This window comes from Echinicola vietnamensis DSM 17526, from assembly GCF_000325705.1.
Taxonomy (GTDB): domain Bacteria; phylum Bacteroidota; class Bacteroidia; order Cytophagales; family Cyclobacteriaceae; genus Echinicola; species Echinicola vietnamensis.
Genome location: NC_019904.1, coordinates 1 through 56,949, shown reverse-complemented (window position 1 = coordinate 56,949; position 56,949 = coordinate 1). Strand labels below are relative to the sequence as shown.

The window sequence follows — 56,949 nt, the reverse complement described above, 5'->3', positions numbered from 1 at the left end:
TGCTGCAGGTTTCTGATAGTGCCCAAGAACGCTATATCGAGCAGTCTGCAAAATCCAACCTGTCCTTTTTACTTTCTGCACTGAATATTTGCAACCAATGCGATATCCATTATAAGGGAAGTAAGAACCAAAGGCTTCATGTGGAGCTGGCGTTGATGAAGTTGGCCAAATTGCCCCAGGCCATATCGTTAGCTGCCGTGGCAAGGGAAGAGGCAAAAAAAAAAGACTAGCTAAGCAAAAATCTCCATCAGCGAGTCATCAAGAAAAACCTTCTGAAACATCGACTGCCCCCAAAACAGAGGTCAAGAGAACGATGGCAATTCCTGCCAGCCTTTCCGAAGTAAAAAGTCACGTTAAGAGCAAAGAAGAAGAAAGAAAGCAAACACCCAAAGCGGAAGCCCAGAAGCAATCAAATGATCAGAAAGCCACCAAAAGTACCCCTTTTGACAAAGGTAAGGTAGGTGCCGTTTTGGAGGATGTCGTGGCGCACTATAAGCAGCAGAAACGGCTTATAGAAAGTACATTGCTCAAGCAGCCTTTTGAGGTGAATGAAACGACCGTGAAGTTTTTCTTAAACGGAGAGCTACAGGAGCATCGATTTGCGCAATTACGTCCAGAACTGGTTGGGGTGTTCCGAAGAAAATTGGAAAATGACTTTGTCGAAATTGATTTTGAGGTCAAAGAAGATGCGGTCAGCGAGGAAGCTAAACTTTATACTTCCTCCGATAAGCTGGCTTACCTGACCAAAAAGTCCCCAGCCCTGAAGGAACTCCAAAAAAGGTTTGGGTTGGAGACGGATTTTTAAAAGTCGATTCCCAAACCGAAATTGATGAGATTTTGGAGCTGTACTGCCCTGGATTTACTGCCATCATCCATTTCAATGAAGACATTTTCATCATAGATCAGGACCGTTTCCACCCTAGTGCTGATATATTTATTGACTTTCATGCTGATGGTAGAGTTAAAGTTGACCACCATGTTGCCAAATTTTCCGTAGTTGGAGAAGAGGTTTAGGTCGGCTTTCCAGTTGATGTTTTCCATTACGCGCATATCGATGGAAGTACCCAGGGATGCACCTGCTTCCGGCTTTACCTTGTCGCCTGGGACAATGCCAAAAGCACCTGCTTGACTCAGGGAATCGTTAAGAACAATCGTGAATCGGCCAGTAAAAGGGGATAGGATAGAAGAAAACTTAAAGCCATCCTTTTCTTTTTGGTAATTCAAACCGGTAGAGGACTGGACATATCCGGGGCTGAGAAAATCGGATATCAAATTCCTGGACTCCAAGTCGGAGCCGCTTTCTTTAAAATATTTATAACCTTCCAATAGCTGTGTCCTGGCTTCAAGTTGGGTGGACAAGTAAAAACCCTTGGATAATTCCCGGCCATATTTACTGACAAACTTGAAGTTGTCATTGGTCTTTCGGGTTTTATAGGCCCGGTCCGATTGCCTGTTAAAACCAAAGTTAACGGATAGGGATGTTTCCCAAATTTTATTGTTTTTCTTGTAGTTGGCAAATAGGTTGACTCCTGTGTTCAGTGCGAAAGAACTGGCACCACCCGCAGCCCAGTTGGATAAGCTTACCTGTTGGACACTGAGGTTGTAATTGCCTCCAGTTTTCCAGAAAGTAGGCCTTACTTCTTCTCTAATAATGAGGCTATCGCCTAGCATCACCAGTGTATCGCCATTGATAAGGACAGTGTCGGGCACAATGTCGGACATGTTGTCCTGAGCCAAAGCACATTGAATGCTTGTCATCAATACGAAAAGTAAACAGGTAAGGCGCCGAATCATTCCTGGGATTTTAATGAATAGACTACAAATATAAATTACTTTCTTGACTTGCCTCAATCTCGGTGAATGATTAGCTCCTGTCCCACATGAATCAGCGATTGGTTGGAGATGTTGTTCCATTGTTGGATCTGGGAAACGGTGACGCCATATTTGCGCGCAATGGCATAGAGCGTTTCTCCTTTTGCGACCTTATGTGTAAGTTGACGATTGTCGGGCGTCACTTTTTGGGCAGGGATTGGGTCAGTGGTTCCGGCAGGAGTTGGCGAAGGTTTAGCGGTATTCGTTTGCCTATTGGAAGGAGACGGAGATACTTGCCGATATTCGAACGCTTCATTCCGCCTAAGATACTTCTGTAATTTTAAGACCATTCCTTCCCGGAGGTCTTCGTCTTTGTATAACCTGTTTTTAGCCTTCAGTGAATGTAACCGGATGCCATAGGCCTGAGAAATTCCCCATAAGGTTTCTCCTTTTCTGACCACATGATAAGGCGTTTTTGCTTTTCCTTTTTTTCTTTTGGTGTAGTAATACTGGCCTTTGACGACGGGGTCTGATTTGGATAGGTCATTTACCCTTCTGAATTTCCCTTCTCGGATCCCAATACGTTCGGAAAAATCATCGGAAGTAGTGGTTACCGCAGCGATGATTCCCTTTATGCCGTTTATTCGGATTTGGTTTTTCTCAAAAGGCTGGGATTGGGTCCCGCTTATTTTGGGGTAGCCGGCATGATTGGTTCCAACAGCTTTTGGAGTGCTTACAGGGGAAGATGTATTGCTTGAGGTCAGGACAGGGCGGTATGATGGTGTTCCTGTTGCCAGGTACGTGAGGCTATAGGTTTTGTCTCCGGGGATTTTCTTACGGCTGACCCATTTGTTGTATTCCTCTAGATGTGATTCACTGACCTTTAGGTTTTTGGCCAGTTGTCCAAGCGTGGTAGGGCCTTGTACCTCGATCACTTCCAAATGTTGGTTGTTGATGAATTTTCCCAGTTGGCCTTCAAAAGCAATTTTGTGCGCCAAGAATTTTTTAAAGTACCAATGGGTGTTTCGCGTAATCTTCATGGTTTTATCCCCATTGTATTGGGAGCCAAAATAATTTTGGGCACCTCCCAGGCCCATTTGGTAAGCCACCATGGCACACACCCAGTTGTCAAATTTGCTGTTGTTTTTCTTCAGGTATAGGGCTGCCCCTTTGGTCGAAGCGACGATGTTTTTTCGTTCGTCAATATGATGATCGACCTGTAAAAACACTTCATGAGCGGTTCCTTTTTTAAATTGCCAAAAGCCCACCGCATTGGAGGTGGAAACGGCATCTGGGATCAGCCCACTTTCTTGAATGACCAAATACTTAATGTCGTCTGGAACACCCTGTTCGCGCAAAACACTTTCGATGATCGGCATATACAAGTCGACCCTTTCCATTTTCGTTTTGAAGTAACTTGGGTTACGATGAAGGGCGTCCACATCCAGCTGGATATCACGTTGGGCCTGACTGTTGAGATGGAGGGTCATGTCGGCAAAACGGATGGTCTGGGGAACCCGTGGGGCCTGGGCATAGGCGAGGTTTATCGCGGCAAAAATGAAAAAGATCAGTCCAATATAAATAGTTTTGGTCGGTCGATGAAGCATGCCAATAGATTACGAAGTATTTGATTACCTGATTTAATTTAAACGATTTGAAAACTGGTTTTACTATAGAAGTGGTGTTGGAAAATCTACCGCTTTCTGGCCATCATGATGCCATCCCTGATGGGGAATAGCACATTTTCCACACGGTCATCTTCCTGAACCATTTTATTGAAGTCCAGAATGGCCTGAGTGGATTTGTCCGCTTTGCCTTGGTGGTCATCGACGACCTTTCCTGACCACAGTACATTGTCTGCGAGGATCAATCCTCCCGGATTGACTTTATCGATGATCATGTGATAGTAATTGGAGTAGTTTCTTTTGTCCGCATCGATAAAGACCATGTCAAAGGTCTCGTTGAGTCCAGGGATGAGCTCCATGGCATTTCCCAGGATATATTGGATCTGGTCGTCCAGTCCTGAAGCAGCAAAATACTCCCTTACCATTTCTTCTAGTTCGTCATTTTTATCGATCGTAATGATCTTTCCGTCCTTGTCCAGGCCCCTTGCCATACAAATGGCAGAATAACCGGTGTAGGTTCCTATTTCGAGGATGGTTTTGGGACGTTGCATTTTGGTGAATAACTCCAAGGTCTTTCCTTGCAGGTGCCCGGAAAGCATCCTTGGCATCAGTACCTTGGCATGGGTATCACGGGAAATCCGCTGTAGAAGATCGTCTTCTTCGGTTGTGTGATCCTGGCAGTATTGTAATAGGTCCTCGCTAATGAATTCCATTTTTTAGTGGGGTAAATAAGTGAGAAAACTAAGTTCATCCTCTCGGAACATCTCATTGGCTATGTGTTGAAGCTCTTCGGAGGTGGTGTTTCTGATCAGGCTGAAGATATGGTCCAGGGAATCGATTCGGCCTTTGTCGAGCAAGCTCTTGCCAAATACCAACATGAGCGCGGCGTGGTTTTCCTCGGCCATGGCCATTTGTCCAATAGCCTGTTCCTTGGCCATATGCAGCTGCATCGTTCCCAGTTTCTTTTCCCGTAACCGTTTGAGCTCACGCAATACCAGTTTTTGGGCTTTTTTAAAGGTTTTTTCCTCTGTACCATAAAATATACCTATAAAACCGGTGTCTTTGTACACTTGATAGGCAGATTCTACGCTATAAACGTATCCATATTTTTCCCTTAAGGCAAGGTTTAGGCGTGAATTCATGCTGGGGCCTCCCAAGATGTTGTTCAGCAGGTAAAGCTTATAGCGGTCAGGATGGTACAATGAATACGCAGGCTTTCCGATGGCACAGTGGGCTTGACTGATTTCCTTGTAAATGGTTTCGGTTTTTGGTTGATAGTGCCTGAAATCACTTCTCTGATAAAGACTCTTTTTCGAGGGAATTTGATTTAGCTTGGGTTCCAGCTGCCGAAGGACTTTTTTGAAGGAGATGTTCCCCACCACCGAAAAGACGATCTTAGAGGTGTCCATACGGGTGGATATGAAATCAAAGAAGTCATTTTGCGTGAAGCTACCGACAGTATCTTCCGTACCAAGGATATTTCTGCCCAGCGAATGGTTTTGGAAAACCACTTCATCAAACTCGTCTTGGATGGCATCGTCAGGAGAATCACGGTACATCGCCATCTCCTCCAGGATTACCTGACGTTCTTTTTCGATCTGCTTTACGGGGAAGGTGCTATGAAAAGTAATGTCATAAAGCAATTCAGCTGCCTTGTTAAAATGTTCCTTTAAGATGGAGGAATAAAAGCATATTTTTTCCTTGGTAGTGTAGGCATTCAATTCCCCGCCTACGGATTCCAATCTGTTCAGGATGTGAAAGGACTTTCGCTTCTGGGTGCCTTTGAAGGCCATGTGTTCCCAGAAATGTGCCAGTCCGGCCTGCTCTTTTGTCTCATCCCTGCTGCCGATATCCAGAATAAACCCGCAATGGACCAGTCTGGTGTGTGTCACCTCTTGATGGACGATGCGGATACCATTTGGTAACGCTTTGATATTATATGACATGTATGGTTTACTTTCAAACTTGAAATTACAAAAATAATGTACTTATTCAGGATATTTTTTTCACGGTCTTTAATATGTTAATTTTAAGTCAGAAAAAAGTGGTCTCGACCATTTCTTACTTTTCAAACGAACATGATGCATACCATTAAAGACGAATTAAAAGCTACTTTAATTATATCGGTTTATAAAAATACGACTTTCCTTAAGGCTGTCTTGGATTCCCTGGCCGGGCAAACAGACAATCGGTTTGAGGTGATTATCTCTGAAGACGGCAATGCGGATGAGATGAGGGATTTTGTCCAAGGGTATTCCTTTAGTCATCCTGTTCAGCACTTGAGCAGAGAAGATAAAGGCTGGCAAAAAAACCAGGCACTCAACGAAGCGATCAGAGCGGCCAATACCGATTGGTTGGTTTTTATCGATGGGGATTGTGTGCTGCACCCTCGGTTTATGGAGTTTCACATCCAGAAGGCCAAGCCGGATACTATCCTGGCTGGAAAGCGGATCAAGCTAGACCCAGAGACGTCCCAGCTCTTACTGGAAGGTACCGTAAATCCAACGGAAATGAACGCTTACCTGAGAAAACACTTTAAGAAGATCAAAGAAAGAGGAGGGGAGTTTGTGGAAGAAGGTTTTTTTATCTCGCCAAATGGTCTGGTGGGACGTGTGATGGGGACACGGAAGATGAGGCACTTGAAGGGCTGTAACATGTCCTTTCACAAAGAAGCCATTTACGCGATCAATGGGTTCGATGAGGCGTATACCCGTCCGGCAGTTGGGGAGGATGCTGATTTGCTTTGGCGATTTAAAGGAATCGGCTATCAGTTGGGGTCCGTTCGGAACTTGGCGGTCCAATACCACTTGTACCATAAGGAGAGCTGGACGGATCAGGAAGAAAACCTGCGGATCATGCAGGATAATATGGCAGCCAAAAAGTTCGTATGTAAACAGGGGTTAGTGAAGAACAAATGATAGGATCTTGTACGGGGAGCTGGATATCCTTCATGAAGGGTTCTTTTGGCGAGAAATAAATAAATCGATTCAGAAAACATAAGGACAATGCGGTACCAACCACTGAACAATACATTTTATAAGGCCAATCGGGCCAGACTGGCCAAGATGCTGAAACCAAATTCCGTGGCCATCCTGAATTCCAATGACTTGATGCCTACCAATGCTGATGGGACCATGAAATTCAGGCAAAACAATGACTTGTTTTACCTCAGTGGGATCGATCAGGAAGAGACCATACTATTGATTTGTCCAGATTTTCCCAACGAGACCATGCAAGAGCTGTTGTTTGTCCGGGAAACCAATGCCCAAATTGCCGTCTGGGAGGGTAACAAACTGACACAGCAGGAAGCGGCTGCTTTATCAGGGGTGAAAACAGTGCGGTGGACCTCTGAGTTTGATCAAGTTTTGCACAGCATCCTGAGCCATGTAGAGCATATTTACCTCAATACGAATGAACACCGTGGAGCTGCCAATGAAGTGGAGACCAGGGATGCCCGATTTACTAAAAAGCTCAAAGCAGGTTATCCCCTGCACCGCTACGAGCGATTGGCGCCACTGATGGGAGGGCTCAGAGCGATCAAGGCTCCGGATGAAGTCGAGCAGCTACAAAGGGCCTGTGATATTACAGAAAAGGGATTTAGGAGGGTGTTGGACTTTGTGAAGCCTGGGGTGAAGGAATATGAGATCGAAGCGGAATACCTGCATGAATTTGTGCGGAATGGCAGCAGGGGGTTTGGCTATGAGCCCATAGTCGGATCAGGTGCCAATTCCTGCGTGTTGCATTACCTGGAAAATGACCAGGTTTGTCAATCCGGCGATTTGATTTTGATGGATGTAGGTGCAGAATATGGAAATTATAACGCGGACATGACCAGGACCATTCCGGTAAATGGCCGCTACACTTCCCGCCAGCGGGACGTGTATGATGCGGTCTTGCGTGTAATGAGCGAAGCAGAAAAGATGCTCAGGCCAGGAGTAAAACTACAGGAATACCAGAAAGAAATAGGGACACTAATCGAAGGGGAGCTGATCGGCCTGAGCGTGCTGGACAGGCATGAGGTGAGCAAGCAGGATCCGACAAAGCCCCTTTACCGCAAATACTTTATGCATGGTACCTCTCATCCGCTGGGACTCGATGTCCACGATGTGGGATCGGCTTACGAACCGGTAAAGCCGGGCATGGTCTTTACCATTGAGCCGGGGATTTATATTCGCGAGGAGGCCATTGGCATCAGGCTGGAAAATAACTATGTGATCGGGGAGAAAGGAAATACGGATTTGATGAAAAATATTCCTATAGAAGCAGAAGAAATTGAGGAGTTGATGAGTGAGAATACCAAGTAGTTGGATACTGGAATACAAAAACCGCAAGCCATTCGACCTGCGGTTTTCATTTTTATATGGTTTTCAGAAGTAAACTATCCGATAGCTACTCTTTTGAAGTCTACTACTGTTAGGCCTTTGGTTACGCCGTCCAAGTACTGGGAAACGGATTTGCTGCTGTCTTTTACAAAAGACTGGCTAAGCAAGGTGTTTTCTTTGTAGAACTTGTTCAGTTTACCCATAGCAATTTTTTCGATCATTGCTTCAGGCTTGCCTTCTGCTTGAGCTTGCTCTTTACCTACGGCAATTTCTCTTTCTACTACTGCTGAATCCACACCGTCTTTATCTACGGCTACAGGGTTCATGGCGGCGATTTGCATGGCTACGTCTTTGCCAGCTTCTTCCACGTCAGCGCCATTTACGTTTTTCAGTGCTACCAATACACCTAGTTTGCCGTTAGAGTGGATATAAGGTACTACTGCTTCGCCTTTTACCACCACGTAGTCACTGATTTCGATTTTCTCACCGATCTTACCGGTCATTTCGATGATTTTCTCACCTACCGTGATGTTTTCGAAAGGAAGGGCAAGGATCTCATCTTTGGTAGAAGCACTTTTTTCTACAGCCAGTTCAAGGATGGCGTTGGCAAAACTTACAAATTCCTCGTTTTTGGCCACAAAGTCAGTTTCACACGTAAGTGTCAATAGCACTCCTTCTGATTTGTCGGCACTTACACTAGTAACTACTACACCTTCTTTAGTTTCACGGTCAGCTCTGGAAGCAGATACCTTTTGTCCTTTTTTTCGTAAGATATCAACCGCTTTATCAAAATCTCCTTCAGCTTCGGTAAGGGCTTTTTTACAGTCCATCATACCGGCACCAGTCATTTGTCTTAGTTTGTTTACATCTTGTGCAGTAATAGCCATTGTTTGATATTTTTAATAGTGATGATGACTTTTAAATATAAAATGAACGTTTTTGATCCCTTAGCGGGCTCCCAAACGAATTGGCAATAACAAAAAAATTGAACATAGGTACTTTACCGTATGTTCAATTTTCTGTTATCATTAAATCATAGTGGATTATTCTTTGGTTTCGGCGTCAGCAGCTTTTTTTGCTTCTTCCTCTTCAGACAGTTTTGCCTCTTCTTTGTCTTTCTTTCTCTCAGAAAGTCCTTCTTCGATAGCAGCACCGACCGCTTTTACCAATAATGAAATGGATTTGAATGCGTCGTCATTGGCAGGGATTGGGAAATCCGCTTCTCCTGGATTGGAGTTAGTATCTACCAAGGCGAATACAGGGATACCAAGCTTTTTGGCTTCGGCAATTGCGATGTGTTCTCTTTTGATGTCCACCACAAAAAGCGCTGCAGGAAGACGGGTCAGGTCAGAAATGCCGCCCAATACGTTTTCCAGTTTCTCACGCTGTCTGGTGATCATCAGACGTTCCTTTTTCGCAAGGACAGTGTAAGACTCTTCCTTCATCATCTTGTCGATGGAGGACATTTTCTTTAATGACTTACGGATAGTGGCGAAGTTGGTCATCATACCACCTAACCATCTTTCCGTAACGTAAGGCATTTTAAGTCTTGCTGCTTCTTCAGCTACCAAGTCCTTGGCTTGCTTTTTGGTCGCCACGAACATCACTTTTTTGCCGGAGCGTACGATTTGCTTGAGTGCGTTGGATGCTTCATCAAGGCACACGAGCGTTTTGTTCAGATCAATGATATGGATACCGTTCTTCTCCATGAAGATATACGGCGCCATTCTTGGATCCCACTTTCTTGTTAAGTGTCCAAAGTGAACACCAGCATCCAGTAAGTCTTTATATTCGATTTTAGCCATTTAAATATGTATGTTTTATAAAGTACCTGTGTAATTTCCAGATTAACGTTTGGAGAACTGGAATCTTCTTCTTGCTTTTCTGCGTCCTGGTTTCTTACGTTCAACCATCCTTGGGTCTCTGGTAAGGAATCCTTCTTTCTTCAATGGGCTTCTGTGTTCCTCATTGACTTCGCATAGGGCACGGGCAATGGCCATTCTGGCGGCTTCTGCCTGTCCTTTGATCCCACCACCGTCTACAGTGATCTTGATGTCGAATCCTTCCGCCTCATTTACGAGGGCAAGCGGCTGTCTTACGACGATCTGGTGAAGGTCAAAAGGAAAATAAGCTTCAATGCTTCTGTTGTTAACGATGATTTCACCTTTGCCAGGCTTCATATAAATCCTCGCTACAGATGTCTTTCTTCTTCCGATTGTATTGATAACTTCCATGGAATGATCAGATTAAAGTTTAACTACTTTTGGTTGTTGCGCTTCATGAGGATGCTCTGCACCTTCATATACATAAAGGTTTGTGTACAGTTTTCTTCCCAATCTGTTTTTAGGAAGCATTCCTCTTACAGCTTTCTCTACAAGGATTGCAGAAGACTTGCTTTTTAGGATCCTTGGGGTAGAGATTCTTTGACCACCTGGGTAGCCTGTGTGACGTACATAAACTTTATCGTCCCACTTCTTACCAGTCAATCGGATTTTGTCTGCGTTGATGACAATGACATTGTCACCGCAGTCTACGTGAGGAGTAAAGCTAGGCTTGTTTTTTCCTCTTAAGATTTTCGCTACCTCACTTGCAAATCTACCAAGTACCATCGCTGAGGCATCCACTATCACCCAGTCTTTTTGTACGGTAGCACTGTTTGCTGATACGGTTTTATAGCTTAAAGTATCCACTGTGTAAATGTTTAATTATTAGCTTGTTAATTACATTTCGCCCTCAAAAAGGGACACAAAGATAGAAGGAATTCCGGTTATATGCAAAATATCTTTGTGTTTACTGCCTAATTTTCACGAGGATAGCGATTTTTTCGATCCTTTTTCCCGTGAAGTCGCCTCATCTGTAAAGTATGGCCAAGGATAGGAGTGACCAAGTAGGTTACTTCTTTTCCAGCTGTTTGACCAATACTGCAAAATCCTTTGGGTAAGGGGCGGTAACCTCAATCAGGTTGCCGTCCATGCCTTCAAAGGAGATGGAATAAGCATGCAGCGAAACACGTTGCATAATCGGAAGTTCTTCTGTTCCCTTCTTCAGGTTGAACTTTCTTTTAAGTGATGAAAGGTATAGTGGCTTGCCGCCGTACATCTCGTCACCACAGATAGGGGCTCCCAAGTACGCCAGGTGAACCCGGATCTGATGAAGCCTGCCTGAAACCGGCTTGCACTCAATCAAGGAGTGCATGGCATAGGTTTTCAGTGTGGTGAAGTAGGTGGTGGCCGGTTTTCCTTTGAGACTGATCTTGGCGATCCCTTGATTGGTCGCGACCAAGTTTCGGTCTACGAGTTTCTGGTCGTAGTCATGGATCCCTTCCGCCACGGCGTGATAGATTTTTTCGACTTTTCTGTGTTCAAATTGGATCGCAATATTACGGTATGCATCCGGATTCTTTGCAATAACCAAACATCCTGAAGTTTCCTTGTCCAGTCGGTGACACATTTGGGCATCTGGAATGTAGTCCCTGGCCAAGTCAAGGATGTTTTGTCTTTCATGCCTATCGTCTAAGGTCGATAAGTATGGAGGCTTGTTGATGACAATATAGTCATCATTTTGAAACAGCATAAGATCTTCGAAATCTAACTTCTTCATACAGCCTGGCTAACACCTTTCAAATTTAAGGTGCAAAATTAGCTAAATTTACCGAACAGGAAAAGCTTTTCCCAAAATAATGTTTGGAAAAATGCTAGCGAATGGTGGAGGAGGGGAGAACGCTATTTTTCTTGGAGGGCTGCTTTTTTTTCTGATGGTAGGGTAAAGCTGAAGCTGGACCCTTTGCCGACAGTGGAGGTGACAGATATTTTGCTTTTGTGGCCTTCTAAGATGTGTTTCACGATGGCCAATCCTAAGCCCGTGCCTCCCATTTCCCGTGAGCGGCTTTTGTCCACCCTGTAAAAACGCTCAAAAATGCGTTTGATGTCTTCCGGTGGAATGCCGAGGCCATTGTCCTTGATGTCTACCTTGATGTGGTTTTTGGTAGATTTGAGGTGGATGGTGGCTTCCCCGCCTTCATGATTGTATTTGATGGCGTTGGAGATAAGGTTTTGGCATACTCGGTAGATTTTATCTTTGTCCGCTTTGGTGATATAGGACTTTTCCGGATTGTATTTAAAGCGGAGGTTGATATGCCTTTTTTCTGCTTTATTTTCCAATTGTTCCATGACCTCTTCGATCAGCGGGATCATGTCAAAGACCTCATAGTTGAATTTGACAACCCCACTCTCCATTTGGTTTAGGGTAAGCAGGTCCTTGACCAAATTGTCCAGGTTGTTCAGGCTTTTGGCAGCCCGTTTCAGGAATTTGTCCCTTACATTCACATCTTCCACGGCACCATCCAGCAGGGTGTGGACATAGCCTTGGGCAGCAAAAATCGGTGTTTTCAGTTCGTGGGAAATGTCCGCGACAAACTCTCTCCTGAAAGCTGCATTGCGCTGCAGGGTTTCGATTTCCTTGTTTTTGGCAATGGCATAGGAGTTAATGGTGCTGTTGATTTTCCTTAGGGGTGAAATGGAAGTCCTGCGCGGTTTGTCCGCAATTCCGGACAGGTCTTTTTTCTGGATCTTCTCCAATGCACTGTAGATATTACTGATTTCCTTGAAGATCAGGAATTCCAAGGTGAGGTTGATGAGGAGGTAGGAGATGGCGATGGTCAGCCCCCAAGCTACAGTCAGTAGCATTGGGGTGGCATCGTCCAATAAAGAGAGGAAAGCAACCGTAAGGGCAGATATAGCAAAAGCCAGTACAAGCGATATTCCCCTGGATGTGGTAAGCATAGTTTAGTTATTGTCAAACTTATATCCGACGCCTTTTACGGTCGTGATATAATTTTCGCCTATTTTTTCCCTTACTTTTCGGATATGGACATCTACTGTCCTGGCCAAGACAAATACGTCCGCTCCCCAGATATTCTGGAGCAATTCGTCCCTGCTAAAAACCATGTTGGGATTTTTGGCCAAGAAGTAAAGCAGTTCAAATTCCTTTTTCGGAAGGGTAATCGTTTTGCCGTCTTGGTCGATGGTAAAACTACTTCTGTCTATGGTAAGGTCTTTTATTTTGATCTGGGAAACTTCCTGTTCTTTTTTGGACTCTCTTCTGAAGAGTGCGGCGATTCTACTGACCAAAGCGCGCGGTTTGATGGGCTTTGTGATATAATCGTCTGCCCCTACATCGAAAGCAGCTACTTCGGAATATTCTTCTGAGCGGGCCGTCAGGAAGATGATGAAGGTGTTTTTCAATTCTTCCATGTCCCTGATTTGTCGGCAGGTCTCTACCCCGTCTTGGTTGGGCATCATGATGTCCAGCAGGATAACATCTGGCTTGAATTTGCCGGCAGTCTGTACAGCTTTGACTCCGTCACTTGCGGAAGCGACTTCATAACCTTCCTTTTCAAGGTTGTACGTTAAAATTTCAATAATATCCGGTTCGTCATCTACTACCAGAACTTTGATTTTTGGTTTGTCACTCATTTGACTTTCCTTGTTTAATGTTCTTTAAAGCACCGCTAATTTAGAAAAACTATCAAAAGAAATAACTTTATTTAAGGAAAAAGGCTAGATGTCCAATAGAATGTTTTGTAAAAACTTTAATTTGTTAAATTAATGTTATGACACCGTTACTTATTTATTACGCAAACCTTTAGCTTGTGTTATTTCCATGTTAAGTGATCCCACGACCAGTTCAGCTTCGACTTTGATCGGAATCCTGTTTTTGTCATTTGTGATCCACATCTTAATAGGATTCTCCCCACTGAATAGCTTGTTGCTGGGCATCACTGGAGAGATGACAATGGTGTCAAAATCTCCGATTTTGGTGGACACCTTGTCCCTGCCTTCGTACACCATTTTTAAATCATAGGTCTTCTCATCGAAGAAACCTTTAATGTTGATGATATCACCTCTTTTGTACAGCCTGTAATCGAGGTGGCGCATATAATAAAATCCACTGACGATATCTTGGATTTCAGATTGAATGTCAAATTCCTTGGTTGATTTTACCCTCCTGTTTTCCTTATCGTACTCCTTGACCGTAGCCGTGCCTTTCTTATGGTTAAAGTCGATGACCTCGTGCTTGCGGTACCCGCCTTCTTCAATATGCCGATAAGAACGGTAAGGGATGTTTTTGGCCGTGTCCATAACGGTGCCCCAATTGTCCTTTACCTTAAATATGCTAAAAATACTTAAGGTTTTGCCATAAACATCGATTTTATAGGAAGGACGGCCGTTTACCTCGTGGATCTGGTCGTCTATGATCATCTTCGCTTCAGCAGCGTTAAAGAAAAGATATTTTACCTTAAAAGTGAGCTCCTCGCCTGCTTGGTAGGGCTTAGAGAATTGTTGGCCGTACGTGGCGGGATAGATGGCAACAATAAAGCATTGAATTAAAAATAATCTTATGATTAAGGGCATATATGAAATGTTACTTTTTTAGTCTAAATTCAAAAGTTATACCAAATCTACTGTCACCATATAATACAAATTCCTAATTTAATAAAACGACTTAACAAAACAATGGTTGTGATGAAAGTTGATATTGAGTTGGCGAATGTTTACTTTCACATAATATTTTAACATACCTTGGATTCTTTGAGTATATGAGTGAAAATACAGAAAAATTAAAAGCGCTTCAGCTTACCTTGGATAAGTTGGAAAAGACCTACGGCAAAGGTACGGTCATGAAGTTGAGTGATAATTCGGTAGTGGATGTTCCAACCATTTCTACGGGTTCACTCGGATTGGATATGGCTTTGGGTGTAGGAGGTATTCCCAAGGGAAGGGTCATCGAGGTTTACGGACCAGAATCCTCCGGTAAGACCACACTGGCCATGCATTGCATCGCCGAAGCACAAAAAAAAGGTGGAATGGCAGCAATCATTGATGCTGAACATGCCTTTGATAAATCTTATGCAGAAAAACTGGGGATCGATACTGAAAACCTGCTGATTTCTCAACCGGACAACGGAGAGCAAGCCCTGGAAATAGCCGAGCATTTGATTCGTTCGGGCGCCTTGGACATCATCGTGATCGACTCGGTGGCAGCTTTGGTGCCAAAAGGCGAGCTGGAAGGTGAGATGGGCGATAGCAAAATGGGGCTTCAGGCGAGACTGATGTCTCAAGCGCTCAGAAAGCTGACAGGCGCCATTAATAAAACTGGTTGTGCCTGTATCTTTATCAACCAGCTGCGGGATAAGATCGGTGTGATGTTCGGTAGCCCGGAAACCACCACTGGTGGTAATGCGCTGAAATTCTATGCTTCTGTTAGGCTGGACATCAGAAGGATCGGCCAGATCAAAGAGAGTGCGGATAATGTCCTCGGTAACCGTACCAAAGTAAAGGTGGTGAAAAACAAAGTCGCCCCTCCTTTCAAGGTGGTCGAATTTGACATTATGTATGGCCAAGGGATCTCCAAAGTGGGCGAGATCATCGATCTTGGCGTGGAGTTTGACATTGTCAAAAAAGCAGGTTCTTGGTTTTCATACGATGGCAATAAACTAGGCCAAGGACGCGATGCAGTGAAAAATCTCCTCTTGGACAATCCTGAGCTAATGGAGGAACTTGAGGTCAAGATCAAAGCAAAAGCGGGCCTCGGTGGTGAAGTCGAGGAAGAGGCCGTAAAGGAATAGCCATTAATGTAATTATTGATTTACTGTAAAATAGGCCACCTTAAATTGTTAAGGTGGCCTTTTCCCTTTTTGAAGTAGGAAGTCAAGTGGGAATGATCCTTGGCGCTACGTCATTCTTCGACTCGATCTGGCAAATAGACAGATCCGTTCAGGATAACTATCAAGGTGAACTTTCCTTAACTTTAGCGGATTGAGGCGGTCGACCTTCAATTTTTGCGGTCCCGTGACAGGGTAGGTGGTACCACGTACACCTTGCTAAGTTCTAGTGATTTTTAAATCCAGTATCGGTCCTGTGAGGTATTGATAAACTGGTCAATTCGTTCTGATTGCTTCCACCGGATCCATTCTGGCGGCAATTCCTGCGGGAACAACCCCCGACAGCATGCCTATGACCATGGAAAGTCCTATGCCCAGGGCCATGTTTTTAGCAGACATGAATATCTCGAGAGAGCCCAAGGGGATAAAGGTGATGGCAAAAACCAAAACCAGTCCGGTCAGTCCTCCAAAGAGGCTGAGGAAGGTGGATTCAAACAAAAACTGTAGCAGGATAAAGTAATTTTTGGCTCCCAGTGATTTCTGTATGCCGATGATATTGGTGCGCTCGCGGACGGAGACGAACATGATATTGGCGATGCCAAAGCCACCTACCAGGATGGAAAAACCACCAATGACGGCTCCGGCGATACTGATGACATCGAAGATGGCCCCAATGGCATTTTGGATAAATTCCGATTTATTGAGTGCGAAGTCGTCCTCTTCGGTAGGTTTTAGCCCTCTTTTGCCCCGCAGCAATCCCGTCATTTCATTTTCCAGTGCGATCAAACCTCTGTCACTGTCCATTCCCTTGGCAGCGATAGTTGGCTCTATACCCCAGCGGCCCAAATAGTACATTTTACCGAATGAGCCAAAAGGAATCAGGCATGCATCATCCTTGGAAGGAAGGTCAAAGAGCCCTTCGCCTTCTTCTTCCAAGAGTCCGATGACCATGAATTTTTGGCCCTTGATTTTCATTTCCTTGCCGATGGCATCTCCCTCAGGGAAGAGTGCATTGGCTATTTTGGCGCCGAGGACGGTGACATTTCTGGCGGCAGTGATTTCCAGTTCTGTGAAAAAGCGTCCATCCACCACAGGGACGTCATAGACCTCTTTATGATCAAATACCACCCCTTCCAAATTGGCCCCTTCGAAGGAACTGCTGCCCCTTTTTAACGTAGCGGAAGCAGATGCTGAGATGGTAATGGCTTCGGCATTTTTTAATCGTTCTTTTAGAAACACAAACTCACTATAGTTGGCCGGAGGCCTTCGGAAATATCTCCACCACGGATATTCTCCCGGGCCAGACGAAAAAGGAAACCGATCCACCCTCAAAACGTTGGTACCAAGGAACGAAAAGCTGGATTTTATGTTCTTTTCTAAGGAATCTACTAAGGTAAAGACGGCAATAATGGCAAAAATTCCGATGGTGACCCCCAACAGCGAGAGTACGGTTCGTGTTAGGTTGGACCTCAAAGCTTGTAGTGCAAACCGGAAACTTTCCCAAATGAGTTTGAAAATGATCACCTGATAAAATTTTGTTTAAAAACTATTTGACAATATAGGTAGATTTCGCTATAATTCTTATTAACTTTGCGGTTTTTACGAGCGTAATCGTAGAATCAAAATATTCATCATATTTCTCTAAAAATACATATGAAATTATCAGATTTCAAATTCGAAGTTCCGAAAAAACTCATTTCTTTATATCCATCTGACAACAGGGACGAATCCCGTCTGATGGTAGTGCACAGAGACACAGGTGAGATAGAGCACAGGGTTTTTAAAGATATAATTGAGTATTTTGATGAAGGTGACGTCTTCGTAACCAACAATACGAAAGTATTTCCTGCCCGGCTTTATGGAAACAAGGAGAAAACGGGCGCAAAGATCGAAGTGTTCCTGTTGAGGGAGCTGAACCAAGAGCTTAGGCTGTGGGATGTGCTGGTAGATCCTGCCAGGAAGATCCGTGTGGGAAACAAGCTGTATTTTGGAGACAGTGATCTGGTAGCGGAAGTGATCGATAACACGACCTCCCGTGGACGTACCATTCGCTTTTTGTTTGATGGTACGGACGAAGAATTCTATAAGACCATCGATGCATTGGGTGAGACGCCTATTTTGAAGGAGTTCATTGATAGGAAAGTAGAGGAGGAAGATCGGGAGCGTTATCAGACGATCTATGCTGAGCACGTGGGAGCTGTGGCAGCACCTACGGCGGGATTGCATTTTACGCCCCATTTACTGAAACGACTGGAGATTAAAGGGGTAGAGGTTTCGCCGATTACCTTGCATATTGGTTTGGGGACTTTCCGTCAAGTGGATGTGGAAGATCTTACCAAACATAAAATGGATTCGGAAAATTACGATATTCCCGAAAAGACTGTAGACTTGGTGAATGATGCCATTGATGCCAAAAAGCGTGTGGTGGCTGTAGGCACCACTTCTCTCAAAACAGTGGAATCTTCCGTGACGGCCAGCAACAGGCTCAAACCATCCAGTGGCTGGACCGATAAATTCATCATTCCTCCATATGAATTTAAAATAGCCAATGCACTGATCACAAACTTTCATTTGCCGGAGTCTACCTTGCTGATGACCACCGCAGCATTTGGCGGATATGATTTGATCATGAAGGCATACAAGGAAGCTGTTAAAGAAAAATACAGGTTCTTCTCTTACGGAGACGCCATGTTGATATTGTAAAAAAAGAAAGGCGCTTTTACAGCGCCTTTTTTATTGATATAACCTTCATCAAACGATAATACTTCCTAAACATGGGGGATGATAGAAACCATTACTTTTGCGGGCGAAAGCTAAACGAGTTTTATGAATAAAGCAGCGATTATTGTAGCAGGAGGAAGAGGTACTCGCATGGGTTCGCCGATACCAAAGCAGTATTTGGAAATAGGTGGAACGCCCGTTTTGATGCGGACTCTAGAAGTTTTTTATCAATTGGATTCGGCCATAAGCCTTGTACTGGTCATACCGGAAACTGATTTTGCCCTGTGGGAAGAATTGTGTGAAAAGTTTGGGTTTGAGGTTCCCCATGAAGTGGTGGCGGGAGGGAAGTCCCGTTTTCAGTCGGTCAAAAATGGCCTAGACAGTCTTCAATGGGAGGAAGGACTGGTGGCCATCCATGATGGTGTGCGTCCTTTTGTGGCCCCAGAAGTGGTAGCCCTAAGCTTTGAAAAGGCGGAAGTACACGGCAGTGCAGTAGCGGTGGTGCCGCTTAAGGATTCGATTCGTAAGCTTACCGATGAGAACAAGTCCTTTTATCAGGAACGTCAATATTTCAGGTTGGTGCAGACTCCTCAGACTTTTTCACTAAAGATGATCAAGCAGGCATTTGATGTGACCGAGCTGCATCATTTTACCGATGATGCGACGGTCTTTGAGCACCAGGGATGGCAAGTTCACCTTATTGCAGGGAATCCGGAGAATATTAAGATCACCACGCCAGAGGACATGGAGTACGCGCAGTTTTTGCTCCAAAGGCAATCCTAGAAAGACCGTTCAAGTGGGACAGGTGGGTTTCTGTGTGATCAGAAGGGAAGTTCTGTGATAAGGGGTGGTTTACCTGTGAAATCCCTCCGTTTACCGAGTTTTTATAGCCCATGACCTAAAAGATCTCTTATATTTTAATAAGTTGAAGTAGTTTTAGCATCATATTGGATAATGAACTAATTTACTTTGACTATGAAAAAGACATTTGGAGGTGGTGATGGTGGGAGGACCACTACGGGACTGATAGTACTAGCGGTAGGCATGTTCTTGCTGGTAAGACAATTGGGGGTATCGGTACCGGGCTGGATATTTAGTTGGCCAATGATTTTTGTGGCCATTGGACTTATTACCTTGTCCAAACATAACTTTCAAAGCGGTTTTGGCTTTTTTATGCTTCTTTTTGGAGGCTTTTTTCTCCTTAAAAATGAATTGAATATTCCTTGGGAATTGGAGCGTTACCTTGTCCCGGGAGGATTGATCATATTGGGATTGTTTTTGCTGGCCACCAAAAACAGGAAGGCTTTCGCGGATTTTACCAATTGGTCTGGCGGAAGTTCGACTCCTCCTCCTGTGGGGGATGGCCCTGGCAAAGGAGAAACGTTCGTTTCTGACAAAGGCAATGCTGGATGCTCAGGGGGCTTTAGCTCCGTGGATACTGACATGATCAATTCCCAAGCACTTTTCTGTGGTATCCAAAAACGGATACTTTCCAAAAACTTCAAAGGAGGCAAGGTGTCCGCCATCTTTGGCGGGACAGAGATTGATCTAACCCAGGCGGATTTGTCTGAAAACGCCGTATTAAGCGTTGAGGTGGCTTTTGGCGGAGTGAAGCTCCTGATGCCTCCTCACTGGGACCTCAAGATGGGCGTTACCAATATCTTTGCTGGTGTGGAGGACAAACGGATGTATCCACAGTCAACAGGGGAATCCAATAAAGTCCTGACCATCACCGGAACGGTCTTGTTTGGTGGATTGGAGATCAAATCCTATTAACGGAGGGAAGGGATGGTCAGTAGGCTGCTGAAGACTTCTTATGGATGGGTGAGGTTGATCCTGATATTGGCCATTTTGGGCAGTGTAAATGCCTTTTTGCTGGTGAATTATGGGGTTGATCTTGGGGTAAGCCTGGTTGATAGCCTCTTGTATGTGCTCTTGACCTTTTCCGGGGTGATGCTGCTGGAAAACATTTTTCGTTTTTACCAACCCAAAAAAAACAATTCCTGGTTATGGGTAGCGGTACCTGTGGTGCTGGGAATAGCACTGGTTTTTTTAGGTGAATTTGCCTTGGAGCGCTTAATGAAATCCAAAACAGATTATTTGTTGTTTCTGAAGGAAGTGCGCTTAGTGAGAGGGTTTTTTGTCCTTTTGCTTTTTGGGGCATATACGGGGCTTTTGATCGTTGGTGGCCTGTTGGAGGATCAGCTGGAGGCCAGGAAGCGAGCCGAAATGATCGACAAACTATCGAAGGAAGCGGAGCTTTACCATCTCCGGCAGCAGCTTCAGCCTCATTTTTTGTTTAATAGCTTAAATTCCATCAGTGCTTTGGTAAAGCGGCAGCCTGACAAAGCCCGTGAGATGGTGCTCCAGTTATCGGAGTTTTTGAGAGGGACAATTCGTAAAAATCAGCTGGAATGGGTAAGTGTGGAGGAAGAAGTAATGTACCTTCGGTTATTTATGGCGATTGAAATGGTAAGGTTTGGACACCGGTTGAAGGTGGATTTTACCGTATCGGAGGAAGCGGAGACGATGACATTGCCCTCCTTATTGATCCAGCCATTGTTGGAGAATGCCGTAAAACACGGGGTGTACGGACGTACAGATGAGGTGTTTATTAAATTGGCCATCCAGCTGCACGGAAGTTATTTGAATGTGATGATCAGCAATCCCTATGATCCTTCAGCGGCCAATTCCAACGGCAAGGGGTTCGGCCTTGAATCTGTCAAAAGAAGGATGTACCTTTTGTTTGGCAGGCATGATTTGTTGGTGGTGGATAAAAACGCCTCCTTGTTTACGGTGAACTTAAACATACCAATTGGTAAAAGAGCATGATCAAAACCATCATTATAGACGATGAACCGTTGGCCACACAACTGGTGGAGGAGTACCTGGAGGCATTTTCGGATTTTGAAGTGGTGGCAGTTTGCCATGACGGATTTGAAGGGCTGAAGGCCATCCAGCAGCATGAGCCTGACCTTTTGTTTCTGGATGTTCAGATGCCACGCATCAATGGTTTTGAGCTGCTGGAGCTGTTGGAGCATCCAATGGCCGTTATTTTTACAACGGCATTTGATGAATATGCGGTAAAGGCATTTGACAGCCATGCGGTGGATTATTTGCTGAAACCTTTCTCCCAGGCGAGGTTTGAGGAGGCGATCCATAAATTTTCCATGAGAGAAAACGGGGATTTGGTACAGAAACTACTGCTATCGAAGGATTTTTCATCCAAGGAGGACTATGCTAGCCGTATCGTGCTTAAGGAAAAAGGTGAAATCAAGGTCATTCAGGTCGGTGACGTAGCGTATTTAGAAGCAAATGATGATTTTGTCAATATCCACAGCAAGGGGGGCAAGTATATAAAAAACAGGACTTTGAAGTTTTTTGAATCAGTCCTTGATCCACGGGATTTTGTGCGGGTACATCGATCTTATATCGTAAGAATAGCCGAAATTACCAGTGTGGAACCGTACGAAAAGGAAGGAAATGTCCTGCGTCTTAGGGGCGGGGGAGTCGTTCCTGTAAGCCGCAGTGGTATGGCCAAATTAAAAGCAGTACTTGGGGTATAGAAGAAAAAAAAAGCCCTGTTGGGGCTTTTTTTTAATATTCATCTTCATTAAAGAAGAAGTCATCTTTTGTTGGATAATCCGGCCAAATTTCTTCGATGTTTTCATACGGCTCACCATCGTCCTCAAGTTCCTGTAGGTTTTCCACTACTTCTAGAGGAGTACCCGTCCGAATAGCGTAATCGATCAGTTCATCTTTAGTAGCTGGCCATGGTGCATCTTCCAAGTAAGATGCTAATTCTAACGTCCAATACATAGTGTCTACATTTTAAGTTTTTCCGCTGTACACGGTGAAGCAAAAATATAAAATCTTTTATTTTTTAAAACGGTAACTTATTATTTGTTTGAAAGTTCCTTAATAATATGATTTTTTACATCAAGCTTCCTTTTGTACGCACTGATTTTTCTATACAACATTGTTTCGAAATCAGGTTCATGTGATCTGAAATTCTCGGAATTTTCCTTGACGGTTTCCAGTTCTTTTTCATCCCGGGAGATCAGATCCTTCATGATACTGATTTTGACTTGCTTTTGCTCTTGCTCGTCCATATCATAGTAATTATCATATTTGGATCTTGCAAGTTTATGCAGAAAAGATTTCTCAAAGACAATATCTGTAAAGAAGACGAACAAACGCGAGTATTGTTGTGCTTCCCTTGGTTTTTTAGGAGGTAGTGATTTCCATTCGGCCTGCAGTCGTTTTGCCTTGGAGATTTTTTCAGGACTGGTATCCCCTAAGGAGAGGTCTCGCATGGATTCAGCTAGCTTCTCTATTTTTTTGACGACTTCAAAAGGGCGTAGGCGCGGAGGATGGTTATAACCGCCATGCCCATGACCTTGCCCATGTCGTGGGCGGTTTTGCATGGTGCGTTTAAACCGTCCAAAGATCTTGTTGTTTAACCTGGAAAATTCATCCCATAGCGGCTGCCTTTTTTCTGCGGGAACCTTTCCGGATTCCTTCCACTGTTTCTGGATCCGCTTACTGATTTCAAAAGCTTGCTTGACATCCTGCATGTTGAAGGCCTCTCTGGCTTGTTCCACGAGGGATTCATACACTTTTATGTTCTCTTCAGCTTGAAGTGCCAAGCCTTCAAAATAGTTTTTACGATTTTCAAAAAAAGTGTCCGTAGTTTCCTTAAAGGCTTCCTCGATTTCGTCTTTCAGCTCAGGCGATACGGGGCCGGTTTTTATCCACCGGAGTTTGATGTCCCGGAATTTTTCTGAAGTCTCCTTCCAATCAGTGTCGTTCATGATCGCACGTGCCTCTTCGATAAGGCCTCGCTTGATTTCCAAATTACGCTCGCGATTGGCCTGAATGATCTCATCCAGAAATTCTTCCTGTTCGTTGAGTTCATTTATCAAGGGGACAAAATCCCCCAAGGCATCGTATTGCATCAAAGATTCTCTCAAATGGATGAGCTTCATCAGAAATGAACCCTTGTTTTGATTTTCTTCGATGTCTTTTTTAAGGTCAGCTACTTTTTTCTTCGCTAGTTCAAACCGATCTTCAAAGTACTTGATGGTGGAGGCTTCGTTTTCCTTGACCTCTCCGATCACTCTGTCCTCCTGATTTAAAAAACCTTTTAAATAAACTTTGTCGTCTTTAATGTATCCGTATGGATGCTCCATCTCGATTTAATAGGTTGGTGGTAAGTTGGCTAATGCTTGTTTGGTGCAAATTAATTAATTAAGATGCATTTATCCTAAAGAAGGCGATTATTTGCCATATTTGTTCCATCATAAATATAACCATAAGGTAAAATAAATAAATATGAGTGACGAGAAAATTATATTTTCAATGGCCGGGGTGTCAAAAATCTACCCTCCCCAAAAGAAGGTGTTGAAGGATATTTACCTTTCTTTTTTTTATGGGGCTAAAATTGGAGTATTAGGCCTGAACGGCTCTGGAAAGAGTTCTTTGCTTAAGATTATAGCAGGAATGGATACTGAATACCAAGGGGAAGTGGCTTGGTCTTCAGGATATTCCGTGGGGATGTTGGAGCAAGAGCCCGAGCTGGATCCCGAGAAAACCGTCAAAGAGGTCGTAGAGGAAGCGGTAGCAGAGACTGTGGGCTTGCTTAAAGAATTTGAAGAGATCAACGAGAAATTTATGGATCCTGCGGTAATGGAGGATCCAGATGCCATGAACAAGCTGATCGAAAAGCAGGGCGAGGTGCAGGAAAAATTGGATGCGGCCAATGCTTGGGAGCTTGATGTGGTGCTGGACAAGGCCATGGATGCCTTGCGTCTCCCGCCGAGTGATGCCGTCGTGGAAAATCTCTCCGGTGGGGAAAAGCGAAGAGTGGCGCTCTGTCGACTGCTGTTGCAGGAACCGGATGTTTTGCTGCTGGATGAGCCCACCAACCACTTGGATGCCGAATCGGTCCATTGGCTTGAGCAACACTTAAAACAGTATAAAGGCACGGTGATCGCCGTGACCCACGACCGTTATTTCTTGGACAATGTGGCCGGTTGGATTTTAGAGCTGGACAGGGGAGAAGGGATCCCTTGGAAAGGTAACTACAGCAGCTGGCTGGACCAGAAGCAAAAGCGGCTTGCACAAGAGGAGAAGTCTGAGTCCAAGAGACAGAAGACCTTGGAGCGTGAACTGGAATGGATCAAAATGACCCCCAAAGCCAAGCAAGCAAAAGGGAAGGCCCGTTTAAATGCCTATGAAAAATTAGTGGGTGAAGATGCCAAGGAGCGGGAATCCAAGCTGGAACTTTACATTCCACCGGGGCCACGATTAGGCTCGAAGGTGATCGAAGTAAATGGTGTTTCGAAGTCCTATGGTGATAAGTTGCTTTTCGAGGATTTGACTTTTGCCCTTCCCCAAGGCGGGATTGTCGGCATCATTGGACCAAACGGAGCGGGTAAGTCTACCTTGTTTAAGCTCATCACCGGTAATGAAAAGCCGGATGCTGGAAGTTTTGAAGTCGGTGAAACCGTTCAGCTCGCATACGTGGACCAGGAGCACGATCGATTGGATGCGGACAAGACCGTTTACCAGACGATTTCTGAAGGCAATGAAAACATCAAGCTGGGAGCCAAGGAAATGAATGCTAGGGCTTATGTGAGCAAGTTTAATTTCTCAGGATCCGATCAAGAGAAAAAAGTAGGCGTGCTTTCCGGTGGAGAGCGAAACCGGGTGCATCTGGCACTGACGCTGAAGGAAAACGGGAACCTGCTCTTGTTAGATGAGCCTACCAATGATTTGGACGTCAATACGTTGAGGTCACTGGAGGAAGCCTTGGAGAACTTTGGGGGCTGTGCAGTGGTGATTTCCCACGACAGGTGGTTCTTGGATAGGATCTGTACCCACATATTGGCGTTCGAAGGGGATTCCCAAGTGTATTGGTTTGAAGGGAACTTCACCGATTACGAGGAGAATAAAAGAAAGCGACTCGGAGACGTGGATCCCAAAAGGATTAAATACAAAAAACTTAAGTGATCAGACTAACAGAAAGTTTGTGAATGGGCAAATGTGCCAAATTTTATGGCCGCCAGAAGAAGGTTGGGGAATTTATTTTCCCTACCTTTGGCGGAAATTTTAAAATGCATTATTGATTGGGAGCGTTATGATCAGACAGATTTTGCTGGCCCCAGGGGCCGATGAACTGAACTACGAAATCAGGGGCATCGTAAAAAAAGCAAAGATTATAGAAAGTTTGGGCTTTGAGATCACTTGGGAAAATATTGGTGATCCCATCCAAAAGAGCAATACCATTCCGGTATGGATGAAGGATATCGTCAAGGAGCTGGTCAGTGATGACAAGACCTACGGTTATTCTGATTCCAAGGGAATGCTCAAGACCCGCCAGTACCTGGCCGGACTAAACAACAAGCGTGAGGGAGTGCAGATTTCCGAAGAGGATATTTTGTTCTTTAACGGGTTGGGAGATGCCATTGCCAAGCTGTATCAGTTTCTGATTCCCACGGCCAGGATTATTGGTCCTTCTCCGGCTTATTCTACCCATAGCTCTGCCGAGGCGGCCCATGCCAATACTTTTCCGATTACCTATCGGTTGGATCCGGACAACAGCTGGTACCCCGATATGGATGACCTGTACAATAAGGTGAAATATAATCCCAATATCGTAGGGTTGCTGATCATCAATCCCGATAATCCGACGGGAATGGTCTATCCCCGCGAAGTGCTGGAGCGGTTTGTGGCCATCGCGAGAGAGTTTAACTTGCTGCTGATCGCCGATGAGATTTATCAAAACATTACATACAACGGCCATGAGGCGATTACCCTTTCTGAGGTGATCGGGGATTTGCCAGGGATCTCCTTGAAGGGGATATCAAAAGAGTTTCCTTGGCCCGGTTCACGATGTGGCTGGATGGAGTTTTACAATAAAAATGCATCGGAGGAATTTAACAAGCTCTGTACCACCTTGGAAAATGCCAAAATGATTGAGGTTTGTTCTACCATGCTTCCCCAGCTGGCCATTCCAAAGATCATGAGCCATCCCGAATATGTTCCTTATCGAAAAAATGCCAATGAGCGGATAGGAAAACGTAGTCAGATTATGGAAGAGGTGCTTTCAGATGTCCCGGGGATAAAGTTCAACAAGACCAAGGGGGCATTTTACAACACCATCGTCTTTGACGAGTCCATGCTCAATGAGCGGCAGTATCTTCCGGTGGAGGATGTGCGGGTAAAAGGCTATCTGGCACAGTGGCTCAACGAAGATGAAATGCCGCATGACAAGCGTTTTGTGTACAATCTTTTGGCTTCAGAAGGGATCTGTGTGGTTCCGGTGAGTTCTTTTTGCTCCAATCTCCGGGGCTTTAGGGTAACCTTGCTAGAGGAAGATGAGGACAAATTCAGGGATACCTTTACCCGGATTGCCAATAGTATCCGTTTCTATCTGAAGTCTGCCTGAAAAGGCGCACTGAAATAATCCCAAATACAGAAAGGTGTAAGCAAGGGTGAATGGCCATGCTTACACCTTTTTTTGTGATTGCGGCGCTAAAAGTCATGATCCCTGGCCTCTATTTTTTTCTCCGTGGAGAAGCTTTCCCATGCGTCGGCTTCAAGCTGTTGGTTTAGGAGAGGGGAAAGATCGGGCTGGCCCGCATCCACCCAGGCAGTATACCAAAAGTCGGCAATCATTTTGATGGATCGTTTCATCTGCCGCTCGACTTGGCCATCGAGCAGCTGGTTATAGGCGATGGTAAAAGGTTTGGAATACACTTTGGTGTTAATGGTTCCGCGCTCTTCAAAGCTGTATTTTTTATCGTCACTGAATTTTTTGCTCAGTTGCTTTTCGAAGTGCAAGACACTGTCCATGGCTTCATGGGCTTGGATGACAGCTTCCCAGGCGGCCATTTGGGTGTTAGGAATGTATGCAGCCTTGCCGATAAACAGGTCAAAGTCCGTCGACAGCAGCTCTGGGATCCTGCTTTCCCAGAAGCCATGAATGCCTTCTTGGCCCGTTAGCTGTCCATTGTAGTTTTCGGTGGTGTGGAGGGGGACATTGATATCGCCAATGTAATGACCAAGATCAGCGGAAAGCCGAAGGATCGCCTTTGCATTTTTGTCCTTGAAGGCTTTGGTGAGCTGGGTTTTTACGAACTGCACATTCCACGGGGCAATGCCATATTTTCTCAAACTGTCTTCGCCGTATTTGTTTACCGCGTCGCTCCAGTACCTGGGTAAGGTGTAAACAGCGCTGTCTCCATAGACGTCTGCATCAATGTAGTGTTTTTCAGCCTCGCCCTTTACGGCATACCTTCTCCGGTCAGGGTTGACCGCATTTTCGGTGAGGTATGCAATGTTCTCTTTGTAGAAACCGATCATTTCCAGTGGAAGGGAGAATACGGCAAGTCGATTGATCCTTTTGTGTGCGTAAAAACCCCAAAATCCAAAACATTGGAAAGCAAATAGTAGTAAGGAGCAAAAAAGTATTATTCGTTTCATAAAGAAATTTAATGAATTTATCGAGAATAGAAAAGTGAAAATGATTACATTTGCGGTTAATTAAGGAGTTTCAGGAGGTGAATTAAGATGAGTTTGAAAACTTTCTGGTGCTTAGTTGAATAATCCTTTTGTGATTATAAATAAAACAGTTAACTTTGCACTCCTATTAATGGACAGTGGCGAAATCAAAGAAATTTAAGCAAAAATAAGATATGGCAAATCACAAATCAGCTCTTAAGAGAATTCGTGCAAACGAAGCCAAGCGTTTGAGAAACAAATATCAAGCTAAGACTACGAGGACTTTCATTAAAAAATTGAGACACACTACTGATAAGGTGGAAGCTCAGGAGTTGTTCAAGAAAGTTTCTTCCATGATCGATAAGCTTGCTAAGAAGAACATTATCCATAAAAACAACGCAGCTAACAAGAAGTCTAGTCTTGCGAAGTTTGTGAATGCACTAGGATAATAGTGTGGATAGATAAAGACTTTTGTAAAGCCTTGTCGCCCAGCGACAAGGCTTTTTTTGTTGTGCCTCAAGATTATAAGGCTTGAGGTAAATTATAGTTCGGAGGCAAGCGTAAAAGTCTGGGGACAGGCAGTTTGTTTAATGGTAAAACCACGCATGAATAACAATGCCCCAAAGTCCCAAATACATCAACTGGGTGCCGTGCCAATTTATAATTGCTTTGTGTCTTAGAGCCTTGGTAGCGTTTCATTGTACTGATAACTAAAGAAATTCACCCCTCTTATAAATAAATATCGCCTGACCCTGAATTTGGGAAGGCTTGAGGGGTATGGCTGTGTTTCGAAGAAGTGCGAGCGGCATAAACCAATCACAGCTTTCATGCGGTAAACAGATCAAAAAAACCAAGTTAGGGATGTTTTAACCATTTATTGGTAAGTGGGGTTGGATTATGGGGTGAGCGTTGTTCATCGCAAATTTTTTTCGATAAATTAAAAGGGTATTGAACAGGATTTAGGTGTCACCAAAACTTTTTTAACATGGAGATTTATCAATCAATTAAGATTTCTTCACTTGCCGAAGAGGACCGTCCTAGGGAGAAGCTTCAGCTAAAGGGAAAGGCCGTCCTTACGGATGCTGAACTGATTGCGATTTTGATCGGGTCAGGTACCGCTTCCATGAGTGCGGTGGACCTGTCAAGGCATATATTGGGAAGTGTGGACCATAACTTGGCTGCTTTGGCACGACTGTCGGTTAAAGACCTGATGAAATTCAAGGGGATTGGTGAAGCTAAGGCCATCACCATCGTCAGTGCCTTAGAGCTGGGCCGGCGGAGAAAACTGCAAGAAGTACCCAAAAGATCGAAAATCACCTGTTCCGAAGAGGTATATGAGCTGATGAGGCCAGAGCTAATGGATGAACCGGTAGAATATTTTTACGCACTGCTCCTGACGCGTGCCAATTTCGTGATCCGAAAAGCAATGATCAGCAAAGGCGGGACTAGCGGGACGGTCGTGGACCCCAAGCTAGTGTTTAAGGCTGGGCTGGAACATGGGGCATCTTCGATGATCTTGGTGCATTATGTGAAGTATATGATTATGTAAAGTAATCCCTGTAAAAACCTGATACTATGAGGATTAATCAAGAATCACTTTACATAAAAATATCAGAATCTTTTGAGCCAAGAGATAAGATTCTCATTATTAAGCCATACAGCCTTTTCACCTGGATTTACGTCTTCATATGCTTTTTCCAGGGCAATGCGTTTCTGTTTGGAGTCAGCTCTGGCATAAATTTCTGTGGTCTGCACAGAGACGTGTCCCAGTATATCACGGATATAGACCAGGTTAACACCCGCCTGAAGGAGGTGCATCGCCTTTGTATGTCTGAAGGAATGACAAGTGATTTTTAAAGGTATCATCAGCTTATTTTCTTTCCTTGCCATTCCTACATACTTCTGGATAATGTAATTGATTCCTGCGCGTGTCAGTTTTTCTTTTTTACTGTTTGAAAAAAGAGGGTACAGTTTCGCCGAAGGACTATCCAACTCGTACTCTTTCAGATAGTTTTTAAGGTGTACTGTTTGTGCATCAAGCATTGGAACTAACCTTGCTTTATTGCCTTTTCCAATGATTTTGATGGTGGCAGGTTTGTCGAGCCGTAACATGGATGGTGTCAGATCAATGATCTCCTGGACCCTTGCTCCTGTGTCATACATTAATGCCAATAAAGCAAGGTTACGCCTGCCTTTCCTGGTTGTTGTATCGGGTTGCTGTAACAGAAGCCTGATACCCTCAACGCTTAGGTATTTGATGCTGTCTTTGGCTGTTTTCTTGGATCTAATGGATAAGATACGTTGACATTCGTAAAGGTTGTCCAAGTGTTGATATTGCAAGTACCTGTAAAAGGAATGAATAGCAGCCAACCGTAAATTGCGGGTTGAGTTACTGCACTTCCTTTCGCTCTGTATCCAATCCAAAAATGCGACGATTGTTTCTTTTGTGATGTAATCCAATGTCAGCTTTTCCAGTTTCACCTTCCTATGCTTTTCAATGAAGGACAGCAGTAATACGAATGTATCTCTATAGGCAGTTATGGTATTGAGACTAGCCCCATTTTCATTGGGAAGGTATTTTGAGATAAAGTCTGAGATATGCTTTGCAAAGTCAGTCGGCCCCATAGTTTCTGAATTTTGGAAAGACATCAATACACGTTTTATCCATATCCCTGATCAGGTCCGGGAACATTGAAGCTGTCAACCGCACATAATGGTCAGTTGCTCCTATTGACTGGTGCCCAAGATAGTTGGACAATATCGGTAGCGAGGCATACAGATCGATTCCTGCTTCTGCCATACCGGCAAGAGAGTTGACAGCAAAAGTATGCCGTAGATCATGTATACGCGGCCCATGTTTTTCTCCCAAATATGGGATATTGGCATGTTCTAAACATTTTCTGAACCATTTCCGAAAACCCTGGCCACACTTATTACCACTGACATTTACGAAGAAAAATCCGGTTGTTGAGTTCTTATAAGGAAGCCATGCCCTGTAAGAAAGATATTCTTTACATACCAAGTTCAAAGAAGCTGATATAGGAATGGCTCTCTGCTTTTTATTCTTAGAATCCTGAATACGGATATACCCGTCTTCCAGATTGACATCCTCATCTTTTAAATCAAGCGCTTCACCTATGCGTATTCCTGTTGCATAAAGTAGTCTCAATAGGACGGGCATGCAAAACAAGCAGGATTCCCTGTGGGCAATTTGCATCCTTAATTCATCACATGCCTTAAATAGCATGGCAATCTCGTCCCGTGAATATACATATGGTATAAACGTATTCTCGGGAAAGCGGGGAAGTTTTGGAATATATGATTCAATCCCTATATCATTTATATAGGAGGATAGTTGTACCAACATCAGCATTCTATGATAATGATATCCTCTGGATTCGTTGGGTCGCTTTTCAGCCCACATGTCGGCGAATGCCTTTGTGATGCCTTGTGATGTCTGCCTCGTTTGTGTTGCAAGATCATCGATTTTGGATAGCGCAAAAGTCTCTGTCACATACTTGAACCCCAGTTTTCTCTTGGTCTGTATGAACTGCTTTATGTGCAGGCCATATACACTGTGATAACATTTATCCATAAAACGCACCTCCTCTCTGCTGATAAAACTCTGTTGGTACAGGCGGGACGTCCAGCATACATTGCTTCATGGAGGTTAGATCGATCCGGAGGTAAAACCTTGTGGACTCTGAACTTTTGTGACCAAAAACCTCCGATATAACGGGGAGCATAGTGCTTTTTTCCAACATTCTGAATCCCAAGCTATGCCGTAATGAATGGGGACCAAACCTTCTGTTTTTGGTGTCAATACCGGCTTTTATTATCGCTCTCTGAACAACATGGGTAACCACGTTGCTAGTAGTAAAACAACCGTATGGCGGCCTTCCTGTTAAAAACACATGGGGTTCTTCTGAAACAGGACGTCCGTATTGTAAATAATCGATGATGGCATTGCCAACGTCTGGCAACAAGGGGAGCTGTAATGGGTTCCCTGTTTTTACCTGGTCAATCTCAATCGTACTGGTGTTCCAATGTAAATTTTTAAATTTTAATCTGGAGATATCCGAAGCCCTGAGCCCGAGCCTGGCGGCAAGCATGATAATAGCATAGTTCCTTTTCCCGGTAGGGCTTGATCTGTCTACTGATGCAATCAGTTTTTCTACTTCTTCCTTTGAATAGAGGGAAGGTATCTTGGGCTGGGTAACTTTTTTACATCTTGGGACCTTAGAAGAATAGTCAATAGCCGTAAGGTTTTCCTTAAACAGATACCGCAGGAAAATCCGTAAGGTCGAAATCAAGACAATCATTACGGTTTTCTTATCACAGTTGTACTGGTTTATGAAATGAAGCAGTAAGGGCAGATCAATATACCCAACGCTGCCAATACCTCGCTTTTCACAGTACTCCATAAATTCATATAAATGTCTTTGATAATTGTGGAGACTGCTTCTGGACATCCCCCTTTGCTGTCTGCGCCTCAAAAAATCCAGAATAACTTTACCAATGGGGCCCCTAAAGTCCAGTGGATATTTACTTGGCAGTGAAGGAATGTTGATCTTGCCTGTCTGATGATACTCGGTAAGCATCTTCAGCCCATTATAAGTGACTCTTTGACTGACAGTCAGATCCTTCCAACTTTTGTTTTTAAAATTAAACCGTAAAAACTGCTCTTCTACTGACTTATCATAATGACTAAAACCATTGGAAAACATAAATTCTCTGAGCCGTTTCCAGACCTTCGCATATTCATAGGATGTCTTTAATGAATAACAGAGCTTCTGTTCAAGGTAATTACCTGCACTGTTGGTGAGTTCATTGAACTCTGTGAAATGCTTGTTCATGATCATTTTTTTTGGTGAATACTACCCCTAAATAAAATGACCAGGCTCTTTAACAAAAGGAAGACAGCGTATTTTTATGTAAAGTAAACTCTTGTTAACTATCAAAAAATCAAATGTTTACACCCAGCGCTTTACATAATCATATACTTCACATAATGGGCTTTATGTAAAGCTTTACATAAAGCCCATAATCATCCTTCTGGTACCTGCAAACCTTCAGGGCCGGATGAGAGATTGACCAAGACTTTGGTCGAATTGGGAAAGAAATTGGAGTTGCCGATCATAGATCATTTAATTTTCACAGATGTTGGTTATTTTAGCTTCGCAGATGAATCAATGATCTAAAATTAAATGAAACAACAGCAGATATTATGGGGCGTAGTGGGGTTAGTCGTTTTGATTTCAGTAGGTTATATGTTTTTTGGCGGTCAAGACAGTGGAGATTACCGCCAGGAAATTCTGGACGAGCGAGAGCGACAGTATAAATTTTTAAGGTATAACGAAGAATCTCCCCTGACGGATGCGCAAAAATTGGCCTTTGATTCCTTAATTTGTTTTCCTGTGGACGAGAAATACAAAGTCCGCGCGCGGATGGTGCCCCTCCAGCAAAAACAGTTCTTGGAAATTCCCATGACTGACGGGTCGATGGAGACGTACCTGAAGCACAGCTATGTGGATTTTGAGCTGGGCGGAAAGTCATGCCGGCTGCTGCTTTTACAAGCGGCGGATGAACCTGATAAAAAGAATTTTTTTCTGCCCTTTGCTGATCAGACCAGCGGTGAACTTACCTATGGAGGGGGAAGGTACCTGAATCTTCGACAGGACGGGATAAACAGTGTTACGATTGATTTCAACTTGGCTTACAATCCCTATTGTGCTTATAACCCGGATTTTGCTTGTCCGATTCCACCGCGAGAGAATATTTTAGATGTTCCAATCAAAGCAGGGGAGAAAAATTACTTGAAATAAGCTTTCAGCCATTGGCAATTATCTTAAATTTGCTCTTTAATTTAGAGAAATCATTCCGAATACATGAAAATTTCTGTCAATAGATTAAAAGACTATATACCATTTGAAGAAAGCACGGAGAAGATTGCCGAACTTCTGACTCAGTCCGGATTGGAAGTGGAGGGAGTAGAGCATTTTGAATCCATCGCCGGTGGGTTGCGGGGCGTGGTGATCGGAGAGGTGCTTACCTGTGAAGCCCACCCCAATGCGGATCGACTGAAAAAGACCACTGTGGATGTGGGAGGTGAAGTGGTTCCGATCGTCTGTGGGGCGCCGAATGTCACGCAAGGCCAAAAAGTGGTGGTTGCCACTGTGGGGGCTGAGCTGGGGACTCCCGAAGGAGAGACCTTTGCCATCAAAAAGGCAAAAATCCGTGGAGAAGTTTCCCAAGGGATGATCTGTGCCGAGGATGAACTGGGCCTCGGTCAAAGTCATGACGGCATCATGGTGCTGGATACGGACTTGCCAAACGGGACTCCTGCCGGGGATTACTTTCGCGTAACCACAACCGATGTGGTGGAGATTGGCCTGACGCCAAACCGAGCTGATGCTGCCTCCCATTTGGGAGTGGCCCGAGACTTGAAGGCCTTGCTTCGTCGGGAACTGACATTGCCTGACGTAAGTGAGTTTAAGGTGGATAACGGTTCGAGACCTGTGAACGTACAGGTCGAGGATGCCAAGGATTGCCCACGGTATGCAGGATTGACCATTTCCAATATCAAGGTAGCCCCTTCACCCGAATGGCTTCAAAGTTACCTGAAGGCATTGGGCTTGGAGCCCATCAACAATGTGGTGGATATTACCAATTTCATTTTACATGATCTTGGCCAGCCGCTGCATGCCTTTGATTTGGACAAGGTCGCCAATGATACGATAATCGTCAAAAAACTACCCAAAGGAACTTCTTTTACCACCTTGGATGAGAAGGAGCGAAAACTGACTGGAGAAGAATTGATGATTTGCGATGAAAAAGGAGGATTGTGTATTGCCGGTGTTTTTGGAGGGCAGGATTCTGGCGTAAATGACGGGACTACTTCCATTTTCTTGGAAAGTGCCTATTTTTCTCCCGATGTCATCAGGAGAGGGAGTCTGGTGCATGGGTTAAAGACCGATGCCTCTTTCCGTTTCGAAAGAGGAACTGACCCTAATATGCCTGTTCTTGCACTGAAGAAAGCCGCTTTGCTCATCAAGGAGATTGCAGGAGGGGAGATTACTTCTGAGGTGGTGGATTGTTATCCCAATCCTATTGCCGATATGGAGGTGAACGTAAAGTATGCTCATGTCGATCGCTTGATCGGGAAGCATATCCCCAAAGAAACCGTTCACGACATCTTGGAGAGCCTGGAGATCAAGGTGAGCGAACCCAATGAAGAAGGGTTTACGGCGATTGTCAAGCCTTACCGCGTGGATGTGACACGCGAGGCGGATATTATCGAAGAGATTCTTCGGATCTATGGTTTTGAAAATGTCGCGCTGTCGGACACCTATCAGTCGGGATATTTGGCCGAGCATCCGGCCACGGATACCAACAAATTGCAATATAGGGTTTCGGAATTGCTTACGGGCATGGGGTATTATGAGATCATGACCAACTCCCTGACCAAGCCAAGTTATGCCAGCAAATCAGGTTTTCTTAAGGAAGAAGAGAATGTGGAGATCTACAACAAGCTCAGTGAAGACCTTGGGGTGATGAGGCAAAGTTTGCTGTTTACGGGACTGGAAGTATTGGCCCATAACATCAACAGACGTCAAACTGACCTTAAGTTCTTCGAGTTTGGCACAGCGTATTTCAAGGAGCCAGAAGGATACCGGGAAGAGAAGCACCTTTCCATTTTCTTGACCGGTAACAAGGCGGCAGAGAGCTGGCTGGAGCCTTCTAAAAAAGTGAGCTTTCCGGATCTCTATACGGTAGTGGAGCGTTTATTGGATAAGCTCAACGTGCGTATGCCGGAGGTGGAGATCATCCATGAAGCCCCCTATGATTATGCGCTTAAGCTTAAAATGGGCGAAAAGGAAATAGGTAAAGTAGGGCTATTGTCATCGAAAATCACCAACTTGGCAGAAGTTAAGCAAGAAGTGCTTTTTGCAACGCTTCGCTGGGATTACCTGTTGAAGAAAGCCAGCGGACTGAAGCAATATGAGGAAATTTCCAAATTCCCCGAAGTGCGCAGGGATTTGTCATTGGTGATCGACGAATCGGTAACCTTCGATGCAGTCCGAAAAGTAGCCGAAAAAGCAGGTGGCAAGCTTTTGAAGCATATTGGAGTGTTTGATGTTTACCAAGGAGATAAAATCGATGCAGGTAAAAAAGCCTATGCACTGAGTTTTTACCTTCAGGATAATACCAAGACACTTACGGAAAAGATCATCGATCAGTCCATGAACAGGTTGATGAAATCATTCGAAAAAGAAATCGGGGCGTTGATTAGAAAATGATAAGATGATTCACGAAGAACTCCAACATCTGCAGCAACTGACCAACAAGGTGACCAGAAAGCTTGAACAACTGGAGTTGGACAAGCAGGCCCTGGAGGAGCAAGTAGGGCTCTTGCAGCAGGAACTGCAGGAAAAGGAGGCTTCATTGGACCATTTTAAAAATCAAATTAAAATTAGTAAAATTGTAAACAACATACCGGTAGAGAACATAGCGTCTGCTGAATTACGGAATAGAATAGATAATTATATAAAAGAGATCGATAAGATCATTACCCACCTGTCTGAATAGTTATGGATACGCTTTCGATAAGAATCAAAATAGGCGATAGGGAATACCCTATGAAAGTGAAGGCAGAGGATGAGGCGAAAATCAGGCGTGCGGGTAAATTGATTAATGATAAATTAAAGAGATATAGAGAAGAATTTGGTTTAGATGACAGGCAGGACCTGTTGGCGATGGTGGCCTTTGACTGCATGGTAGAAGCCATGGAGGTCAATGAGGTGAATACAGAAGACAGTGAACAAATCACGGCTACACTATCAAAAATCAATGACCAATTGAAATCCGTATTGTAATTATTTTATTCTTCGTGCTCCAGACGAGGTTTTTTAACTACCGGTAGGTCTTTTATTAACCTAAAATACCTATGGTAATATACACAATAATTGCAGGCATTGTCGGCCTGGCATTAGGGGCAATAGTAGTTGGTTTTTTTCTGAAGAAAAACAACCAGAAACTGGAACAAGAAGCGCAAGAAAAAGCGAAGAGCATCGTCAGGGAAGCTGAACTGACTGCCGAATCCCTCAAAAAAGATCGGATGCTGGAAGCAAAGGAGAAATACCTGAAGCTGAAGGCGGATTTTGAAGAGGAGGTGAACAAGAAGAAAAACATCCTGATTACCAATGAAGGTAAACTCAAGCAGCGCGAGCAGATTCTCTCCAAAGAGATGGAGCAGATCAAACGAAAGGAAGCCGAACTTGACAGCAAGAAGGAAAACCTAAGTGCGCAACTTCATGCCGTTCAGGTCAAGAAGGATGAGTTGGATCGGGTGACTAACCAACGGATTGCTGACCTGGAAAAAGTGGCGTTGCTGACGAAGGAAGAAGCACGTGATCAGCTGGTGGTCATGCTCAAGGACGAAGCGCATACCAAGGCATCCTCACAGATCAAGGATATTCTTGACCAAGCCAAACTCTCCGCTACCAAGCAGGCGAAAAAGATCGTTTTGGACACGATCCAGCGTACGGCAACGGAGCACGCCATCGAAAACTGTGTTTCTATCTTTAACATCGAAAGTGATGACATCAAAGGTAAAATCATCGGTAGAGAAGGACGTAACATCCGGGCCTTGGAATCAGCCACTGGCGTAGAGATCGTAGTGGACGATACGCCAGAGGCCATTATCATTTCAGGCTTTGATCCGGTGCGAAGAGAGATCGCACGATTGTCCTTGCACAGGCTGGTTCAGGATGGGCGGATTCACCCTGCCCGAATCGAGGAAGTGGTTGCCAAGACGGAGAAAAATATCGAAGAAGAAATCGTGGAGATCGGCGAAAGAACCTGCATCGATCTTGGTGTGCACGGCCTTCATCCAGAATTGATCAGGATGGTGGGCAGGATGCGTTTCAGGTCTTCCTATGGACAAAACCTCCTGCAACACTCCAGAGAAGTGGCAAAACTATGTGCCACCATGGCGGCGGAAATGGGCCTAAATGCCAAGCTGGCCAAGAGGGCTGGACTGCTGCATGATATCGGAAAAGTCTATCCAGAAGAAGCGGAACTTCCCCATGCCATTTTGGGTATGGAGCTGGCCAAAAAGTATAAGGAGCATCCAGAAGTATGCAATGCCATCGGTGCCCACCACGATGAGATAGAAATGACTTCCATGATCTCACCGATCGTCCAAGCCTCTGATGCGATTTCCGGCTCCCGACCTGGAGCGAGAAGGGAAATCATGGACAGCTATATCAAGCGATTGAAGGACCTAGAGGACTTGGCGCTGAGCTTTGATGGCGTCAACAAGTGCTTTGCCATGCAGGCTGGGCGTGAATTGAGGGTCTTAGTGGATGCTGAGCATGTGGATGATACTACTGCAGGAAAACTGTCTTTTGATATCTCCCAGAAGATCGAAAAGGAGATGCAGTATCCTGGACAGATCAAGGTGACCGTGATCAGAGAAATGCGCGCGGTCAATTACGCCAAATAAAGCAAAAATCTCCTGATCAGTACGACAGGAAGCCTATAACCGTGATTTACGTAGGAGTGTTAAATATACTCCCATGTGAATCACGGTTTTTTTTGTTTTGATAAGGGTAAATAGCTGCAAGCAGTCTGAAAATGTAAATAATTTACTTATTTTTGGCTGTAAATGATTTTTTAAGCAGTAAATAGTTAATAATGGAATTATATTTATAAAATATATTTTTTTATTTAAATATTAAAATATACTGTTTTTAGAGTATTGTTTAATACTGCAACTTGTTTTAATATTACTATTTGAAAGTCGGTGAGGATACCGAAGAATGTATTTTACAATCAAAATCAATCAAATTTAATTATGAAGAAACTATCTACTTTACTGACATTGTTTGTATTGACCGCTTCCGTGGCCTTGGCTTTTGATAAAAAAGTCAAGATATCTGCTAGCGAACCAGACGCCAATATTTATGTGGACGGACAGCTGGCCGGTACTGGAAGTGTGGAATTGAAAATAGAGAAACGTACGTGCATCAATGTGCGGGTTGAGAAAGTTGGGTTTGTCGTGGAGGAACGTACCTTGTGTGACCAGAAGAACCAGCCCAAGCCCAATAAGCGGGAATATATCAAATTGGCGGTAGATGAGGCCTATACCGCTTCTTCCAGCTCAGATATCGCTAATGTGGACATCAGCCTCAAGCCGTCAAAAGATGAGTTGGAAGCTTGGCAATTGGTGTCTCGAATAGTAACCTCTTATTTTGATGTGATCGAAACGACTGATCGTGAGACAGGGTACCTGAGAACTGCTTGGGTGGCACAGAACTTTAATGGTTCCGTGGTGAGGTCTAGGTGTATTGTGAAGCTTGGCAATACCAGTCCGCTGGAATATAAGGTGAAGCTGGTCAGTGAATATGTAAATGCTCCTGGGGTTTCGGTTAAGACAGATGAAGCGTTTCGGGAATGGGATCGTATTTTGAGAAAATATGAAGGTTTGATACCAGAGATGCAGTCCAGAGTGGGACGTTGATTTAATTAAAAAAACCATCCGATACAGCGGATGGTTTTTTTTAGTCTTAAGAAATGTGAAAGAACTTACATGTTATCAAGTTCTCCATTTTCTGCTTTTTCCACCAATTCTTCATTGGCTGTAATGGCTACTTCGACACGCCTGTTTTCGGCTCTTCCTGCGTCAGTGTCATTGGATGCCACAGGAGCGGTTTCGCCGTGTCCCACGGTTGTCAGCCGGGAACTGTCAATACCCTGCATTTTAAGGTAGTTGGCAACGGAACTGGCCCGTCTTTCGGAAAGCTTTTGGTTGTACTCTTCGCTGCCTTTGCTGTCCGTGTGGCCGTCGATCATGATGTTAGTGTCAGGATATTCGTTAAGGATCCTGGCCATTTCCATGACATTTTCTTGGGCTTGGGGAGTGAGTTCATAGGAATCAAACCCAAAAAGAATACCGGAATCGAAAGTGACTTGGATACCTTCTCCTACGCGCTCTACTTCAGCATTTTCGATTTCCTCCATTTCTTTGGCTTGTTTGTCCATGTACTTGCCAATGGCTGCGCCCGCAGCACCCCCTACGGCTGCTCCTATGACTGCACCAGCGGCGGTGTTGCCTTTATTGTTTCCAATAAGTCCTCCCAATGCTCCACCGGCACCAGCGCCAATGGCGGCACCTTTTCCAGTATTACTCCAATTTGCGCAACCAAACAATACCGTTGCACTCAATACGATTGCCAGTACTGATTTTAAAGTTTTCATTGTAAAAGTTTTTATAGTTGATTTAATTTTTCAAATCCCTCATGAATTTTTGAAATTGCATCAAACGATTCGTCGAGGTTATTAACCCCTTTGCCAAATTTGTGCCAAAAACCGTCTCCACAATCAATATATTGTCCACGTTTTTTGGGAGTGCTATCGCTGGCTACTTCGTAGTCATAGTCTGGTAGGTAAATGTAAGAAAGCAGTTGTCGGCTGTCATCCCAGTTCCATTCCTTAATTTGACCGTTTCTTTCTAATATTACCTTTCGTACCGAAAACTTTACAGTTAGTGTATATTCATCCACTGTTTCTTTGGTGATGGACTTGTATCGGACAGTCAGTGGAGCTTCTTTTTTGTTGACCTCATAGATGGCTTGGATAAATTCCTGGGCCAGCATGTGCCACTCTTCTTGGTTGGTAGGAATGCTTCTGGAAATCTTTCCATGGATGTCTTTGGCAAAGACCTTGACTCCGCCATTTTCATCCAGTTCGCGCTTGTTTGACCACTTGGTCTGGGCATAGAGTGACTTGAAAGGTTGTTCCCAAGCAGTAGGTACTTCTCCAATAAAATTATAATCATCATCCAAGGTGAATCCTTCTGCAAAGATTTCCTCCTCCATCAGCTCTTCCCTGTCCGTGTAATGGATGGTAAACTGCGTATTGATAAAGCCTTTTTCAAAGCTGATTTTCAGTTTGAAGACATGACTGAACGGAGGAGGGATCATTCCCGAGTCAAAATCAATTTCAATTCGCTTTATGTCATCAGATTTAAGTAGCATGCTTTGTTTTCTTTGGGATTTCCTGTTGGGTGATAAAATAGTAACGGTTTTCCATGCAAAATTATGGTTTTCTTGAGATTAATTCACCTACATTTGTGGCTAAAAACTATTCGCATGGAAAATGGAGCGATAGCGAAGGCCCTTTATGATAAGGGCTGGTGCGTGATTGAGCATTTTATCTCTGATGAGTTTAGGCTGGAATTATTGCAAGAGCAACAGGAGATTCTCGCACATGGACAGTTTAGGCATGCCGGTATAGGCAAAGGAGAAGGTTTTACGATTAGGCCTGAAATCCGAAGCGATAAGGTTAGCTGGATGGATCATCGGTTGCTGACGCCTTTGCAGTCCAAGTATTGGGAAATGATGGAAGCATTGCGCGTGGCCATTAACCAACGGTGCTTTTTAGGATTGAGATCATATGAGGCCCATTTTGCGATGTATCCTCCCGGCTCTTTTTACCTTCGTCACCTGGATCAGTTTCAAAGTGTCAAGTACCGCGTGGTCACGGCCATTTTATATTTAAATGATGAGTGGTCGGAAGATGATGGAGGGGCGTTACGGATGTATATCCCGGGAGATAACGGAGAAGAAACAAGCATGGACATCCATCCTTATGGAGGCCAACTGGTGGTTTTTTTAAGTGGTGAAATTCCCCACGAAGTTTTAGAGACCCATAAAGAGCGAATCAGTATCACCGGTTGGTTTAGGGATGTCGAATATTAGTGGATATGTGTCGGCCGGTGTTGTTGGAAGCGTTATACTTGGGCAATAAAAAAAGGCGCCTATCTGGATAGACGCCTTTCCGACCTTTTTTTGAAAAGGTATTTATGCGTTTACATTCAGTGCTTTTGCCATCACTTCTCCGATTTCGGCTGGTGATTCGGCTACGTGAATGCCATTTTCTTTCATGATTCTCATTTTTGCTTCAGCAGTATCGTCCGCCCCACCAATGATGGCGCCTGCGTGGCCCATTCTTCGGCCGGGAGGTGCTGTTTGTCCAGCAATAAAGCCCACGACAGGTTTTTTGTTGCCGTCAGCGTTTATCCATCTCGCAGCTTCAGCTTCATAGTTACCGCCGATTTCACCGATCATTACGATGGCATCGGTTTCGCTGTCTTCCATTAGGAGCTGTACTGCATCCTTGGTAGAGGTACCGATGATCGGGTCCCCCCCGATACCAATTGCAGTAGAAACGCCCAATCCTGCTTTGGCAATTTGGTCAGCGGCTTCATAAGTCAAGGTGCCAGACTTGGATACGATGCCTACTCGACCTTTTTTAAAGACAAAACCTGGCATGATCCCTACCTTGGCTTCTCCTGGGGTGATAACGCCTGGGCAGTTAGGGCCGATGAGTGTGGCTCCTCTTTCCTGAATATAAGGCTTGGCTACCATCATGTCTTTTACAGGGATACCTTCGGTAATAGCGATGATCACTTTAATGCCGGCATCAGCAGCTTCCATGATCGCGTCAGCAGCAAAGGCAGGTGGTACAAAAATAATGGAAGTATCTGCTTCAGTGGCTTTGACAGCTTCCGCTACGGAGTTGAATACAGGTTTTCCAAGATGGGTAGAACCGCCTTTGCCGGGAGTTACACCTCCTACGACCTTGGTGCCGTATTCGATCATCTGTTGCGCGTGGAATGAACCTTCGGATCCTGTGAAGCCCTGAACGATTACTTTAGAATCTTTATTTACTAAAACACTCATGATGCGATTTTTAAAGTTTGGATACAAAAATAAAAGATTAAGGGCTAGTACAAAAAGAAAAAAGAAACAATGTCAAATTTAATTTACCTAAAACAATTCTTTTTCTAACTTAGAACCGAACTATGCCTAGAATTATCATAATCCTGTACATTCTATTTTTGCTGAAAGGAACACTGATGGCCCAATCCTTTCAGATGAACAAGCAAATCAAAGGGGTGGACTTGCCTTCTCAGATTGTTTCTACTATTGATCAAGATAAAGATGGAAGGATTTGGTTTACTACTGCCAAAGGTGTCTTTTATTCAGATGGCATCAGCACATATGGATTGCCAGAGGAGTTGAGTGATAATCTAAATGGCTCGGAGGGAGTAGAGGTAGATGATGATGGACAAGTGTGGGTGTATGCAAAAAAAGGAAAGCCAAGGATATATAAGTTGATAGAGAATGATTGGGATGAATATCCAATAGAGGATTCCGTTAAGTCGATTTTGGAAAGTAGTAAAATGAAACTATATGTTTCAGGGGGCAAGGAAAATAAGCTGTTAGTGTTGTCTGGACCAGAAGTCTTTGCCAGTTCTTTGGAAGCGTCGGGGAATTGGACCGCCTATAGCTACGATGAGGAGGAATGGGGGGGGCTAAAATCAGTATTTTGCTGTACTGCCGATAGTGTTCTTTTTCTCTTTGGAAAGAGAACAGTGCGTTTATCCAAAGGCAAGTTTATTCCATTTGTATTTCACAATGCCGATTTGCCCGGCCCCGTATGGATGGTGAGATATAGTCAATTTGACGATAAGTTTTATTTTCTGGGGGATGACTATCTGGCTATGGGGAATAGTTTATTTGAGATTGAGAATGTGTTAGACCAAGGTTTTTCTCGAATAAATTACCAGTTTAGTCAGAAATTTGGACTACAAACCAAACAGGGAGGTGTCTATTATTTTTTTAATTCCCAGCTGTATAAATATAATCTTGATAATGGAAAGATAATCGAAATCTCCACATATGATGCTCTGAAATCCTTCTATATTACAACCAGTTTTGTTGATCGTGAAAATATTATCTGGATCGGTACCGAGCGTGGTGTGGTCAACCTACCGACTTTAAGATTCCAAAATTATAGTAAATGGGAAGGCCTGATGGAGCATGAGGTTTCAGCGGTACTGACCTTAGGTGCCGAGGAGATTCTATATGGGTTTAATAATGGTATACAGCATTGGAAAAATGGTGAATTAATATTTGAATCCAAATCTGCAGGACAAGAAGGAGAGCCCAAAAACCGAATCACCACTTTTCATGTGGATCAAAAGGGTGTTGTTTGGATGTCTTCAGCGATGAAGGGATTGGGTAGATATGACCCTGCTAGTCGGAGTTTAAGTTATGTTCAAGCCCCAGATAGATCCTTTGTAATGCATGCCATTCCAAAAGGAGATAGCCTCATAATTGTGTCAAAAACACATATTTATTTAAGTTCCATACATCAGAGAGGGAGTGACCATTTCAAAAATGAGATTACCCAATATCTTTTTGATGAGCTTTTAGGGATGTCCATTAATGAGGTTAGAAAAGTGGAGTTTACAAGTGAGGGGAGGATGGTTATTATGGCCGGAGGATGGAAAGACCTTCAAGATAAGGTCTTTAATAATGATGAGGTGTTAGCATTTTCGGGATATGATTGGATTAGGTATAAAGAAGGGTATTTGTTGGCTACGTATGATGGCTTAAAATATTATGATGGCGATAGGATTGTCCCTTATACCCTTAACGGTCAAAAGGTAGACCGGCCTGTGTACGCCGTGATAGCAGATGGAAAAGGAAATATATGGGCCGGGACGGATGAAGGTGTTGCGATTATTGGGAATGGGATCATTCGTTACTTTAATGAACATAATGGCTTGGTGGGAAATGAGGTGAACAGGGGAGCCTTTACAATGGATGAACAGGGAAGGGTGCATATCGGTACCCAAAATGGCCTGTCGGTGTTTATTCCGGAAGAAGATGATGAGATTTTTGTCGAACCGCAGGTAGATGTGACATCGCTGAAGGTTTTAGGAGTGGATGATTCTAGGAAGATCTCCTATGATAAAATTCCTTACGAACTAAATAATGTGGAGTTTGAGTTCAGTGCTATCAGTTTTCTGCAGTCGGCTAATTTCACAGTGAGTTATATGCTGGAAGGATTTCATGATGATTGGCAGCATGTACAGAATCCACGGACCAACAAGCTTTATTTTAATAACCTCCCCCCTGGGGACTATCAGCTGAAGGTAAAGGCCAGTTTGGGTGGTCAGTTTTCCTCTGGCATCGCCAGCTCTGAGCGCTTTTCCATTATCAAGCCTACCTACTTACAATCATGGTTTATCGGGGCATTGATCTTGTTTTTGTTGATGTTGGGGTTTGGGCTTAATGTTCTGATCACTCAATTTAAAGAGCAAGGGGTTCTCCAAAAAAGCATCGCTGAAAAGAACCAAGAGATTAAGACAGCAGAAGATCAGTTTAAGAATGTTTGGGAAAGCTCGCAGGATGGTTTTATGCTACTTAACTTAAAAGGGGATGTTCTGGCCGTGAATCCGTCAATGATTAAATTGGCCGGTATGGAGGAATACCGCCAATTCACAGGAAGACATATTAAAGAATTTTTCAAGAAGCCAGATTATTATTTCGAGCACAAGGATTTGATTTTAAGTCTTCTGTCCAAAAGTGAAAGTGGGTCAATGGAGGCGTATATGCCCTTTCACAGTGGGTATAAAAATATAGAACTTTTTGTGACCAAGGTCAATCCCGAGAAAAATGACGATGTCGTATTAATGGTTTTTCGGGACGTTACCGATAAGAAAGTCTATGAGGAAGGTCTGAAAGAGGCGAAAGAACGGGCCGAGGAGGCAAATCGGATTAAGACAAACTTCCTTTCCAATATGAGCCATGAAATCAGGACGCCCTTAAACGGTATTTTAGGTAGTACCGAGAACATCATCATCCAAAACAAGGACAACCATCTTCTGGTAGGACAGCTTGAAATCATCATGGAGAGCGGGGAGCGGCTTTTGAATACGATCAATAGTATCTTGAGTATGGCCAAGATCGAAGCCAATAAAATGGAAGTGGATTACGAAGAAACCAATATCAATGATTTTCTTTCCCATCTGCTGATCCCTTTAAAGACCTTGGCGATGAAGAAAAACCTCCTACTGACTGCCCGATTTGCTACCAAGCCATTCGTGGCAAGGGTGGACAAGCGGTATTTTGAAATGATCGTTAACAATATAGTGGGCAATGCCATCAAATATTCCGATGAAGGACTGATCAAGGTATTGCTCAAGCAGGTGGATGATAAAATACATTTTGAGGTAAAGGACAGTGGTATTGGCATGAGTGAGGAATTTGTTCAAAAGCTGTACGCCCCATTTGAGCAGGAAAGCGTCGGTTATGATCGCCAATTTGAAGGGACAGGATTGGGACTGTCCATTACCAAGAATCTGGTGGAGATCCTTAATGGAACCATTGAAATAAAGAGTAAGAAAAATGCAGGAACTACCGTATTGGTGATTCTTCCTGTCAATTAAAATATGCTTATACTTGTAAAAAATTAATACGAGATCTTTTTTTGACTCAAACGGAAAGTTATGCTTGCACTTAAAATCCTGATAGTAGAAGATGATAATGTCTCTGCGCTGTTGCTGAAAAAGGCACTGGAAAAAAACCATCATGAAATCATGGGCATCGCAGCGACCGGGGAGGAAGCATTGGAGATCATGGAGGAAGTGTCTGTGGAGTTGGTGATGATGGACATCAACCTGGGGGGCGAGCTGGATGGGATTACAACCACTGAAATAATCAACGAAAAATTCGATATCCCAGTGGTGTACCTGACGGCCAGTTCAGATGAGGAAACCCTACAGAAAATAGCCGGAACCAATCCAAGTGCCTACGTCATCAAACCCTTTAATATCCGGGAACTCAATATGATGATCGAATTGGCGATCTTCAAGGATAAAAAGGAAAAGGAGCTCCAAAAGCTCAACAATGAACTTGAAGAAAAAGTACGCCAGCGTACGGCAGATTTAAACGAGGCAAATAAAGAGCTGAAAAAGGCCTTGGAGAAGGAGCGTGAAATAGGGGAGCTGAAATCCAAAATTGTTCAAAACGTCTCTCACGGGTTTAAGACACCACTGACTTCCATCCTTAGTTCTGCCCAGCTACTTCAAATTTATTCTGAAAAGGATCATCCGATGAAGGGCAAGTTGATGAAGCACTCCCGGAAGATCGAAAATTCCGTCCGTAACTTGAATAACCTGCTTACATCTGTGCTGTTCTTCGGCAAGGCAGACGCCAATAAGATCGATTACAAGCCTTCACGGTTTTTTACGGCTGCTTTTTTCAATGAGGTCATTGATGTGGTCAAGGCCAATAACGATAAGGACGTGACGCTGGAAACCTCTTTTAAGGATGTTCCCAAGACACTCAAATCCGACACGGATTTGCTTTACCAGGTGTTTGAAAACCTGCTGAGCAATGCTGTAAAGTATTCTAAGAACAAAGGTAAGGTAAGTTTCAGCGTGCAGGTCAATGACGATATCATGATTGCCAAGATCGAGGATGATGGTATTGGGATACCTGAAAAGGAACAATCCCAATTGTTTGACCGGTTTTTTAGGGCCAAGAATGTGGGGATTACCGAAGGCTCTGGGCTTGGCCTGTCCATCGTGAAGAAATGTGTCGAAGTACTGAAAGGGGAAATTTCCGTAGAGAGTAAGGCGGGTAAAGGCTCTACATTCACCGTCAAAATTCCGATCAATTGATATGATTTTAGCTAAAGATATTTCGTTTTACTATGAAAGGGAACATGCCATTCCTATTCCGGAGATCACCCTTCAGCAAGGAGAAGAGTTGTTGGTACTGGGTGCCTCGGGCAGTGGGAAGACAACTGTTCTCAATATTTTGGGAGGTTTACTGAAACCCATCAGTGGCGTGGTGCAAATCGACAACACCTCTATTTACGACCTTAAAGGAGCGCAGTTGGATAAATTTCGCGGCGCGAATATTGGAATGGTCTTTCAAAAACCCCATATCCTAGCACCACTTACTGTCAAGGAGAACTTGCAGGTAGCACAGTATTTTTCGGGTACTTCTGACCATGGATTGGTGGAGCGGCTTTTGAAGGACCTGGGGATATTCCACAAGGCAGGGGCGACGGTTTCTGCCCTCAGTGAAGGAGAAGCCCAGCGTGTATCCATCGCCAGAGCTCTGGTGAACAATCCCAAGGTGGTTTTGGCCGATGAGCCAACGGCCAGTTTGGACGATGAGAATGCAGAAATGGTCATCAGCTTGTTAAAAGAGCAAGCAAAGAAAATGCGTTCAGCCCTGATTATTGTTACGCACGACCACCGCGTCAAGGAGCATGTGCCAAATCAAATCAAGATGGGAGGTGATCGATGAATATATTGAAGCTTAGTTGGAAGTATTTGGTTGCCAAGCCGCTTAATACTGGCCTCAACATCCTGCTGCTTGCACTGGGATTGGCCATTATAACGGTGCTGCTCCTGATGCAGGACCAGTTTGAAAATCAAATGAGCAAGGATGCGAAGGGAATTGATCTGGTGGTGGGCGCCAAAGGAAGCCCCTTGCAGCTGATTCTTTCCAGTGTCTACCATATTGATTTCCCTACGGGAAATATTGATTTGAAAGAAGCCAAGGCAGTTTCTCGAAATCGGTTGATCAAGAAATCCATCCCGATGGGGCTGGGAGACAATTACCAGGGATATAGAATTGTTGGGACCAATTATGATTATCTGGAGCTGTATCAGGTTGATTTTGCCAGTGGTCAGGGATGGGATCGGCCATTTGAGGTAGTCCTGGGAAGTGCGGTCGCCCAAAAGCTTGGGCTGAAGGTAGGCGATGAGTTTCTGGGCTCACATGGGATAGGCTCGAGCAGTCATGAGCACGATCATCATCCATACGTTGTCACAGGGGTATTGTCATCCTCAGGTACGGTGGTGGACAAATTGATCCTTACTTCCTTGGAATCAGTCTGGTTTACCCATGACGAAGGCGAGGAGCACGACCATGAGGCCATGGAGAAAGAAGTGGTCAAGCATGGTTTCCCCGAAGGTGGGGAAGATCGTGAGGTGACCACGCTTTTGATGCAGTACAGGAGTCCGATGGCTGCTGTGCAACTGCCCCGTTTTATTAACAGCAGGAGTTCCCTGCAGGCCGCTTCCCCTTCCTTTGAAATTGCCCGCTTGTTTGAATTGCTGGGAGTGGGGATTAAGCTCATCAAGGGGCTGGCCTTTATCATTATTTTCATTGCAGGTCTGGGCATTTTCATTGCCTTGTACAACTCTTTAAAGGAGCGGAAGTATGATTTGGCCGTCATGCGTACCATTGGTGCATCCAAGGGCCAGTTATTTCTCCATATTGTTTTAGAAGGAGTGATTTTAACGTTCTTAGGTGCCGTGGCTGGTATTTTGATCGGGCACCTTTTTCTGTCGTTCTTGGTTATAGGTCAGGAGCAGGGTGCGCTGAGTACAATTTCTGCTTGGGTATTCTTGAAAGAAGAGGCTTGGATCATTGTGTACGCCGTAGGGGTCGGGATAGTGGCTTCCCTATTCCCTGCTTTGGGAGCGTATAAAACAGATATCGCCAAACAATTGACGAAATAACATAGAGATTAATAGCATCATGAGATTAAAGTTTAGTGTAATTGTAGTAGTGCTGATGGCCGTTTCTGGTGTTAGTAGGGCACAGGAAAATAATGTTTGGAAGACCTTGACAGGTGTGACTTATGAGATCGGAGAAGATGAATATGGGGAGTTGTACTTACCTGTTTTTAGTGAGGACATCCAAGCGCTTGAAGGGAAGGAAGTTTCAGCGGAAGGGTATATCATCCCTTTTGAAGGAATGTTTAAGCCTGAGCATATCATCCTATCCTCTTTGCCCTTGGCAGAATGTTTCTTTTGTGGGTCTGGAGGCCCGGAGACGGTCATGGAAGTGATGATGGCAGATCCCATTGAGTACACTTCCAAAAGGGTAAAGGTGAAAGGAACCCTGAAGCTGAATGCCAAAGACCCTGAAAAGTTAATGTATATTTTGACTGACGCAGAACTGGTGCTGTAAAGGGGCTGTATCTACGTTGATATCACGGCGAATGTAGGGAAGGAGTCTCGGCATGCTTTTTTACGGTGGGCCAAGATTCCTTCCTTATATTATGGCCACGATCTTCATAGCGTCTGCTTAGGAGACCGTCTCTTCCTCCATTCTTTTAAACTGCTCCATTAATGCAGTGGTGCGGGTACCTACTGCTCCGTTGGAAATTGGTTGGTGGTCGATTTTAGTGATGGGCAAGATACGTTTGGTCGTGCTGCTCATAAACACTTCGTCTGCCGCCATGACTTCTTCCAATGTAATGTCCCGGATTTGGGCATCAGGAACAAGTGCTAGGATGTTTTTCCGCGTAATTCCTTTCAGAATATTGGTCTTTGGCGTGCTGATGGTACCATCTTTCACGATGAAAATGTTGCTTCGGGAGCTTTCTGAGATGATCCCATCTGCATGGTAGAGAACATCTTCGGCATTATTGGCTTTCCAGTCTTTACTTAAGTAGACAGGTAGGGCATAATTTGTCGTCTTAATCTCTGGGACAGGGCGGATATACTCGGTGGTCAACAGGTGTACGCCATTGCGGTATTTATCATCTGAAGGCATCTGTAACGCTTCACAAAAGATGAAAAGACTGCCTTTGGTAGGCGAGAAATGATTGTCAGAATTCCCGCCCGAAAGGACCATTCTGATTCCCCCTTGTTTGAGGTCGTTTTTCTGTATAAGTTCCAGTACAATGGATTTAAGCTCCTCATGTCCCTGGTCAAGGACAAGATGGGCTTTTGCGGCCGAGGCGATAAAACGGTCAAGGTAGTCCTCTAAAAATAATGGATGATAATCCACGGTTCGAAAAAAGTCAAAAACAGCATATCCCCTGATCAGCCCAATGTCCAAAGGATGGAGACTGGCATCTTCACTGGGAATAATACGGTCTATGGCAAAACAATATGGTTTCATGGTTTTTAAATGGTTTACGTATAGAATGTTACTGTTTCAAGACCAATATTGTCGGTCCTGAAAAATTAGTTTTCGTAAAAATAAGATATGTGAGGAGCTTTTCACTATGAAACCAGTAATCTTTTGTCTAGAAACAATCCTGTTGGAATAGTAAATTAAATAAAAGTGAAGGGTGTTTTATTGGCTATTGAATAAAAAATGTGATTTTTGTAGTGAAATGATGGTAAGTGATGGTTTTGATATGGTTGAATTTAACATTATATATACTTGATTATGAGCTTATTTCATAAAATGTCTGTATTGGTCTTCGTGATTGGGATCTTGGTTTCCTGTAATGGTCATCAAAAGCAAGTGGAGGATCTGAAGGGAGAGGTATTGGGGATCCATGATGAGGTGATGCCGTTAATGGGGAAAATAAAGGAGGAAGAAAAGCGCCTGATGACCGCCTCGGGAAAGTTAATGACCGAAGATTCTGCTGCCAATAAGGCTACTTCCGATAAAATGCGAGCCACAGCGAAAAAGCTGGAAAATGCATATGAGGGGATGTTTGTTTGGATGCGTCAGTATAAGCTTGATTTTGAAGGGATGAGTCAGGAGCAAGTGATTGCCTATCTTGAAGATCAGAAGGAAAAAGTGACCAAGGTGAATGAGGAAATTACTAAAGCACTGGAAGAAGCCAAGGCATATTGACTGAGGTCGGTACTTATTTTTCTTCCAGGTATTTTTTTACCTCTTTGACTTCTATACGTTTTTCATTGCCCCCAAACACGGTGTAAATATAGGTGGCGATCTCTGCTATTTCCAAATTCGTTAGTTGTGGATTCCCAGGCATGGGTTGGTTATACCGGATGCCGTTTACCGTGATTTCTCCTTTGATGCCATGCTTGATCAGGCGGATGGTCTTTCCGGGATCCTCTAGCATAAAATCAGCATCCTGCAAAGGTGGAATAAGCTTGGCCAAACCCGTACCATCCTTTTGATGGCAATTTGCACAATAATTGGCATATAGCAGCTGGCCTTCGATGGCATACTGTCTGGTTTTGATGTCCTCGATTTCATTTAGGGAAATAAGGCCGTCGTCCTTTTCATCCTTCTGGCCACAGGAAGCGAGGAACAAGGACATCACCAATCCCAGAGTGACTGACTTTTTAAGATTTCTTTTTGCCATTGTCCAGCAGCTTTGGGATATCCTTGATCAATTGGTCCACTTGGTCTTCTTTCGTGCCATCATAGACCCCTCTGATATGTCCTTGGCGATCAATGAGGATAAATGCCCCGCTGTGGAGGAATCCTCCGGGTTCGTTTTTGTCCTCCATGGCCGTGGCCAAGTAGCTGGTCTGTCCGATTTCAAAGATTTTTTCCTGATCACCGGTCAGAAAATGCCAGGTGGATGCGTCTTCTATTCCCAATCGTACGGAATACTCCTTTAATACGGCCACCGTATCATGAGTAGGGTCGATGGAGTGGCTTAGGATCTGAAAGTCAGGATGCTCTTTGAATTTTTCATAAACTCTGAGCATTTGGGTTTTCATGACCGGGCAAATGGTGGGGCAAGAGGTAAAGAAGAAGTCCGCGACATATACCTTGCCGTTCAGGTCACGGTTGGTGATGGTAGCGCTGTCCTGATCGGTGAAGGAAAAGGGAGCAATGGTATGATAAACCGTATCCGTGACGGTCTTGCCATCGACGGTTTTTTCTGCTGTTTGTTTATGTCCCAAATAGGGAAGGGGCTTGGTGTCTTCGGATTTTGAAGTGCAGTTCCAAACCATTAAGATACTGCTGAAAAGGATAAGTATGATGAGGTTGTGCTTAACCATGGTCGTTGTATAGTTTTATTTTTTTTCTCGTTGCTTTTTGTACCATTTGACGGCCAGCATCAGAAGAATGCTCAGTCCCACTAGTCCTGCCATTCCCCAGAGCATGTTCATAAGGTTTTTCAGGACGATCAGGAATACAATGGCAAATAGCAATACCGTAGCTCCTTCATTCCAAAGCCGTAACTGAGTGGAATTCCAAGTGGCCAATCCTTGTTGGAGTTTTTTGTAGATATGGTGGCAAATGAAATGATAAACGTACAGCAGGACAACAAAAGCCAGTTTGGCATGCATAAAGCCTAGTTCCAGATATCCTAAACGGTAAGTGAGGGTCCAAGTTCCAAAAATCAAGGTTAATATTGCCGAAGGCCAAGTAATGCCCAGCCAAAGCCGTTTAGCCATAAGGTCGAGCTGGGGCTTGAGTATCTTTTGCTCTTCTGGTGTTTTTTCCAGTGCTTCAGTCTGGTAAATGAAAAGCCTAACGACATAAAATAACCCTGCAAACCATGTAACGATAAAGATAATATGCAGTGCTTTGACATATTCGAACCCCATATCCAAATTTTTCCCCTAAATTAAGGGTAAACTAAAGAAGAGGAAAGAGAAAAGGATAAAAAGCATGGTTTGCTATCCAAGGGATAAGACGGAGTAAAAAGGCTCGCACATCCCAAATAGTAAAACCTTCGTCAGAAAGGTTCGTGTTCAATGTTGAACTCGAAATGTTATGGAAATTATGAAAAATACAAAAAGGCTATATTACCTGATAGGTTTGGTGGTGTTGGCACTTCTGGTTTGGATGATGCGTGACACCTTTACGCAGCCGGGTACCGATGACCTTAAAATGGATTTTCGGGAAGTAGCAGCCTATCGAAACGAAAATAACACCGGCCCCATTAAAAGGGTGTATGCAGTGGTGGTTTCTGATAGCCTCTGGCACGAGATGGAGCAATACGGAAAGTTCATGCCGCATACCAAATACGGCAATACACAAGTGTATTTTTTCACAGATGAGGCCCATGCCCCTAAAAAGCTGAATGCGGAGGAGCCCTATTTTGAGGAATCCCTTTATGAATATTGCATTGGTCGGTATGAGAAAAAAGCAATGGGGCAGGAAGGGTTCGTAAAGTACCCTTTCCGTTAATGAACAGTTGAAAGGCGATGACCATGTCGAGATCAAAACATAAACGATTGGATCCTGCAGCTTATGCAGAGGGGGTTTTGTCAGGAGATCGGAGCATGTTGAGCAAAACCATTACGTTGATCGAAAGTAAGCTGGAGGAAGACCAGGTATTGGCGGAAAGGGTGTTACAGCTGCTTTTACCGCATACTGGAAAGGCCAAGCGGATAGGAGTGACCGGTGCTCCCGGTGTGGGCAAAAGTACCTTTATTGAAGCATTTGGGAAGGTGATATTGCAGGGAGGGCATCGATTGGCGGTTTTAAGCATTGATCCGTCCAGTAAGCAGTCCGGTGGCAGTATCCTAGGGGACAAAACCCGGATGGAAGAATTGTCCAAATCTCCGAATGCCTACATTCGTCCTTCTCCAGGGGGAGGGTATGCCGGCGGGGTGGCGATCAGTACCCGTGAGGCGATGTTGGTCTGTGAGGCGGCGGGCTATGATGTGGTGATCGTGGAGACCATCGGGGTGGGCCAATCGGAAGTGCAGGTGAAAGAAATGGTGGATTTCTTCATGCTGATTGTGCAGCCTGAAACTGGAGATGGGCTTCAAGGGGTGAAAAGGGGCATTATGGAAATGGTGGACACCATCGTGGTAAACAAAGCAGATGAACGGAGTCGCCAAAGTGCAGCACAAACCAAGAGGGAACTGGAGGGAGCCTGTCAGCTGATGTCTCCCCGTTCGGGAGCAGGGCAGATCACCGTCCTGCTTGTCTCCTCAGTGGAGAAAAGGGGGCTCGAAGAAGTATGGGCTGTTACGCAGGAGTTTTTTGGGAAAATTTCAGCAACGGGTTTCTTGGGGGAAAACCGCAAAGCGCAGCGGAACCATTGGTTTTATGCCCATGTCCAAAAAGCATTGGAACAGCGGTTTTACCAAGATCCTCATGTCGTCACCAAAATCGAGGAGGCGCTAGGAGAGGTGAAGGATGCAAAGGAACTGCCCGCTGCTGTGGCAAGAAATTTGGTAAATACATTTTTTAAAGCGTCAGATTGAACAAGAATAGGTATGTTAAAACTTTCCACTTTTATAGGACTTTTGTTGCTGCTGATGGGGTGTAGCCCTGAAAAGCAAGAAAACAATGAAAGGCTAGAATTGGCCCACAAACAAGTATCCATGGAAAAGGTGTCCTGTGTGGGGACGGATAGTACCTGTGCCAAGGTACGGATGGTATATCCGGAATTCTATAATGGGCCAGAGCAGCAGGCTGCTTGGTTGAATACCCATGTCAAAGAACAGCTGTTGATGTACTTGCAGTGGGGAGAGGATTCCGTAAAGACGGATAAGCTTGAAAAAGCGGCAGCCGGTTTTCTCGAGGATTTTGAGGAGTTTTCGGAGACATATTCCAGTGGTTCCATGCCTTGGTTTTTGGAGACAAAGGCCACCGTGACCTTTAAAGGCCCTCAAGCCTTGTCCTTGGTGTTTACCAACAGCAGTTTTACCGGTGGGGCACACCCAAATCATACGGTGATGTTTTTGAATTTTGACCTGAAGAACCAGCAATTACTGAAAAACGAAGCGATCGTCTTGGATCAGGCCAGGCTCCTGGAGAAGACCGAAAAGGCATTTCGGGAGTTTCATGAAGTAGCTCCAGCCATGAGTTTGGAAGAAGATGGCAGGTTTTTCCTACAGGACGGGAAGTTCTTTTTGCCTGCTGCGATGGGATACGAAAAGGATTCGTTGGTCCTGATGTATAATAGTTATGAGATCGGTCCGTATTCCATGGGGCAGACCGAGCTGCACCTTCCCCTTAAGGATTTGGACGGGATTGTTTGGATACCATAAAAAAGTCCTACTTGTTAGTAGGACCTCATTTTGAATTTTTTGCGCTGCTCATTAATGGCATTTCTAAAGGAAGTATCGGTTTCCATTAGGTCGTTGACGGTTTGGACGGCATGGATGACCGTACTGTGGTCACGGCCCCCAAAGTGATAACCGATGGATTTGAGGGAATGGTTGGTAAATTCCTTGGAAAAATACATGGCCACTTGCCTGGCGACCACTATTTCCTTTTTCCGGGTTTTGGCTTTGAGGTCGTCCAGTTTGATGCCGTAATAGTCTGAAACCGTTTTCTGTATGAAGTCAATCCCGACCTCTGTTTCGATGTCCTTGACGATGTTCTTCATGATCGTCTTGGCTAATCCAAGGTCTATCTCCACCCTGTTTAGAGAGGCGTGGGCGATCAGGGAAATCAATACGCCCTCCAGTTCCCGGATATTGGTGTCCACGGTGTAGGCCAAATATTCGATCACATCATCGGGGATGTAAATTCCTTCAGACTGCATTTTGCGTTTGATGATGGCCACCCTGGTTTCGAAATCAGGCATGTGAAGGTCAGCGGTGAGGCCCCATTTAAAACGGGAAAGCAACCTTTCCTCCAGCCCCTTGAGATCTCTGGGAGGGCAGTCGGAGGTCATGATGATTTGCTTTTTGCTTTGGTGAAGGTGGTTGAAGATATGGAAGAACATTTCCTGGGTCCTGTCTTTCCCTGCCAAAAACTGGATATCATCGATGATCAAGACATCCACCTGCATGTAAAAATTGGTAAAGCTTTTTACGTTCCCATCTTTAATGGAATCCATGAATTGATTGACAAACTTCTCTGAAGAAACATACAGTACAAATTTGTCTTCCGGTCCATTCTTGATTTCATTGCCGATGGCTTGGATCAAGTGGGTTTTGCCCAGTCCGACCCCTCCATATATCATTAATGGGTTAAAAGAGGTGACCCCTGGCTTGGTCGCTACTGCATACCCGGCGGATCTTGCCAAGCGGTTACAGTCCCCCTCAATATATGAATTAAAGGTGTAATTCGGATTTAGATTGGATTTCAGCAATGCCTGAGAATCCAGGGATTGCATTTCAAAAGGGCTCCTTCGTTCCTCTTTTACCGGCTTTTCATTCTTTTTCTTGTTTGGGCTGATATTCCCTTGTGGATAGCTGACCACATAGGGCTGGTTCTGGGAGTTTCCCCTGTCCACTACCACGGCATATTCCAATTTGCCATTGGGGCCGAGGATGTTTTTAATGGCCAACTTCAAGACCTGTACATAATTGTCCTCTAACCATTCGTAAAAGAACTGGCTGGGAACCTGAATGGTGAGTACAGAACCATCCAAACGCACAGGGTTTATGGGTTTAAACCATGTGGAAAAGCTTTGTTCATTTACGTGCTCTTCAATGACACGCAAACACTCATCCCATACTGCTTTGGCCTCTGAATTCATTTATAATAAGTTACAAGAAAGAATTTTAGATGCTCCTCTTCACCATTGAAGGGCAACAAATTTGGGGAAAATATATCTAAATTAAAAATCTAAAATTGCTTGACTTAGCTGGAGTTTTCTGTTAAGGTCATGGTGTTTATTGCTTTTTTTTAGTTAATCAGGTAGTGATGTTATTTCAAAATATTTTATCCAAATCCAGAGAAAAGAATATGCTCCCAAGGCAGCATGTATTATTCTGCCTTCTTTCGTTCATTTATCTCTGGGGTATGGAGTCCTTTTAAGGGCTTGC

The 56,949-nt window shown here is 44.2% G+C and carries 56 protein-coding genes and 2 pseudogenes (1 of these 58 only partly in view); 31 read left to right on the top strand and 27 right to left on the bottom strand.

The window, feature by feature from the left end; translation table 11 throughout:
• Both ECHVI_RS00285 and ECHVI_RS00280 read left to right on the top strand, forming a co-directional pair.
• Positions 1–230: the 3' end of a DNA polymerase III subunit gamma/tau gene (locus ECHVI_RS00285; RefSeq protein ID WP_041738234.1), read on the top strand. Its footprint begins 916 nt before the window's first position; only the last 230 of its 1,146 coding nucleotides appear in the window; its start codon lies off the left edge, out of view; the stop codon is at positions 228–230.
• 83 nt (positions 231–313) lie between these two features.
• Complete coding sequence (locus ECHVI_RS00280) at positions 314–805, top strand: hypothetical protein (protein WP_052331393.1); 492 nt, start codon at positions 314–316, stop codon at positions 803–805.
• Here ECHVI_RS00280 and ECHVI_RS00275 read toward each other — a convergent pair.
• The 4 genes from ECHVI_RS00275 to ECHVI_RS00260 all read right to left on the bottom strand — a co-directional run bounded on the left by ECHVI_RS00275 (position 802) and on the right by ECHVI_RS00260 (position 5,383).
• Entirely contained in the window at positions 802–1,794 is a 993-nt protein-coding gene (locus ECHVI_RS00275; protein ID WP_015263929.1) for a DUF3078 domain-containing protein, read from the bottom strand. The two genes, ECHVI_RS00280 and ECHVI_RS00275, sit on opposite strands and share 4 nt — an antisense overlap.
• A gap of 53 nt (positions 1,795–1,847) precedes the next feature.
• Positions 1,848–3,419: a lytic transglycosylase domain-containing protein gene (locus tag ECHVI_RS00270; protein ID WP_015263928.1), complete on the bottom strand. Its 1,572-nt coding sequence runs from the start codon at positions 3,417–3,419 to the stop codon at positions 1,848–1,850.
• 86 nt (positions 3,420–3,505) lie between these two features.
• The gene (locus ECHVI_RS00265; RefSeq protein ID WP_015263927.1) at positions 3,506–4,150 is read right to left on the bottom strand and encodes an O-methyltransferase; all 645 of its coding nucleotides are present in this window, start codon (positions 4,148–4,150) and stop codon (positions 3,506–3,508) included.
• Between the two features lie 3 nt (positions 4,151–4,153).
• Positions 4,154–5,383 carry a M16 family metallopeptidase gene (locus ECHVI_RS00260; protein ID WP_015263926.1) on the bottom strand — a complete coding sequence of 410 codons (1,230 nt, stop codon included), beginning with the start codon at positions 5,381–5,383 and terminating at the stop codon, positions 4,154–4,156.
• 132 nt (positions 5,384–5,515) lie between these two features.
• On the opposite strand from ECHVI_RS00260, the gene ECHVI_RS00255 reads away from it, so the two are divergent.
• Positions 5,516–6,355 carry a glycosyltransferase gene (locus ECHVI_RS00255; RefSeq protein WP_015263925.1) on the top strand — a complete coding sequence of 280 codons (840 nt, stop codon included), beginning with the start codon at positions 5,516–5,518 and terminating at the stop codon, positions 6,353–6,355.
• An 87-nt stretch (positions 6,356–6,442) separates the two neighbouring features.
• The gene (locus tag ECHVI_RS00250) at positions 6,443–7,741 is read left to right on the top strand and encodes an aminopeptidase P family protein (RefSeq protein WP_015263924.1); all 1,299 of its coding nucleotides are present in this window, start codon (positions 6,443–6,445) and stop codon (positions 7,739–7,741) included.
• A gap of 74 nt (positions 7,742–7,815) precedes the next feature.
• On the opposite strand, the gene tsf is transcribed toward ECHVI_RS00250, so the two are convergent.
• The 8 genes from tsf to ECHVI_RS00210 all read right to left on the bottom strand — a co-directional run bounded on the left by tsf (position 7,816) and on the right by ECHVI_RS00210 (position 14,172).
• Complete coding sequence (tsf, locus tag ECHVI_RS00245) at positions 7,816–8,646, bottom strand: translation elongation factor Ts (protein ID WP_015263923.1); 831 nt, start codon at positions 8,644–8,646, stop codon at positions 7,816–7,818.
• A 156-nt stretch (positions 8,647–8,802) separates the two neighbouring features.
• Positions 8,803–9,564 (bottom strand): 30S ribosomal protein S2, encoded by a 762-nt coding sequence (rpsB, locus tag ECHVI_RS00240; RefSeq protein ID WP_015263922.1) that lies wholly within the window; start codon positions 9,562–9,564, stop codon positions 8,803–8,805.
• Positions 9,565–9,606: 42 nt separating this feature from the next.
• Positions 9,607–9,993 (bottom strand): 30S ribosomal protein S9, encoded by a 387-nt coding sequence (gene rpsI / locus ECHVI_RS00235; protein ID WP_015263921.1) that lies wholly within the window; start codon positions 9,991–9,993, stop codon positions 9,607–9,609.
• Between the two features lie 12 nt (positions 9,994–10,005).
• Positions 10,006–10,449: a 50S ribosomal protein L13 gene (gene rplM / locus ECHVI_RS00230; RefSeq protein WP_015263920.1), complete on the bottom strand. Its 444-nt coding sequence runs from the start codon at positions 10,447–10,449 to the stop codon at positions 10,006–10,008.
• A gap of 202 nt (positions 10,450–10,651) precedes the next feature.
• On the bottom strand, positions 10,652–11,359 hold the full coding sequence (locus ECHVI_RS00225) for an RluA family pseudouridine synthase (protein WP_015263919.1): 708 nt from the start codon (positions 11,357–11,359) through the stop codon (positions 10,652–10,654).
• Between the two features lie 122 nt (positions 11,360–11,481).
• Positions 11,482–12,540, bottom strand: a complete 1,059-nt coding sequence (locus ECHVI_RS00220; RefSeq protein ID WP_015263918.1) for a sensor histidine kinase — start codon at positions 12,538–12,540, stop codon at positions 11,482–11,484.
• Positions 12,541–12,543: 3 nt separating this feature from the next.
• Complete coding sequence (locus tag ECHVI_RS00215) at positions 12,544–13,233, bottom strand: response regulator transcription factor (protein WP_015263917.1); 690 nt, start codon at positions 13,231–13,233, stop codon at positions 12,544–12,546.
• Between the two features lie 150 nt (positions 13,234–13,383).
• The gene (locus ECHVI_RS00210; RefSeq protein WP_015263916.1) at positions 13,384–14,172 is read right to left on the bottom strand and encodes a DUF3108 domain-containing protein; all 789 of its coding nucleotides are present in this window, start codon (positions 14,170–14,172) and stop codon (positions 13,384–13,386) included.
• 185 nt (positions 14,173–14,357) lie between these two features.
• Between ECHVI_RS00210 and recA the strand changes: the two genes are divergently transcribed.
• The gene (gene recA, locus ECHVI_RS00205; protein WP_015263915.1) at positions 14,358–15,386 is read left to right on the top strand and encodes a recombinase RecA; all 1,029 of its coding nucleotides are present in this window, start codon (positions 14,358–14,360) and stop codon (positions 15,384–15,386) included.
• A 312-nt stretch (positions 15,387–15,698) separates the two neighbouring features.
• Here recA and ECHVI_RS00200 read toward each other — a convergent pair whose 3' ends face one another.
• Positions 15,699–16,946, bottom strand: a complete 1,248-nt coding sequence (locus ECHVI_RS00200) for an ABC transporter permease (protein WP_015263914.1) — start codon at positions 16,944–16,946, stop codon at positions 15,699–15,701.
• A gap of 129 nt (positions 16,947–17,075) precedes the next feature.
• Between ECHVI_RS00200 and queA the strand changes: the two genes are divergently transcribed.
• From queA to ECHVI_RS00175, 5 genes are all read left to right on the top strand, one after another.
• Positions 17,076–18,125: a tRNA preQ1(34) S-adenosylmethionine ribosyltransferase-isomerase QueA gene (queA, locus tag ECHVI_RS00195; protein WP_015263913.1), complete on the top strand. Its 1,050-nt coding sequence runs from the start codon at positions 17,076–17,078 to the stop codon at positions 18,123–18,125.
• 123 nt (positions 18,126–18,248) lie between these two features.
• Positions 18,249–18,926: a 2-C-methyl-D-erythritol 4-phosphate cytidylyltransferase gene (locus ECHVI_RS00190; RefSeq protein WP_015263912.1), complete on the top strand. Its 678-nt coding sequence runs from the start codon at positions 18,249–18,251 to the stop codon at positions 18,924–18,926.
• Between the two features lie 192 nt (positions 18,927–19,118).
• On the top strand, positions 19,119–19,919 hold the full coding sequence (locus ECHVI_RS00185; RefSeq protein WP_015263910.1) for a LiaF transmembrane domain-containing protein: 801 nt from the start codon (positions 19,119–19,121) through the stop codon (positions 19,917–19,919).
• 12 nt (positions 19,920–19,931) lie between these two features.
• Positions 19,932–20,975 (top strand): sensor histidine kinase, encoded by a 1,044-nt coding sequence (locus ECHVI_RS00180; RefSeq protein WP_015263909.1) that lies wholly within the window; start codon positions 19,932–19,934, stop codon positions 20,973–20,975.
• Positions 20,972–21,709, top strand: coding sequence for a LytR/AlgR family response regulator transcription factor (locus tag ECHVI_RS00175; RefSeq protein WP_015263908.1), 738 nt, complete (start codon positions 20,972–20,974; stop codon positions 21,707–21,709). The genes ECHVI_RS00180 and ECHVI_RS00175 overlap by 4 nt, the downstream gene beginning before the upstream one ends.
• Before the next feature lie 31 nt (positions 21,710–21,740).
• On the opposite strand, the gene ECHVI_RS00170 is transcribed toward ECHVI_RS00175, so the two are convergent.
• Complete coding sequence (locus tag ECHVI_RS00170; RefSeq protein ID WP_015263907.1) at positions 21,741–21,962, bottom strand: DUF2795 domain-containing protein; 222 nt, start codon at positions 21,960–21,962, stop codon at positions 21,741–21,743.
• Between the two features lie 80 nt (positions 21,963–22,042).
• Entirely contained in the window at positions 22,043–23,335 is a 1,293-nt protein-coding gene (locus ECHVI_RS00165) for a DUF349 domain-containing protein (protein ID WP_015263906.1), read from the bottom strand.
• A gap of 142 nt (positions 23,336–23,477) precedes the next feature.
• On the opposite strand from ECHVI_RS00165, the gene ettA reads away from it, so the two are divergent.
• Both ettA and ECHVI_RS00155 read left to right on the top strand, forming a co-directional pair.
• Positions 23,478–25,157, top strand: a complete 1,680-nt coding sequence (ettA, locus tag ECHVI_RS00160; RefSeq protein ID WP_015263905.1) for an energy-dependent translational throttle protein EttA — start codon at positions 23,478–23,480, stop codon at positions 25,155–25,157.
• A 130-nt stretch (positions 25,158–25,287) separates the two neighbouring features.
• Positions 25,288–26,595: a pyridoxal phosphate-dependent aminotransferase gene (locus ECHVI_RS00155; protein WP_041739222.1), complete on the top strand. Its 1,308-nt coding sequence runs from the start codon at positions 25,288–25,290 to the stop codon at positions 26,593–26,595.
• Between the two features lie 86 nt (positions 26,596–26,681).
• On the opposite strand, the gene ECHVI_RS00150 is transcribed toward ECHVI_RS00155, so the two are convergent.
• Entirely contained in the window at positions 26,682–27,632 is a 951-nt protein-coding gene (locus tag ECHVI_RS00150) for a zinc dependent phospholipase C family protein (RefSeq protein WP_015263902.1), read from the bottom strand.
• Between the two features lie 212 nt (positions 27,633–27,844).
• Between ECHVI_RS00150 and rpsT the strand changes: the two genes are divergently transcribed.
• Positions 27,845–28,099: a 30S ribosomal protein S20 gene (gene rpsT / locus ECHVI_RS00145; protein WP_015263901.1), complete on the top strand. Its 255-nt coding sequence runs from the start codon at positions 27,845–27,847 to the stop codon at positions 28,097–28,099.
• Positions 28,100–28,635: 536 nt separating this feature from the next.
• Positions 28,636–29,175: pseudogene (locus ECHVI_RS00140) on the top strand (JAB domain-containing protein); the annotation flags it as partial.
• Positions 29,176–29,261: 86 nt separating this feature from the next.
• Here ECHVI_RS00140 and ECHVI_RS00135 read toward each other — a convergent pair.
• Genes ECHVI_RS00135 through ECHVI_RS00125 form a run of 3 tightly spaced genes read right to left on the bottom strand, consistent with a single transcriptional unit; the run spans position 29,262 to position 32,506 of the window.
• Positions 29,262–30,275, bottom strand: coding sequence for a site-specific integrase (locus ECHVI_RS00135; RefSeq protein ID WP_015263899.1), 1,014 nt, complete (start codon positions 30,273–30,275; stop codon positions 29,262–29,264).
• Positions 30,262–31,245, bottom strand: coding sequence for a tyrosine-type recombinase/integrase (locus ECHVI_RS00130; RefSeq protein WP_015263898.1), 984 nt, complete (start codon positions 31,243–31,245; stop codon positions 30,262–30,264). The genes ECHVI_RS00135 and ECHVI_RS00130 overlap by 14 nt, the downstream gene beginning before the upstream one ends.
• Positions 31,238–32,506 carry a site-specific integrase gene (locus ECHVI_RS00125; protein ID WP_015263897.1) on the bottom strand — a complete coding sequence of 423 codons (1,269 nt, stop codon included), beginning with the start codon at positions 32,504–32,506 and terminating at the stop codon, positions 31,238–31,240. Before ECHVI_RS00125 ends, ECHVI_RS00130 begins: the two co-directional genes overlap by 8 nt.
• 183 nt (positions 32,507–32,689) lie before the next feature.
• On the opposite strand from ECHVI_RS00125, the pseudogene ECHVI_RS23190 reads away from it, so the two are divergent.
• From ECHVI_RS23190 to ECHVI_RS00095, 7 genes and pseudogenes are all read left to right on the top strand, one after another.
• A pseudogene (locus ECHVI_RS23190) lies at positions 32,690–32,851 on the top strand (JAB domain-containing protein); the annotation flags it as partial.
• 6 nt (positions 32,852–32,857) lie between these two features.
• Positions 32,858–33,475, top strand: a complete 618-nt coding sequence (locus tag ECHVI_RS00120) for a DUF1684 domain-containing protein (RefSeq protein ID WP_015263896.1) — start codon at positions 32,858–32,860, stop codon at positions 33,473–33,475.
• Between the two features lie 63 nt (positions 33,476–33,538).
• Positions 33,539–35,950 carry a phenylalanine--tRNA ligase subunit beta gene (gene pheT / locus ECHVI_RS00115; protein ID WP_015263895.1) on the top strand — a complete coding sequence of 804 codons (2,412 nt, stop codon included), beginning with the start codon at positions 33,539–33,541 and terminating at the stop codon, positions 35,948–35,950.
• Between the two features lie 4 nt (positions 35,951–35,954).
• A complete protein-coding gene (locus tag ECHVI_RS00110) occupies positions 35,955–36,239 on the top strand; it encodes a hypothetical protein (protein ID WP_015263894.1) in 285 nt (94 codons plus the stop codon).
• A 2-nt stretch (positions 36,240–36,241) separates the two neighbouring features.
• Entirely contained in the window at positions 36,242–36,526 is a 285-nt protein-coding gene (locus tag ECHVI_RS00105) for a cell division protein ZapA (RefSeq protein WP_015263893.1), read from the top strand.
• Between the two features lie 71 nt (positions 36,527–36,597).
• Positions 36,598–38,157: a ribonuclease Y gene (rny, locus tag ECHVI_RS00100; protein ID WP_015263892.1), complete on the top strand. Its 1,560-nt coding sequence runs from the start codon at positions 36,598–36,600 to the stop codon at positions 38,155–38,157.
• Between the two features lie 351 nt (positions 38,158–38,508).
• Positions 38,509–39,174 carry a hypothetical protein gene (locus ECHVI_RS00095; protein ID WP_015263891.1) on the top strand — a complete coding sequence of 222 codons (666 nt, stop codon included), beginning with the start codon at positions 38,509–38,511 and terminating at the stop codon, positions 39,172–39,174.
• A gap of 65 nt (positions 39,175–39,239) precedes the next feature.
• Here ECHVI_RS00095 and ECHVI_RS00090 read toward each other — a convergent pair whose 3' ends face one another.
• Entirely contained in the window at positions 39,240–39,911 is a 672-nt protein-coding gene (locus ECHVI_RS00090; protein ID WP_015263890.1) for a YiaD family glycine zipper/OmpA-like lipoprotein, read from the bottom strand.
• Between the two features lie 11 nt (positions 39,912–39,922).
• On the bottom strand, positions 39,923–40,690 hold the full coding sequence (locus ECHVI_RS00085) for a hypothetical protein (protein ID WP_015263889.1): 768 nt from the start codon (positions 40,688–40,690) through the stop codon (positions 39,923–39,925).
• 114 nt (positions 40,691–40,804) lie between these two features.
• On the opposite strand from ECHVI_RS00085, the gene ECHVI_RS00080 reads away from it, so the two are divergent.
• Complete coding sequence (locus ECHVI_RS00080) at positions 40,805–41,413, top strand: 2OG-Fe(II) oxygenase (RefSeq protein WP_015263888.1); 609 nt, start codon at positions 40,805–40,807, stop codon at positions 41,411–41,413.
• 102 nt (positions 41,414–41,515) lie between these two features.
• Here ECHVI_RS00080 and sucD read toward each other — a convergent pair whose 3' ends face one another.
• Entirely contained in the window at positions 41,516–42,397 is an 882-nt protein-coding gene (gene sucD, locus ECHVI_RS00075) for a succinate--CoA ligase subunit alpha (protein ID WP_015263887.1), read from the bottom strand.
• A 122-nt stretch (positions 42,398–42,519) separates the two neighbouring features.
• Between sucD and ECHVI_RS00070 the strand changes: the two genes are divergently transcribed.
• Genes ECHVI_RS00070 through ECHVI_RS00050 form a run of 5 tightly spaced genes read left to right on the top strand, consistent with a single transcriptional unit; the run spans position 42,520 to position 49,507 of the window.
• On the top strand, positions 42,520–45,957 hold the full coding sequence (locus ECHVI_RS00070; protein ID WP_015263886.1) for a sensor histidine kinase: 3,438 nt from the start codon (positions 42,520–42,522) through the stop codon (positions 45,955–45,957).
• A gap of 60 nt (positions 45,958–46,017) precedes the next feature.
• Positions 46,018–47,193, top strand: coding sequence for a hybrid sensor histidine kinase/response regulator (locus tag ECHVI_RS00065; protein ID WP_015263885.1), 1,176 nt, complete (start codon positions 46,018–46,020; stop codon positions 47,191–47,193).
• A gap of 1 nt (position 47,194) precedes the next feature.
• Complete coding sequence (locus ECHVI_RS00060; RefSeq protein WP_015263884.1) at positions 47,195–47,830, top strand: ABC transporter ATP-binding protein; 636 nt, start codon at positions 47,195–47,197, stop codon at positions 47,828–47,830.
• A complete protein-coding gene (locus ECHVI_RS00055; protein ID WP_015263883.1) occupies positions 47,827–49,053 on the top strand; it encodes an ABC transporter permease in 1,227 nt (408 codons plus the stop codon). The genes ECHVI_RS00060 and ECHVI_RS00055 overlap by 4 nt, the downstream gene beginning before the upstream one ends.
• A 19-nt stretch (positions 49,054–49,072) precedes the next feature.
• The gene (locus ECHVI_RS00050) at positions 49,073–49,507 is read left to right on the top strand and encodes a hypothetical protein (protein ID WP_015263882.1); all 435 of its coding nucleotides are present in this window, start codon (positions 49,073–49,075) and stop codon (positions 49,505–49,507) included.
• 117 nt (positions 49,508–49,624) lie between these two features.
• Here ECHVI_RS00050 and ECHVI_RS00045 read toward each other — a convergent pair whose 3' ends face one another.
• The gene (locus tag ECHVI_RS00045; protein ID WP_015263881.1) at positions 49,625–50,446 is read right to left on the bottom strand and encodes an aminotransferase class IV; all 822 of its coding nucleotides are present in this window, start codon (positions 50,444–50,446) and stop codon (positions 49,625–49,627) included.
• A 273-nt stretch (positions 50,447–50,719) separates the two neighbouring features.
• Here ECHVI_RS00045 and ECHVI_RS00040 point away from each other — a divergent pair, with 273 nt between their 5' ends.
• Positions 50,720–51,136, top strand: coding sequence for a hypothetical protein (locus ECHVI_RS00040; protein WP_245553405.1), 417 nt, complete (start codon positions 50,720–50,722; stop codon positions 51,134–51,136).
• A gap of 13 nt (positions 51,137–51,149) precedes the next feature.
• Here ECHVI_RS00040 and ECHVI_RS00035 read toward each other — a convergent pair whose 3' ends face one another.
• Genes ECHVI_RS00035 through ECHVI_RS00025 form a run of 3 tightly spaced genes read right to left on the bottom strand, consistent with a single transcriptional unit; the run spans position 51,150 to position 52,815 of the window.
• Entirely contained in the window at positions 51,150–51,614 is a 465-nt protein-coding gene (locus ECHVI_RS00035; RefSeq protein WP_015263879.1) for a c-type cytochrome, read from the bottom strand.
• On the bottom strand, positions 51,595–52,263 hold the full coding sequence (locus ECHVI_RS00030; RefSeq protein WP_015263878.1) for an SCO family protein: 669 nt from the start codon (positions 52,261–52,263) through the stop codon (positions 51,595–51,597). Before ECHVI_RS00030 ends, ECHVI_RS00035 begins: the two co-directional genes overlap by 20 nt.
• Before the next feature lie 15 nt (positions 52,264–52,278).
• Positions 52,279–52,815 carry a CopD family protein gene (locus ECHVI_RS00025; protein ID WP_015263877.1) on the bottom strand — a complete coding sequence of 179 codons (537 nt, stop codon included), beginning with the start codon at positions 52,813–52,815 and terminating at the stop codon, positions 52,279–52,281.
• A 178-nt stretch (positions 52,816–52,993) separates the two neighbouring features.
• Between ECHVI_RS00025 and ECHVI_RS00020 the strand changes: the two genes are divergently transcribed.
• Genes ECHVI_RS00020 through ECHVI_RS22825 form a run of 3 tightly spaced genes read left to right on the top strand, consistent with a single transcriptional unit; the run spans position 52,994 to position 55,218 of the window.
• Positions 52,994–53,401, top strand: coding sequence for a hypothetical protein (locus ECHVI_RS00020; protein WP_015263876.1), 408 nt, complete (start codon positions 52,994–52,996; stop codon positions 53,399–53,401).
• A gap of 23 nt (positions 53,402–53,424) precedes the next feature.
• Positions 53,425–54,429 carry a methylmalonyl Co-A mutase-associated GTPase MeaB gene (meaB, locus tag ECHVI_RS00015; RefSeq protein WP_015263875.1) on the top strand — a complete coding sequence of 335 codons (1,005 nt, stop codon included), beginning with the start codon at positions 53,425–53,427 and terminating at the stop codon, positions 54,427–54,429.
• Positions 54,430–54,441: 12 nt separating this feature from the next.
• A complete protein-coding gene (locus tag ECHVI_RS22825; protein ID WP_015263874.1) occupies positions 54,442–55,218 on the top strand; it encodes a DUF3298 and DUF4163 domain-containing protein in 777 nt (258 codons plus the stop codon).
• 14 nt (positions 55,219–55,232) lie between these two features.
• On the opposite strand, the gene dnaA is transcribed toward ECHVI_RS22825, so the two are convergent.
• On the bottom strand, positions 55,233–56,660 hold the full coding sequence (gene dnaA, locus ECHVI_RS00005; protein WP_015263873.1) for a chromosomal replication initiator protein DnaA: 1,428 nt from the start codon (positions 56,658–56,660) through the stop codon (positions 55,233–55,235).
• Positions 56,661–56,949: the final 289 nt, after the last annotated feature.

Bases quoted from the DNA above. Each gene is read 5' to 3' on its own strand.
- ECHVI_RS00280 (WP_052331393.1), top strand. From the start codon at position 314: ATGGCAATTCCTGCCAGCCTTTCCGAAGTAAAAAGTCACGTTAAGAGC.
- ECHVI_RS00275 (WP_015263929.1), bottom strand. From the start codon at position 1,794: ATGATTCGGCGCCTTACCTGTTTACTTTTCGTATTGATGACAAGCATT.
- ECHVI_RS00270 (WP_015263928.1), bottom strand. From the start codon at position 3,419: ATGCTTCATCGACCGACCAAAACTATTTATATTGGACTGATCTTTTTC.
- ECHVI_RS00265 (WP_015263927.1), bottom strand. From the start codon at position 4,150: ATGGAATTCATTAGCGAGGACCTATTACAATACTGCCAGGATCACACA.
- ECHVI_RS00260 (WP_015263926.1), bottom strand. From the start codon at position 5,383: ATGTCATATAATATCAAAGCGTTACCAAATGGTATCCGCATCGTCCAT.
- ECHVI_RS00255 (WP_015263925.1), top strand. From the start codon at position 5,516: ATGATGCATACCATTAAAGACGAATTAAAAGCTACTTTAATTATATCG.
- ECHVI_RS00250 (WP_015263924.1), top strand. From the start codon at position 6,443: ATGCGGTACCAACCACTGAACAATACATTTTATAAGGCCAATCGGGCC.
- tsf (WP_015263923.1), bottom strand. From the start codon at position 8,646: ATGGCTATTACTGCACAAGATGTAAACAAACTAAGACAAATGACTGGT.
- rpsB (WP_015263922.1), bottom strand. From the start codon at position 9,564: ATGGCTAAAATCGAATATAAAGACTTACTGGATGCTGGTGTTCACTTT.
- rpsI (WP_015263921.1), bottom strand. From the start codon at position 9,993: ATGGAAGTTATCAATACAATCGGAAGAAGAAAGACATCTGTAGCGAGG.
- ECHVI_RS00225 (WP_015263919.1), bottom strand. From the start codon at position 11,359: ATGAAGAAGTTAGATTTCGAAGATCTTATGCTGTTTCAAAATGATGAC.
- ECHVI_RS00220 (WP_015263918.1), bottom strand. From the start codon at position 12,540: ATGCTTACCACATCCAGGGGAATATCGCTTGTACTGGCTTTTGCTATA.
- ECHVI_RS00215 (WP_015263917.1), bottom strand. From the start codon at position 13,233: ATGAGTGACAAACCAAAAATCAAAGTTCTGGTAGTAGATGACGAACCG.
- ECHVI_RS00210 (WP_015263916.1), bottom strand. From the start codon at position 14,172: ATGCCCTTAATCATAAGATTATTTTTAATTCAATGCTTTATTGTTGCC.
- recA (WP_015263915.1), top strand. From the start codon at position 14,358: ATGAGTGAAAATACAGAAAAATTAAAAGCGCTTCAGCTTACCTTGGAT.
- queA (WP_015263913.1), top strand. From the start codon at position 17,076: ATGAAATTATCAGATTTCAAATTCGAAGTTCCGAAAAAACTCATTTCT.
- ECHVI_RS00190 (WP_015263912.1), top strand. From the start codon at position 18,249: ATGAATAAAGCAGCGATTATTGTAGCAGGAGGAAGAGGTACTCGCATG.
- ECHVI_RS00185 (WP_015263910.1), top strand. From the start codon at position 19,119: ATGAAAAAGACATTTGGAGGTGGTGATGGTGGGAGGACCACTACGGGA.
- ECHVI_RS00180 (WP_015263909.1), top strand. From the start codon at position 19,932: ATGGTCAGTAGGCTGCTGAAGACTTCTTATGGATGGGTGAGGTTGATC.
- ECHVI_RS00175 (WP_015263908.1), top strand. From the start codon at position 20,972: ATGATCAAAACCATCATTATAGACGATGAACCGTTGGCCACACAACTG.
- ECHVI_RS00170 (WP_015263907.1), bottom strand. From the start codon at position 21,962: ATGTATTGGACGTTAGAATTAGCATCTTACTTGGAAGATGCACCATGG.
- ECHVI_RS00165 (WP_015263906.1), bottom strand. From the start codon at position 23,335: ATGGAGCATCCATACGGATACATTAAAGACGACAAAGTTTATTTAAAA.
- ettA (WP_015263905.1), top strand. From the start codon at position 23,478: ATGAGTGACGAGAAAATTATATTTTCAATGGCCGGGGTGTCAAAAATC.
- ECHVI_RS00150 (WP_015263902.1), bottom strand. From the start codon at position 27,632: ATGAAACGAATAATACTTTTTTGCTCCTTACTACTATTTGCTTTCCAA.
- rpsT (WP_015263901.1), top strand. From the start codon at position 27,845: ATGGCAAATCACAAATCAGCTCTTAAGAGAATTCGTGCAAACGAAGCC.
- ECHVI_RS00135 (WP_015263899.1), bottom strand. From the start codon at position 30,275: ATGGGGCCGACTGACTTTGCAAAGCATATCTCAGACTTTATCTCAAAA.
- ECHVI_RS00130 (WP_015263898.1), bottom strand. From the start codon at position 31,245: ATGGATAAATGTTATCACAGTGTATATGGCCTGCACATAAAGCAGTTC.
- ECHVI_RS00125 (WP_015263897.1), bottom strand. From the start codon at position 32,506: ATGAACAAGCATTTCACAGAGTTCAATGAACTCACCAACAGTGCAGGT.
- ECHVI_RS00120 (WP_015263896.1), top strand. From the start codon at position 32,858: ATGAAACAACAGCAGATATTATGGGGCGTAGTGGGGTTAGTCGTTTTG.
- pheT (WP_015263895.1), top strand. From the start codon at position 33,539: ATGAAAATTTCTGTCAATAGATTAAAAGACTATATACCATTTGAAGAA.
- ECHVI_RS00110 (WP_015263894.1), top strand. From the start codon at position 35,955: ATGATTCACGAAGAACTCCAACATCTGCAGCAACTGACCAACAAGGTG.
- ECHVI_RS00105 (WP_015263893.1), top strand. From the start codon at position 36,242: ATGGATACGCTTTCGATAAGAATCAAAATAGGCGATAGGGAATACCCT.
- rny (WP_015263892.1), top strand. From the start codon at position 36,598: ATGGTAATATACACAATAATTGCAGGCATTGTCGGCCTGGCATTAGGG.
- ECHVI_RS00095 (WP_015263891.1), top strand. From the start codon at position 38,509: ATGAAGAAACTATCTACTTTACTGACATTGTTTGTATTGACCGCTTCC.
- ECHVI_RS00090 (WP_015263890.1), bottom strand. From the start codon at position 39,911: ATGAAAACTTTAAAATCAGTACTGGCAATCGTATTGAGTGCAACGGTA.
- ECHVI_RS00085 (WP_015263889.1), bottom strand. From the start codon at position 40,690: ATGCTACTTAAATCTGATGACATAAAGCGAATTGAAATTGATTTTGAC.
- ECHVI_RS00080 (WP_015263888.1), top strand. From the start codon at position 40,805: ATGGAAAATGGAGCGATAGCGAAGGCCCTTTATGATAAGGGCTGGTGC.
- sucD (WP_015263887.1), bottom strand. From the start codon at position 42,397: ATGAGTGTTTTAGTAAATAAAGATTCTAAAGTAATCGTTCAGGGCTTC.
- ECHVI_RS00070 (WP_015263886.1), top strand. From the start codon at position 42,520: ATGCCTAGAATTATCATAATCCTGTACATTCTATTTTTGCTGAAAGGA.
- ECHVI_RS00065 (WP_015263885.1), top strand. From the start codon at position 46,018: ATGCTTGCACTTAAAATCCTGATAGTAGAAGATGATAATGTCTCTGCG.
- ECHVI_RS00060 (WP_015263884.1), top strand. From the start codon at position 47,195: ATGATTTTAGCTAAAGATATTTCGTTTTACTATGAAAGGGAACATGCC.
- ECHVI_RS00055 (WP_015263883.1), top strand. From the start codon at position 47,827: ATGAATATATTGAAGCTTAGTTGGAAGTATTTGGTTGCCAAGCCGCTT.
- ECHVI_RS00050 (WP_015263882.1), top strand. From the start codon at position 49,073: ATGAGATTAAAGTTTAGTGTAATTGTAGTAGTGCTGATGGCCGTTTCT.
- ECHVI_RS00045 (WP_015263881.1), bottom strand. From the start codon at position 50,446: ATGAAACCATATTGTTTTGCCATAGACCGTATTATTCCCAGTGAAGAT.
- ECHVI_RS00040 (WP_245553405.1), top strand. From the start codon at position 50,720: ATGAGCTTATTTCATAAAATGTCTGTATTGGTCTTCGTGATTGGGATC.
- ECHVI_RS00035 (WP_015263879.1), bottom strand. From the start codon at position 51,614: ATGGCAAAAAGAAATCTTAAAAAGTCAGTCACTCTGGGATTGGTGATG.
- ECHVI_RS00030 (WP_015263878.1), bottom strand. From the start codon at position 52,263: ATGGTTAAGCACAACCTCATCATACTTATCCTTTTCAGCAGTATCTTA.
- ECHVI_RS00025 (WP_015263877.1), bottom strand. From the start codon at position 52,815: ATGGGGTTCGAATATGTCAAAGCACTGCATATTATCTTTATCGTTACA.
- ECHVI_RS00020 (WP_015263876.1), top strand. From the start codon at position 52,994: ATGAAAAATACAAAAAGGCTATATTACCTGATAGGTTTGGTGGTGTTG.
- meaB (WP_015263875.1), top strand. From the start codon at position 53,425: ATGTCGAGATCAAAACATAAACGATTGGATCCTGCAGCTTATGCAGAG.
- ECHVI_RS22825 (WP_015263874.1), top strand. From the start codon at position 54,442: ATGTTAAAACTTTCCACTTTTATAGGACTTTTGTTGCTGCTGATGGGG.
- dnaA (WP_015263873.1), bottom strand. From the start codon at position 56,660: ATGAATTCAGAGGCCAAAGCAGTATGGGATGAGTGTTTGCGTGTCATT.